Origin of the sequence: Salinibacterium amurskyense (assembly GCF_002797685.1) — a bacterium.
In the GTDB taxonomy this organism is placed as follows: domain Bacteria; phylum Actinomycetota; class Actinomycetes; order Actinomycetales; family Microbacteriaceae; genus Rhodoglobus; species Rhodoglobus amurskyensis.
Map to the genome: position 1 here is coordinate 170814 of NZ_PGFH01000003.1, position 55178 is coordinate 225991.

The following is a 55178-nucleotide window of genomic DNA, read 5'->3' on the forward strand; positions in this document are numbered from 1 at the left end:
AACGGGAACACGGTGTTTTGATTACACGGCCGAGGTCTCAGCGCTCGACATCGAATCCGCGCAGGTGGCGCAACGTGATCGGGATGAGGTTGAGGTGGAGGTCACTCTGGCGAAACCTTGGGAGGGCTCGTCGGCTCAACTGGGCATCTACGCCGAGCGCGCCGATGGCGACCGCGCGTACCAATTCTCGCTCGAGATCGACGACGGCGAGATTGAAGAGTTCACTTCGCACGAATTCGACCGCGACGACGCTGACGAGCTCGATGTCGACGACGCCGAACTCTCCGGCTCCACCGTGCGTTTTCTCGTGCCTCGTTCGATCGGCAAGAAATTGGGAGACGAGTGGTCGTGGTTCGCTTTTAGCGCCGCCGACGGCTCGACGATCGACACATGCCCGGGAGTCCCGAATGCTCCGGAGTACTTGCGTTTCGAACGCTAGAACTCACGAAATGCTTGCCGAGTAGCCGTTCCGCTAGCGGGCGATGCAGGCTCCGCTAGAAACGGCGGTGCTGAGGTCAGCCGCATTCTCGACGATGGGGCGAACAGCATCCAGCGTCAGTGCGTAACCAACGTTGTTCTGTTCGGTGCTACTGCCAAAAATCGTGCCCGCGATGTCTCCATCGAGAGTCAGCAGAGGGCCGCCTGAGTTTCCGGGATTCACTTGACCCGCCAGAGTGTAGACCTCGCGGGGCGCTGCACCCTCGCCGTAGATGTCGGCACTCTCGAAGGTGCTCACGTGCTGCACGAGAGCGGCACTGGTCGTGAAGGGACCACCGTAGGGGTACCCCTGGATTGCCGTGCTGGTGCCGGGGCGTGCGGTGTCTCCGAGCCGGAGCGCATCGGCGGTAAGGCCAGGAACCGCCAGAACGGCTAAGTCGTTCACGGAGTCGAAATACACAATGGAGCTCGGGAGAACTTGGCCGTTGAGCGCTTCAACCACGGGGCCCGACGTGCCCGAAACGACATGGGCATTGGTCATGATGCGCTCTGGCGCAATCACAAACCCGCTTCCCGTCTGACCCTGACCGCAGGCGTAAGCATTCCCCGTGATGCGCACAACGGACTGCGCTGCGGCGGCGAGAGCGGGGCTGTCGGCGTCGATGGTGGGGATTTGCGCATTCGGATCGCCGAGAGGCGAACCCAGCAAAGGTAGGGCGCGATCGCTGAGCGCAGTTCGCCAGCGGGCGATGTTCGCTTCGACGACGTCGGGCGTTACATCCTGAATGGTGCGGATGACCGATGATGCTGAAATCGTGCGGGAGAGTACCGGCACTCCCAGCTGTGCCGCGCTGAAGCTAACCGTCGAGATAACGAGCGCGGCGACGACGAAGATTGCGAGCCCGCCCACCGCACGATCAGCTCCGCGAAGAATCTTCGTCTCGATCGATACTTGAATCGCTTTGCCCGCGGCAGAACCTACTGCGTGCCCCACGGCAACGAGGGCGATGGCTACCGACACCGCGACCAGCACGCGCACTTGCGGCACCGACGCCAGCTGCGCAATGTTTCGAGCGAAGAGCATCGCCAAGAAAATGCCGACGGCAACACCAGCGATGACAAAAATGCTGCGAGTGAGGCCGATTCGGATGCCATAGATGGCATAGCCCAGCAAGACGCCGACGAGCAGCAGGTCGAGCATCGGGGCGACGTTCATTGTCTCAGCCTAAGGCGCATCGACGGCGTCGGTTGCCGAGTTGGGCGATCGTCGAACGCGAGATAATCTCTCACAGAACAATGTTGGGGGATCGGGTGAGCGACAAGGCGCACGAAAGCCGCGCTCCGGCATCCTTCACCGAGGATTCCGGGTTCGGTCTGGCGATGGCCGCATGCTTGCGCGCCCAGCGAGACAGGGAGCCGCGCACGTGGTTTCAGCGACTCCGCGGCGCGAGCCCGCTCTCGGCCGAGGCCAGCGCGGTGTACGCCCATGGCGTGGGAGAGCTCGAATCTGCTGTCGCACTCGCTGCGCTGGGTGCCGATTGGTTCATTGCCGGTTCCACTGACAGCGGCGATACGAGTGTTGGCGCGGATCACGTCGTTCTCGGCCCGGCGGGAGTCTTCGCTGTGTGTAGCCGGCGGCATCCGGGAGCGAAAGCGGTCACTGCCGGGCGCATGATCCTCATCAATGGTCGCCGCGTCGCGTACGTTCGCGACGCCACAATCTTGGCCGAGCGCCTCACCGATTCGTTCGCCGCCCTCGGCGCCCCCTCCGTGCAGGTGCGCCCGCTCGTCACCCTCACGGGAACCTCCGAACTGGTTCGTGGCCGCATGAAAGCGCCGGTTCCGGTGTTGCCCCTTCAGGATCTTGCAGCTTGGCTCATTCGTCACGAAGCTGTCTATTCGCGGGCGGAAATTGCCGCCCTGGTTCCCGTCGCCGGTCGCCTCAGCGGCTGGACCGCACGCCCCGCGGTCACGGGCCCGAGCATTCGGCTCACCGCCCGCTTCGAGCGACTGCGAACTGAAGTGGATGCCGCCCGCCGCCGCTACCGGCTATGGATCGCCGTCGGGGGAGCGGTTGCGCTCGCGGCCACCGTCACGATGGTGGCGTTCGCGATTCCCGCGATTGTTGCTCTCTTCGCTGGGTAGTACTGCGGGAGCCCTGCCTCTGCTAAACTTTCAAGGTTGCCGTCTAACGGCCGCGGATAAAGAGAGCTCAAGCATTTCAGCTATGGGCACCGCGCAACGACTAGAAAGGGGATCACCTTATGGCTCTAGAAGCAAGCATCAAGAAGGCGATCATCGAAGAGTACGCAACCCACCCAGGTGACACGGGATCCCCCGAGGTCCAGATCGCGATGATGACTCGTCGCATCCTCGACCTCACGGAGCACCTCAAGATGCACAAGCACGACCACCACTCGCGTCGTGGACTGCTTCTTCTTGTTGGTCAGCGTCGTCGTCTGCTGGGTTACCTGCAGAACGTTGACATCACGCGTTACCGTACGCTGATTGAGAAGCTGGGACTGCGCCGCTAGTCGACTCGTCACACTTGCCAAAGGCCGTCATCGCATTGCGATGGCGGCCTTTGTTGTTGCTGTGAGCGTGTTGCCTATTCGGCGGTAGCCGGTGCGCTGGGAGCAGCGGTCTTGGGTTTGCGCGGCAGCGTGAGCAGGGTGGTGAGGCTCACGGCGATCATGAGCACGGCACCGATAGCCACGAGCGAGAAGACGCCGGCGGCAGGGAGCACGAACATCGCTACACCGGCCGCCATCGAGACGATGCCGCTGACCCAGCCGAACCAGCGCGGGTGAATGGTGCCGCGCACTCCACCGACGAGGTCGACTACTCCTTCGAGAATCCAGCCGATTCCGATGACGAGGGCGAGCGCGATGAGCGTCTGGAACGGGTTGGCGAGGCACAGGATGCCGGCGATCACGATGAGGAGTCCGAGAAGGCCAGTGGTCCAGCGCATCGGGGAGTCAAGGTTGTTCGCGACGAAGGCGGCGGTCACGCGGTACATTCCCGACGCGATGAGGTAGATGCCGAAGAGCACTGCGATGGTGAGCAAGGTTGCGCCGGGGAACAGCAGCCCGATGACTCCGAGCACAAGCCCGATGACGGCGACCGCCATGAGTTGACCGCGGTGGACGCGCAAGAGTCCGGGGAGAAGATCTTCAGCCGAGACGGGGCGGGGAGTGGTGCTGTCAGACGAGCTCATTACGGTCCTAACCAGAGTTGTCAATGCGTGCCTTACGTTGCCCATTCTCCCAGTTGGATTGCCCCAGTGTGCAACTGCGACGCACCGGTTAGGCTCGAAGCATGTCGCGTCGTGTTACTTACTCTCAGCTCGGTGGGCCTGAAGTGCTCACGATTTCCGAAGTTACCGAACCTCACGCTGGTGAGGGCGAGGTGCGGGTGCGTGTGAAGTGCGCCGGCATCAATCCCTTCGACGCGAAGGTTTTTAGCGGGGCGCCCACTGCTAGTCCTCAAAGCGTGGAATTCCCGAGTGGCAACGGCAACGACTTCGCCGGTGTTGTCGATGAAGTTGGCGCGGGAGTGGACCAGTGGGCTGTCGGTGACGAAGTGCTCGGCGGAAAGGGCTTCAGCGGCCAAGCGGATTTCGTTGTTGTTCCCGCAGCCAAACTCGTTCGCAAGCCGGCTGATTTGAGTTGGGAACAGGCGGGCGGCCTCGATATCGCCGGTCGTACGGCCTGGGCGAGCGTCGAAGCTGTCGCCCTCACTGAGGCCGACACCGTTCTCGTGAGCGCTGCAGCGGGTGGCGTCGGCGTCATCGCCGCGCAGCTCGCCAAGCTCAAGGGCGCGAAAGTGATTGGCTCCGCCAGCGCATCGAACCATGAGTTCTTGCGTTCGCTCGGCATCCACCCCGTCGCGTACGGCGAGGGCATGGTCGAGCGCATTCTCGAGATTAGCCCCGAAGGTGTGACCGCTGCCCTCGATAACAACGGCCGCGAAACAGTGGATGCTGCGCTAGCGCTGGGTGCCCCGGCCGACCGCATCAACACGATCGCTGACTATGCGGCGGTCTCGGAGTACGGCACCTCGGGTGTCGGTGCCGCGGGGGCGACCCCGGCTGACCTCGCGTCGCTTGCGGCCCTCGTTGCTGCCGGAACCGTTGAGGTTCCGATCGATTCGGTATTCCCGCTCGAGCAGGTCTCTGAGGCCTACGCCAAGCTTCTCGAAGGCCACTCCCGCGGCAAGATTGTGCTCACGCTCTAGAGAGGCATCCGCCATTTTCCAGCTCTTTTCTACCGGCATCATCGCCGGTATCGCGGGCTTTGCATCATCGTTCACCCTTGTGGTTGCTGGGCTGCACGCGGTCGGCGCGAGTGACGATCAGGCAGCCTCTGGCCTGTTGATTCTGACGGTCATGATGGGACTCGTCACGATCGGGCTGGCGTGGGGCTACCGGATGCCGATCACGGTCGCGTGGTCGACTCCCGGTGCCGCACTGCTGATCGTTGCGGCGCAGGGTGACGTTGAGTTTCAGGCCGCGGTTGGTGCCTTCATCGTGTGCGGCGTGCTCATTATGGTGTGCGGTCTGGTTCCCGCGCTGGGGCGACTCATCACGCGGATTCCGCAACCGATCGCGAGTGCAATGCTCGCGGGCATCCTCTTTCCGATTTGTCTTGCGCCAATCACAGCATCGGTGGAGTACCCCTGGTTGGGTCTTCCGATGGTCGTGGTGTGGTTGATTCTGTTGAAGGTTGCCCCGCGGTGGGCTGTGCCGGGAGCGCTTGTTGCAGCGATTGTTGCGATTGCGCTGACGACCGACGGCAGTCTGTTTGGTGATGCCGCCGTGGTGCCACAGCTCACTCTCGTGGTTCCCGTCTTCGACCCGATTCTGATCGTAAGCCTCGGCATCCCGCTGTTCATCGTCACGATGGCCGGGCAAAACGTGCCGGGCTTTACCGTCATGCGCACCTACGGCTATGCGGTTCCCGCCGGCCCCGCCCTCACTGTTACCGGTGCCGCGTCTGCCGCGAGTGCATTCTTTGGCGGTCATGCCCTCAACCTCGCCGCTATTACGGCAGCGCTCACGGCGAGCGAAGAGGCGCACGATGACCCCAAGCGCCGCTGGATCGCCTCTGTGGCAGCGGGCACCACTTACGTTGTGATCGGTCTGGGGGCCGGTTTCGCCACCGCCCTCGTCTCGGTAGCGCCTCCCATCGTGGTGGTGGCGATCGCGGGGCTTGCGGTGATCGGTGCTCTCATCACTTCGGTGCGTACTGCTCTGGATGCTCCCGAGCACCGCATCGCGGCCATCGCCACGTTCCTCGTTGCCGCGTCGGGCATCACCGTGATCGGAATTGGCTCCGCGTTTTGGGCGCTCATCGTCGGAGCGATCATCATGGCGTGGCTCGGTTGGCGCCGAAAGACTGGCGTCACGGCTACGCCAGCGGGCCCGGATGCCGCCCCCGAGGGAGCCGGGCCGACCGCCCCTGAGAGTGCCGCACCGGCCGCCCCAGAAAAGAAACTTTAAAGTTTTTTGAGATTGCTGCATCCAAAACAGGGGTTCAGCCAGAAGTACTCCATGTAAGGCGATTTACGCCCGACTATGAGAGGACAAGAACAGTGCGAAACAAAATTTTTGCCGGTGTAGCCGCCGGAGCGATTGCCGCCGTAGGAGTCGCCATCCCCGCCAACGCAATCTCGGACACCACCGCTGACCTGTACGTTCTGCACGCAGTGCCGGGACTCACCGTCGACGTGTACGTCAACGGCGAACTCACTCTCGACGACTTCGAGCCCGGTGACCTCGCCGGCCCTCTCGACCTCCCGGCCGACACCTACACGGTCGCGATCACCGCCTCCGATGCCGCCGACGACTCGTCGCCCGCCATCGGCCCGATCGACCTCACGCTCGAAGCAAACACGAGCTACACCGCGGTGGCTCACCTCGATGAATCAGGTGACCCCACGGCCAGCCTCTTCACCAATGACCTCTCGACGGTCGCTGCCGGTGAAGGCCGACTGACCGTTCGCCACACGGCTGCAGCCCCCGCTGTCGACGTGCTCGCCAACGACGCAGTTGCCTTCGAAAACCTGAGCAACCCCGACGAAGTGAAGGCTGACCTCGCGGTCGGAACGATCTCCGCCGCTGTTGCACTCACCGGAACCACTGACCCCGTCATTGGCCCGGCCGACGTCGAAATCGCCGAAGGTGTCAACACGATCGTGTACGCCTGGGGCAGCGCCGCCGACGACAACCTCACCCTCGCAGTGCAGACCATTGACGGCCTCCACTCGAACCCCGGCGGAGTAGACGCCGGAACTGCAGGACTCGCCGCTGACAACAACAACGGCATCCTCGTCGCCGGCCTCGGTGGCCTCGCAGCACTCCTTGCTCTCGCAGGATTCGCCGCAACCCGACTCTCCGCCGCCCGCGCAGCGAAGTAGTCACAGCACAACCTCCACAGCACGACCCAGTACGACCAACACTCACACACCCCAGCAAGGAGAACGTCATGGCCCCGAGAACCCTAGCCCTCGCGGTCATGGCGCTTCTCCTTGCTGGCTGTGCTGCAGCCCCAGCAGAATCCATCGCCCCGACGCCCGTGCCGTCCCCGCCGCCCACCGCGGTGATCGATGTGCCCCGCCAGTCGAGCGAACTTGCGCCGGTAGAGCAGCTTGCTGCCCCGGTTCGCATCCAAATTCCTTCCGTCTCCATCGACATCCAGATCACACCGGTCGGAGTCGAGGATGACGGTCTCATGCAGATCCCCGAAGACATTCGAGTCGCCGGCTGGTACCGCTACGGTCCCTCACCCGCCAGTGACACCGGTTCGACCGTTATCACCGCCCATGTCGACGACTTCGAACAGGGCCTTGGCCCCTTCGCCTATCTCAAAGAGATGCCAGCGGATGCCGAAATCATCGTGACAACAGATGACGGCGTCGATCACCGCTACGTTCTCGAATCCGTGCAGAACATCGAGAAGAAACAACTGCCTCTCGACCAGGTCTTCGACCGCGACGGAGCTCCACGAATTGTGCTCATCACGTGTGGGGGACAGTTCGATCAGAACGTCTTGAACTATTCTGACAACGTCATAGCGATTGCTAACCCGCTATGAACACCCTCAACCGGAGAGCTATGACGGACGACGAAGCCGCAGACGAAGCCCGCATGACGCAGGCGTTCATCGCGGGCGACGAAGCGGCGCTCGCGGAGGTGTACAAGCGGTGGTCATCGCTCGTCTTCACACTGGCAGTTCGCTCGCTCGGCGATCGCGGCGATGCAGAAGACGTCACTCAGAAAGTCTTCGTCTCAGCCTGGACCGGGCGCTCAAGTTTCAAGCCTGAACGATCGAGCCTGTCGGCGTGGCTCGTCGGAATCACCAAGAACAAGATCGCCGACGCTCACGAAGCTCGAGCGCGAATTCGCCGGCTTCAAGAAGAACTGGCGTCAACAACTTCGCGGGGGGAGGCTGTCGTGGAAGACTTCGACTTGGCCGACACCCTGATGGTTGCCGACGAGATCTCTCGCCTTGAGCCGGATGCTCAAGCGATCATGCGATTAGCGTTTTTCGACGATCTCACCCACAACCAAATAGCCGACCGTCTCGAACTACCTTTAGGCACGGTCAAGAGCCATATCCGGCGCAGTCTGCAACGGATGCGAACACGATTGGAGGCGACCTATGCGACACGTTGATCCTGAGGTCCTTGCGCTGCTCGCCCTGGGTGAGCAAGTTGCCCTCCCCGAAGACAGTGTGCACGTGAGCGAATGTGACCAGTGCCGTCGCGAGATCGAAATCCTTGCGCGTGCTGCAATGATTGGCCGTTCCACTTTCGATGCTGGTGAGCTGCTCGAAGCTCCCTCGCGCGTTTGGGATCGCATCAGCGACGAGTTGGCGCTGACGGTAGATGACGCACGTGCGACATCCGCCCCCGCCGTTGGCGATGCTGACGACAGGGTGCCCAGCGACGAACTGGCCCAGAAACGCGTCGAACGCGTCGAACGCGACGATGTCGCAGTGGACGAGTCAACCGCAACGAGCATCGCGGAAAGCGGCACTGTGCACTCTCTTGCCGAGCGCCGTCGCCGTCCGTGGATCGGCTTTGTTGCTGCAGCGGCCGCCGTCGCCTTGGTCGCGAGCGCCGGTACCGCGCTGTGGGCAACTTTCAGTCCTGCTGAACAGCCGACCATCCTCGCAAGCGCAACCCTCGAAGCCTTCCCGGCCTGGCCAGATTCCACGGGTGAAGCCAAGCTTGAGCAATTGCCCGACGGTACGCGCGTGATCGACGTCAACTTTGATGCTCCCGCGACCGACGGTGGCTACCGTGAAGTCTGGTTGATCACGACGGATGCCACGGCTCTCGTCAGCCTTGGAATCGTTGAAGGCACCTCAGGCCAGTTCACGGTTCCCGACGGCCTCGACGTTTCGAGTTACGACCTCGTTGACATCTCTGAGGAACAGTTCGACGGAAACCCGGCTCACTCCGGTGACTCCATCGTGCGCGGTCAGCTCTCCACCGAGGCCTAGCGAACGCCGCTGCTGTGCACTGTCGGCGTGAGCCCGAACTCCGATTAGTCGAAGTGCGTGGTCTCGAGCTGGTGAAGGGCGAGAGCCACGGAGAGCCGGGTGCGACCGCGCGACGTGCGCACGTCAAAGCCGAGTTTCGCGCTTAACTCTTCTGCCCGCGACTGCACCGTCGAGTGGTGAAAACCGAGGGTCGCTGCTGCTGCCCGAAGGCTCTCGCTCGCGGCCAGAGTGTCGAGCATGGGCAAGATGCGTGGGGTCTCACGAATAACGACGCCGAGCGACTGGAGGTCGCAATTCTCGGGAGCTCCCGCGGGACTGATTTCGGCGAGCAGCAACAACGAACCGAGATCATCCCCGTACAACACGGGCTCATGATCGGAGGTCAGGCGTAGCGCGGTGAGCGCCGAAAGCCACGAGCGCACCAGATCGGCGGGGGAGGCAGCGATGCCGATGCCGGCGCGCTCTGCTGCCACGGCATCCGTACTGAGCACGATTTCGGCGCGAACGGCGCCAGCGACCGTTGTCATTACGGCAGCAGGGCCCGCAGCTGCTGTCGTGGTGCTTGCTGGCTGAGTGATCACGCGGTAGCGCGTAGTGCTCACCAAGTGCAGAGAGTGGGCTGCGGCTTGGCGGTGCTCGACGGTTTCGGTGGGGTCGAGAAGGGTCTCGACGGGATTGCGTAGTGCTTCGGCAGGGCCGGTGCGTTCGAAGAGGATGCTGAGGGCGAGCGCGACACGCTCGAGAATCATGTCGTCGTTCGCGTGAGCGCCGCCGTCACGTTCGAGCCAGACCGTCCCTCCACCGGTAAGGCTTCGCGCCGGCCACGAAGCGGGGGAGCCAGGATCGGCACTGCGGCGTCCACGTTCGTCGACTCGCAGGCTGAGAGACGGCGAGGCCACCCCGGCGGAGCATCCGGCCAGCATACTCGCGCCGCGAACAAGGACCTCGGCGTTGGCATGACCGGCGGACAACGCGTCGAAGTATGAGATCACCCGCAAGGTTTCGCTGGCCTCGGGGTCGAGCGCCTTCAAGCGTCCGGCTAGTTCTTGCATTCTCGTTCCGCCCTCTGTGGTTCGAGCCCTACTCTATTGCGGCCCTGCGAGAACAGACAGTCTCGGTTGGGCTCGAACCACAGTGACGCTGGGGTGTGCCGGTGGCTGATTAGAGGCCGAGCGTGCGGCGCAACCAGCTGAGTCGAGCATCTTGAGTGGCGACCGATAGCGCGGCGAACGGAGCCAGTACATCGTAGGCATGGAAGCCGCCTGGCCAGACGTGCAGTTCGCAGTCTCCACCTGACGCCCAAATGGTGGAGGCATACGCAACGTCTTCGTCGCGGAACACTTCTGCAGTGCCCACATCGATGAACGCCGGAGGAAGATTGCTGAGGTCTGTCGCTCGCGAGGGAGCCGCATAGATCGAGACGTCGTCTGTCTTGCGCCGGTCGCCAAGCAGGGCATCCCAGCCCGTGTCATTGCTGCCGCGATCCCAAATGCCCTTGCCGTCGATCTGATAGCTCGACACGGTGTCATTGCGGTCGTCGAGCATCGGATAGATCAGCATTTGGGCGGCGAGCGGAGGCCCTTGACGGTCGCGCGCCAGTAACGCCGTTCCGGCGGCAAGACCACCGCCCGCGCTACCGCCCGCGATGACGAGCTTTTTCGCGTCGATGCCGAGCCGTGCCGCGTTTTCCGCCGTCCACACGAGAGCGGCGTAGCAGTCGTCGACGGGAGCGGGGTCCGGATGCTCGGGAGCCAGCCGGTATTCGACCGACACCACCACGGCATCCAACTCTTCGACCCAGTCGAGCATTGTCTCGATACCGCTGAAGCGGTCGCCGAAGATCATTCCACCGCCGTGGGTGTGCACAACGCCGACTCCGGCAACGCTGTGATCGTTGCGTTGGAAGAGTGAGACGAGCAAATTCCCACCGGGGCCCGCGAACGTTTCCTCGCGATGAGTTATCTTTCGACCAGCGAGAATCTCCTCGAGCGACAGGGTGGGCGCGGCCCGCCGTGGCTGGATCATGTCGGGGGTAATGGTCGAAGGCTCTTGCTCATTGATGATCGCGAGCGCCGCAGCTAGCTCCACATCGAATGGGGGAGCGGGATGAAACTCAGATGCACTCATGGGGCCTCCATCGGTTTGCGCCACAGCGGTGTGACGGCCTGCCTCCACGCTAGAGCGTTGCGGCACTGCGCGAGTACCGCCACTCATTCCACGATGCCTGCACGTTAACCGCCATGTGGCGGTACGGCTCCGGAATTATCGGGAAACAGCGTGGTTGAACGGAATAACTGATTCATCCAGACAGATTTTGGGAGACCGGAGCACACCATGCAGTTCGGAATTTTCACCGTCAGCGACATCACGACTGACCCGACCAATGGCACGACGCCCACCGAGGCGGAGCGCATCAAGGCCACCGTGACCATCGCCAAGAAAGCGGAAGAAGTCGGGCTCGATGTCTTCGCCCTGGGGGAGCATCACAACCCTCCGTTCTTCTCCTCGAGCCCCACCACCACGCTGGCTTATATCGCCGCGCAGACCGAGAAGCTCATCCTCTCGACCAGCACGACGCTCATCACGACGAACGACCCCGTGAAGATCGCCGAAGACTACGCGATGCTTCAGCACCTCTCCAATGGTCGCGCCGACCTGATGATGGGCCGCGGCAACACGGGGCCGGTGTACCCGTGGTTCGGCAAAGACATTCGCGAGGGCATCCCGCTCGCCATCGAAAACTACTCGCTGCTGCACAAGCTGTGGCGTGAAGAGTTCGTGAATTGGGAGGGCAAGTACCGCACGCCGCTGCAGGGCTTCCAGTCAACGCCGCGACCGTTGGATGGCGTGCCTCCCTTTGTCTGGCACGGCTCGATCCGCAGTCCCGAGATCGCTGAGCAGGCCGCGTTTTACGGCGATGGCTTCTTTGCCAACAACATCTTCTGGCCCAAAGAGCACTACATGCGTCTCGTGAGCTACTACCGTCAGCGCTTTGAGCACTACGGCCACGGCACCGCGGCGCAGGCCATTGTAGGTCTCGGCGGTCAAGCCTTCATGCGCAGCAACTCGCAGGCGGCTAAGGCAGAGTTCCGCCCGTACTTCGACAATGCTCCCGTGTATGGCCACGGACCTTCGATGGAGGACTTCACCGACCAGACGCCGCTCGCTGTGGGCAGCCCACAAGAGGTCATCGACAAGTACGCCGGCATGCGTGAACACTTTGGCGACTACCAGCGCCAGCTCTTCCTCATGGACCACGCTGGACTGCCGCTCAAGACCGTTCTCGAGCAGCTCGACATTCTCGGTGAAGAGGTCGTTCCCGTACTCCGCAAGGAGTTCGCCACCAACCGTCCCGCCGAGGTTCCGGATGCTCCCACTCATGCTTCGCTCGTCGCCAAGCGTGATGCGGCTCTCGCTACCGCCGCGGCCGACGCCCCTGCAACCGTCTAGCTCCGCTACCGGCTCGCTCCACTCCACTAGCTCCCCAGAAAGAAGCTCATCATGTCCGACGTCAAGAAAATTGCCGTCATCGCCGCTGGCCTCAGCCAGCCATCGTCCACCCGACTGCTCGCCGACCGTCTCACCGAGGCAACCGTCACCGACCTGCGTGACCGCGGTATCGAAGCCGAAGTGACGGTCATTGAGCTGCGCGACCTCGCGCACGACGTGACGAACAACCTGCTCACGGGCTTCCCGAGCACCAAGCTCGACGAAGCGATCGCCGCTGTCACCGGCGCCGACGGGCTTGTTGCCGTTACGCCCATCTTCACGACGAGCTACAGCGGGCTGTTCAAGTCATTCATTGACGTGCTTGACCCGCAATCCTTGACGGATCTGCCGGTGCTGCTCGGAGCGACCGGTGGAACAGATCGTCACTCCCTCGCGATCGACTACGCGATGCGACCGCTGTTCAGCTACCTGCATGCCGTGGCTGTGCCAACCGGCGTCTATGCGGCATCCGCGGACTGGGGAAGTGGTTCAGATAGTGCGTCGAGCACTCTTCCGGCACGAATCGCGCGGGCGGCGGGAGAACTCGCGGCGCTCGCCGCGGCGTCCGATCGTTCGAGCCGGGTTATTGATCCCTTTGCGCTGCCGGAGGGCTTCAGCCCCGTCGGTAGCTTCGGAGCGCAGTAAGAACCAGCCGCGCTGCTCGGCGAACTCCGCGGGGTGCATCCCCGCCGATCTCGCCGGGCGGCAGCGGTCGCTTCGTGTGTTTTACCCAGTCTTGCGGCGGAAGTCGCGCTTGTGATCGGCGCGGTCCTGAGTGCCGTGGATAGCCGATTCGGCGTCCAAATGTCCTGGGCGTGATGTTTCTTTGCCCTGCTTGCGATCAAGCGCCTCGCGGAACCTGCGCTTGTTCTCTTCGCTCGCAGAGGGGGTTTCTTCTGTGGGTTCCATACCCGTCAGCGTAGGCCACCTGCATGATAATCAGCGCCGAAACCGTGTCGTGCGCCAATCTCTAGGGCTTCCCAGACCCCCGGTGCTACGATTGTGAGCAGTTGTCCACGTAGTAGTAGGGCAACAAACGGAGCAGGCTGGCAAGAAGCTGGTCACCGGTGGTAATTTTCCGAGTCGTTCGGAGGCTTTCTACTGTTGGCCAGACACGCGCCGCCACTCTAGGCATGCGCGTGAACCATCGCGTCCTTCTGCCCGCTCCTGCTCCTTGACGAGTCGCACACCACACGGGTGCGCGACGTAAAACAAAGGAGAAACCCCCGCATGGAGGGTCCAGAAATCACATTCGCCGAAGCCGTTCTCGATAACGGCAAGTTCGGCAAGCGCACCGTGCGCTTCGAAACCGGTCGACTCGCTCAGCAGGCACAGGGTGCCGTTGCCGCGTACCTCGACGAAGAAACCATGATCTTGAGCGCCACGAGCGCGGGTAAGCACCCGCGTGAGGGCTTCGACTTCTTCCCGCTCACCGTGGATGTCGAAGAGCGTTCGTACGCTGCCGGCAAGATCCCCGGAAGCTTCTTCCGCCGCGAGGGTCGTCCCTCGACGGAAGCGATCCTCGTTTGCCGCCTCATTGACCGTCCGATGCGTCCGACCTTCGTTGAGGGCCTCCGCAACGAAGTTCAGATCGTCATCACCGTTCTGAGCATCGCTCCGGACGAGTTCTACGACGCACTCTCGATCAACGCCGCATCGCTCAGCACCCAGATCTCAGGACTTCCGTTCTATGGTCCGGTTGCCGGCATCCGCATGGCTCTGATCAACGACCAGTGGGTTGCCTTCCCGAAGCACAGCCAGCTTGCTGACGCTGTCTTCGACCTCACCGTTGCTGGCCGCATGGTCACCAACGACCAGGGTGAAGAAGACATCGCCATCATGATGGTTGAAGCAGAAGCTACCGAGAACAGCTGGGAGCTCATTAAGGCTGGCGCCACGAAGCCCGACGAGGCTGTTGTTGCTCAGGGCCTCGAAGCCTCGAAGCCGTTCCTCAAGCAGCTCGTCAAGGCTCAGCTCGAGGTCGCCAACAAGGCCGCTAAGCCTGTTGCCGAGTTCAAGCTCTTCCCGCCGTACTCCGACCAGGCGTACAACGTGGTCAGTGAAATCGCTGAAGCTGAGCTTCGCGACGTCTACAAGATCGCCGACAAGATCGAGCGCCAGACCGCTGATGACGAGCTCAAGGCTCGCGTCAAGGCTGAGGTTCAGTCCAAGGTTGACGCTGAAGAACTCAGCGAAGACGTACTCGGCATGGTTGGCGGAGCATACAAGGCCGTCAGCAAGAAGGTCATGCGTACCCGCGTACTCACCGAGGGCATCCGTATCGACGGCCGTGGCTTGAGCGACATTCGTGCGCTCGATGCTGAGGTCGAGGTCATTCCTCGCGTTCACGGTTCGGCTATCTTCCAGCGCGGCGAGACTCAGATCTTGGGTGTCACCACGCTGAACATGCTCAAGATGGAGCAGCAGATTGACTCACTGGCACCAGTGACCAAGAAGCGCTACATGCACCACTACAACTTCCCGCCCTACTCGACTGGTGAGACCGGTCGCGTTGGTAGCCCGAAGCGTCGCGAGATCGGGCACGGCTTCCTCGCCGAGCGCGCTATCGCACCGGTGCTTCCTGCTCGTGAAGACTTCCCTTACGCCATCCGCCAGGTATCCGAGGCTCTCGGTTCCAACGGTTCGACGTCGATGGGTTCCGTCTGTGCTTCGACTCTGTCGCTGCTGAACGCTGGTGTGCCGCTGCGCGCACCCGTCGCCGGTATCGCAATGGGGCTCATCTCCGACGAGGTCAACGGCGAGACGCGTTACGCGGCTCTCACCGACATCCTCGGCGCTGAAGACGCACTCGGCGACATGGACTTCAAGGTTGCCGGTACGAGTGAGTTCATCACCGCTATCCAGCTCGACACCAAGCTCGCTGGTCTGCCGTCGTCAGTTCTCGACGGTGCACTCAAGCAGGCTAAGGAAGCGCGTACCGCGATTCTTTCGGTGATCAACGCTGCAATCGACGCTCCCGACGAGATGGCCCCCACGGCTCCTCGCGTGATCTCGGTTCAGATCCCGATCGACAAGATCGGTGAGCTCATCGGGCCCAAGGGCAAGAACATCAACCAGATTCAGGATGACACCGGAGCCGACATCTCGATTGAGGATGACGGAACGGTCTACATCGGCGCTGTCGATGGTCCTTCTGCCGAGGCTGCACGCGCGGCGGTCAACGCCATCGCGAACCCGCTCAACCCTGAGGTTGGCGAACGCTTCTTGGGTACGGTCGTCAAGATCGCTACCTTCGGTGCCTTCGTATCGCTCACCCCGGGCAAGGACGGACTGCTGCACATCTCCGAGGTTCGCAAGCTTGCCGGTGGCAAGCGTGTCGAGAACGTCGAAGACGTGCTCGGAGTCGGCCAGAAGATCCAGGTTGAGATCACCAAGATTGATGACCGTGGCAAGCTCTCGCTCGCACCCGTCACTGACGAGGCTGACGCAGAAGCAGCGGCTCCCGCTGACGAAAGCTAAGTTCCGCTAAACGCAGGTCATACTCAGCGCCCATTCTCCTTGAGGATGGGCGCTGAGTCGTTAATGGGGCAACTGTGTGTCGGGCAGGAAAATTTCTTTTTCACATTCCAGTAAAAATAGGGGTAGTCACCCTAGTCTGCCCTTCGATTGGGTCCCGCTATCGGTGCTCCATGCCACTATCCTGAGCGAGTGACCCGAATCACTACACCTCTTGACGCCTTCATGAGCGACATGCTCCTGTGGCTTGAGACCGCATGGTACCTCTGGGTAGCCCTCGGCATTGTTGTTGTCGTCGTGGTTGTCAGCGTGGTTGTCGCGAAGATGCGCAGCCGAGGCTACGAACGCGTTCCGCACTACTACCGCCGTAACACCTAAGCAGAGCTCCTCGCGTTCTCCTGATGACCCGCATGCCCGATGCGGGTGTTTATCGTGCCCGCGGAACCCCGGGCGTCTACGCGGCTTCGGTGCTCGAGTATCCGACCAGTTGTGCTCGTGCCACGATGTGGTCACGAAGCACAAAGCCCAGCATGGCGGGGGTGTTGCCCTCGGCGAGGTCGAGGCGTTCAACGTTGAGTGCGCTCACCGTGAAGACGTAACGGTGGGGTCCGTGGCCGGCCGGCGGCGCAGCGCCCTGAAAAGCTTCTAGGCGAAGTTCGTTGGCCACGGTAATTGCACCATGCGGCATGAGTTGCGACTCCGGGTTTCCAGCATCCTGGGGGAGCGATTCCACCGACGCGGGAATGTTGTAGACAGCCCAGTGCCACCAACCGCTACCGGTAGGCGCATCCGGATCGAAAACGGTGAGCACGAAGCTCTTCGTTCCCGAGGGAAAGCCGTGCCAGTGGAGAGTGGGGGAGCGATCTTCGCCTCCCGCATTTGCAATGCCGGAGCGTGCGAAGGTTGGCAGCTCACCGCCGGGTTCAAAATCGGGGCTCTCTAGGGTGAACGACGGTACTTCGGGCAGTTTCCAGTTGGGGTCATTCACGGCGTCGATCCTCTCGCTTGCTGAAATGGAACTGTGGCCATTATGGCGAGAATGACGTGACGCCGACACCGTGCCGGGCTGCACCGGAGGAAAATGAGTCATTTCGACACGGACTAGTAACGATCTGTCTGTCCTCCGCGTATTTGCGGTGTTGGCGGCATATTCTTACCAAAAGCCTTGTGGGAGGCCGTTATGACGCAAGTGCACCCGACGCGATCACTGCCGGGTTCCACTCGTGTGCGCCCAGTAACGGGGCAGCACTTTTCGACTCGAGTCATCGGTTCTTCTGACCTTCGTGTTTTGCCTCTCGCGCTCAGCGGAAACATCTTCGGGTGGACCGCAGATGACGCGGCCACCACCTCCATTTTGAACACCTTTGCCGACGGCGGAGGCAACTTCATCGACACGGCTGACTCCTACGCCTCAGGTCGCAGCGAGCTCATGATTGGCAAGTGGATGCGCACCCGGCGCAATCGCGATCAGATCGTAGTTGCTACCAAGGTGGGCAAGAGCCGCGACAATCCCGGTATGGATGCCGCGGCGATCAAGCGGTCCGTGGATGCCTCGCTCGCGCGCTTGGGCACCTCGCACATCGACCTGCTGTATCTGCACGTCGACGATGAATCGGTCGACTTCGACGAAACCTTGCTCGCTGTCGATGAATTGATCGGCGAGGGCAAAGTGCGCTACTTCGGTGGCTCTGATCACACGGGCAACCGGCTCATTCAAGCGCGCATCGCGTGCGGCCAGATGGGCGTTGCCCCCATGGTCGCAGTGCAAGCCCACTACAACCTTCTCCACCGCCAAGAGTATGAAACGGGCCTCGCTCACGTCGCGGCGATCCAAGGTCTGGGCGTTATGCCTCGCTTTGCATTGGCTAGCGGTTTCTTGAGCGGCAAGTACCGTCAGCGTGCTGACCTTGCTCTCAACTCTCGCGGCCATGACGCTGCGCAGTACTTGCGCCGTCGCGGAATCAAGATCTTGAACGCTCTCGACGAGGTTGCCGAAGAGCAAGATGAGAGCGTGGCGACAATCGCCCTCGCGTGGCTGTTGAACAAGCCAGGTGTGGTCGCGCCCGTCGTGAGCGCGAGTCGTGCGGAGCAAGTGCCGGAGTTGATTGCGGCGGCCCGCGTTCAATTGACGCGACACCAGTCAGCAGAGCTCGACCGCGTCTCTAGCTACTAGGGCGCGAGCTGCTAGTGCGCGAGTTGCTAGTGCGCGAGCTGCTACGGGGCAGTGAGAAGCAGACGCACGCGCAGCAGCGTTTAGCGTCGTTCGGGTGTGCATCGAGCGCTGAGTGCCTGATGCTCCGCGCTGCGTGCTAGCCGCGCCGCGACGTGCTGATGTTGCGTTAGACCTTGACGGCGTCGCTGAGTACGCGCTTGACGACGCGAGCCATGGCAGCGCCGGCAGCAATAGTGTCTCCGGCGTAACCGCCAGCGAGAGCGCCATCCTTGGCGAGCATGAGTTCGTCAGCGGCATCGCCAGCGAAGGGATGCTCTGCAGCACGCATGAGTTCGTAGAGCGACTCGTTGTACCAGTCGCGGTGATCGGAGATCAGCACGCGAACGGGGTGAGTCGGGTCGGGGAACTCTGCGACCACGTTAAGGAAAGGACAACCACGGAAGTCGGGCTTCGTGAGTTCGCCAGCGACTGACTCCAGGAGGCCAAGAACGGCGTCGTGGGGTGAGGCGGCGTTATCGATGATCGATTGCGTTTCGGCTTCTACGGCAGCGCGACGGCTCTTGACGTACTCAAGGATGAGGTTGTCTTTTGAGCGGTAGTGCTTGTAGAACGTGGCCTTGGTCACGCTCGACTGAGCGATGATGCGGTCTACGCCGACGTTCAGAATGCCGTCTTGGTAGAAGAGTGTGTTGGCCGTCTCGAGGATGCGGCCTTTGGCCGGAGCGCGCTGCGCAGTCTCTGGTGTCTCAAATACCATCGCAGCGCACTCCTTCCGTGGAGGTTCGGATCAGGAACATTTCCCCACTATGTGCATCGCAAGATTTCGGGTTCAAGCGATGCGGTTTATTTTCACGACCTGGTTCGGGTCCATGTCGCAGGTTTTACATCACCGGGTTCGGGTCCCGGTGATGGGTTATTGGCTTCGGGTGCCTACAAAGAACATTAGCACGTGAGGACATGCAGACAAGTCTGTCTGTCCTCATTTTTATCCCCCAGTTTGGGGGATGGTTCTGCAGGGTCCCTGAGCATCAGGCGCTGGAAGGCCAGTAATGACGTAGGCTCATAGGTGATGAGCGACGCTGTGATTCTTCCTCTTGACCTTCCCGAACTGTCGTTCACCGCAACCGGCGACAGTCTCGTTCGTAGAACTGTTTTGCCGAGCGGTGTGCGCATCCTGAGTGAGCAAGTACCGGGTGCACGCAGTGCGACGGTCGGCTACTGGGTAGCAGCGGGCTCCCGCGACGAGCATCCTGAAACGTACGGTGCAACTCACTTTCTCGAGCACTTACTCTTCAAAGGCACGGCGTCGCGCTCTGCTCTCGACATTGCTGTGAGCTTCGATGCTGTCGGCGGCGAGCACAACGCTATGACGGCCAAGGAGTACACCTGCTACTACGCCAAGGTGCAAGACATCGACTTGCCCATGGCGATCGAAGTCATTGGTGACATGCTGACCTCGAGCTTGATCGACCCCACGGAGTTCGCGAACGAACGCGGGGTGATTCTCGAAGAGCTGGCGATGGCGGATGACGACCCCACCGATGTAGCGAGCGAGCGTTACTTTGAGGCCGTCTTTGGCGCGCATCCGCTCGGTCGCCCGATTGGCGGTAGCCCCGACACGATCAATGCGATCTCTCGCGACGCGGTGTGGGATCACTATCAGTCGAATTACCGTCCCCAAGATCTCGTGATTACGGTCGCGGGAGCGGTCGACCACGATGAACTTGTGGCTGCCATCTCCTCATGCCTCGTTGCAGCCGGCTGGGATCTCTCGACGGAAGCATCGCCGGTTGCCCGCCGTGACCTCTCGGGCAGCGCGCATTCCACCGTGCTCACTCCTGGCCAACGCCTGCACGTGACACAGCGCCCCATCGAGCAGGCCAACATCATCGCTGGCGTCGAAGGGCTCTCGGCAACCGACAGCCGACGCGCCACGATGACGGTGCTGAACTCCATCCTTGGTAGCGGCATGTCGTCGCGGCTCTTCCAAGAGGTGCGTGAAAAGCGCGGTCTCGCGTACTCCGTGTACTCGTTCTCGCCGAGTTACTCCGACGCCGGTGTCTTCGGTATCTACGCCGGTTGCTCGCCCGCCAAGGTCAGCCAGGTCACCGAACTCATGCTCGAAGAGTTCCACAAGCTCGGCACCGCGCACGTGACCGACGAAGAAATTAGTCGCGCGATCGGTCAGTTGCGGGGAGCGTCAGCGCTCGCCCTCGAAGACTCAGACTCGCGGATGTCGCGCCTCGGTCGTAGCGAACTCACCCTCGGTGAATTTATCGACCTTGATGCTTCGATCGCCCGCATCTCTGCGGTCACGGCCGATGACATCCAAGAACTTGCTCAAGAACTCTCGTCACGACCCCTCTCTATTGCAGCAGTGGGGGCCGTCAATGAAGAAATGTTCGCCGGCATTGATCTCGGCAGCGTTGCCGAGAGCTAGATCGACAAAGGAATGATGATGGCCCATTACTTGTACCTCGTGCGTCACGGCGAGCAGCAAGACGCAGAACACGGTTTGCCCGACGGCCCGCTTTCGGGCAAGGGGGTGCGCCAAGCGCAAGCGATTTCGGAGCGATTGAGTGGCGTGCCGTTCACTCGAGCGTTCCACTCGCCGCTTCAGCGAGCCGCTGAGACTGCCGCAATCATGACTGAGCGGATGCCCGCCCTCGAGTCACAGCCGACGACGCTGCTGATGGACTGCATTCCCAGCGGACCCACTCCCGATATGCCTGCCGCTTTCGAACCATTCTTCGGTTCGATCACCGACGAAGAGATTGATGCCGGTCAGGCTCAAATGGAAGACGCCGTTGCCGAGTTCCTTACTCCGGCGCGCGAAGACCGTCACGATCTGCTGATCACGCACAATTTTGTAATCTCCTGGTTCGTCCGCGAAGTTCTGGGCGGAGACCAGTGGCGGTGGCTTGGGCTCAACCAAGCCAACTGCGGTCTCACGATCATCCGGGTGCGCAGTGCGAAGCCACCCGTTCTCGTGAACCACAACGACCTCGGTCACCTGCCCGTTGAGTTGCGCACGGGAATGCCGGCAGAGCAGCCTTACTAGACGCTAGTTCGCTAACGCGTGCGTGCGAGGACGCGGGCGCATGAGCGCATACTGAGACTCAGGTCGCTTAGACCAGCGGCTTGCGGTACCACGTTGTGGCGTTGGGGTTGTCGTTGTACGGCGCGCACGGCTCGAAGCCGCTCGAGCGGTAGAGCCCGCCTGCTGCGGCAAGACTTTCGTTGGTGTCGAGGACGAGTTCGGTGGCGCCCCAGGCGCGCGCTCGCCGTTCCAGCTCGCCAAGCAGCTGACGCCCGAGCCCTGCACCGCGGCCCTCGGGCCGCACCCAGAGGTGCTTGACCTCAAAGCGACCGGGCTCGAGCTGGCGGATGCCGCCACAGCCTAGAGCGCCACCGGAAGCGCCCGAGGCGCCACCGTCGACGTCGGTGCCGTCGCCATCGGGCTCGATCACTACAAAGACACCCTGAGATTCGGTGAACTGCTCCTCGCTAGGGAACGTCGTGACGTACCCCGAGGGCGTCGGAAACGTCTCAGCGCGGTAGCTGAAGTATTCGGTGAGAAGTTCGAGAGCGAGAGCATCCGTGACCGGAAGTGAACGAAACTGAGGCACACGACCACAGTACTCTCGGCGTTGCGGAACGGCTGCCTGGCGCCCGTGCTGCTTCGAGTGTTTCCTTGCCAGCCGTAGGGGAGTCAGCGACGCCGCTCAGCATTGGTAGATTTGAACAATGACAACGAAAGTAGCGGTAGTCGGCGCAACCGGTCGCATGGGCAAGTACATCAGTGGCGTTGTTGAGGCATCCGCTGACTTCTCGCTCGTGGCCTCCCTCAACTCGCGTTCGGAGCTCAGCGAGATGCTCGTTGCCGACATCGTGGTGGATGTCACGGAGCCCAGTGTCTCGCCCTCCGTTGTCGACTTCGCCGTGCGCAACGGCAAGAGCGTTCTCGTGGGTACCTCCGGCTGGAGCGAGGACCGCGTGCAGGGACTGCGCTCGCTGCTCACGGAGACCCCGGAGATCGGCGTCGTCATCATCCCCAACTTCTCGCTTGGCTCCGCGCTTGCCACCTCGTTTGCCGCATCGGCTGCTCGCTACTTCGACTCAATCGAGATCATCGAGAGCCACCACGCTGCCAAAGTCGATTCGCCCTCGGGTACCGCCGTGCGCACCGCAGAACTCATGGCCGACGCCCGCAGCGAACGCGGCCCTGCGCTCGCCCCGCATGTCGACCAGCGGGCACGCGGAGAACAAGTGGCCGGAATCCCCGTGCATAGCCTGCGTATGACGGGAGTGATCGCACACCAGCAGGTCATCTTCGGCGGGCCCGGCGAAGTACTCACTGTCGATCACCGCACCATGTCGCAAGACTCCTACGAAGCGGGCATCCTGCTTGGTCTGCGCGCTGTGCCCACCGCTCAGGGAGTCACGGTTGGCCTCGACCAACTTATCGATCTCTCCCCAGCAGGATCGGCCTCCGAGTGAAAACTCGCATTGCCGCTCTCGTGATGGTGGCGCTGCTCACCATCTACCTGATCTTCGTCATTAATTATTCGACGATTCTGATCCGTGCTGACGAGCCCATCGTGAACGTAATGGGCTGGGCACTGCTCGTGCTGCCCATCATCGGGTTCTGGGCGCTCGCCGCGGAACTCTTCTTCATCGTGCGGGCCGAACGTCTCCTCACCACTCTCACGGAAGAGGGAGCGTTGCCGGATGAGGTTGTTGAGCTTCTGCCGAGTGGTCGTCCTGACCCCGCCGCGGCCGATCGCGCGTTCGATCGTTACCGCACAGAGGCAGAGGCAGAGCCCAACTCGTGGCGCACCTGGCTACGTCTCGGCCTCGCCTACGACGCTGCTGGAGACCGGGGCCGAGCGCGCTGGGCTACCCGTCGCGCTATTGCGCTGTCGCGCGGCAAAACTCCGCGCTAGTCGACGAACGCGCTGCTCTCTAGTCGACGAACGCGTCGATGGCCTGCTCGATGGTGGTGTGGGTGAACGTGAAGCCCGTGCTCGCGAGAGTGGGCGATTGAACGTTCTCGTCAACCAAGATGAGATCCTTGCCAGCGTCGCCCAGCATCCGAAAAGCGAAGCTCGGCACAGCGAACCAGTGCGGCTTGCCCATTTCGCGAGCGAGCGTCTTGGTGACGGTCTCGGCAGTAGCCGGGGTAGGGCCCACGAGGGAGACCACTCCGGAGAAGTCACTGCGCAGCAAGTGCACGATCGCGGCGGCTTCGTCGTGGAGGCTGATCCACGGCCAGTACTGAGCGCCACTGCCTAGGCGACTTCCTACGCCGAACCGGGTCAGCAGGTTCAAGGGAGTGAAGGCTCCGCCCTTGCCCACGACAATTCCGGTGCGGAACATCACGAGCCGTGTTGTCGGAGGAGTGAGGCGAGCAGCCTGCTCCCACGCGTAGACAACATCGCTCAAGAAGCCAGTGCCCTTGCTCGATTCATCGGTGAGTACTTCGCCAGGGCGGCTACCGAAGAAGCCGACTGCTGAACCGCTCAAGAACACTGACGGTGGCGTCGTGGCTCGGCGAATCGCTTCGGCCAACACGCGGGTTCCATCGACGCGCGATCGCAGAATCTCGCGCTTGTAGCCGGGGGTCCAGGGGATCTTTCCCGTGGAAGCTCCCGCGAGGTTGATTACGGCATCCGCCAGCTCAATCGAACGATCATCAATCGTGCCGGCGCTGGGGTCCCAGCGGAATTCGTCTGCACCCTCCGGTTCGCGGCGCACAAGACGCAACACTTCGAAGCCTGCGGCCTCCAACTGGGATACCAGTTCAGTGCCGATGTAGCCGGAAGCGCCCGCAACGAGGACGCGAGAAACGGTGGGTGCAGACGCAGAGTCAGTCATGACTACGCCAAGCTCGCTTCGAGAGTGATGGGGATGCCGGTGAGGGCGCGCGATACGGGGCACCCATCTTTGGCCTCGGCCGCCAGTCGCTGAAAGTCGTCGTCGCTGAGATTCGCTACTTTGGCGCTCACCAGCAGGTGGCTTCCGGTGATACCTTCGGCCGGATCAAAAGTGACCGCCGCAGTGACCTGCAGGCTTTCGGGGGGAGTGCCGTTTTCGGCTAGTCCGTTGGAGAACGCCATTGCAAAACACGAGGCGTGAGCGGCTCCGAGGAGTTCCTCGGGGTTGGTCGTTGCTTCTTGACCTTCGGATCGTGCAGCCCACGTCACGGGGAATTCCGCAGCATCTGAGGAATCGAGTGATGTCGTTCCCTTGCCGCTAAACAGGTCTCCGAACCAGAGTGTTGTTGCTTCGCTCGTTACAGGCATTGCCGTTCCTTTCGTCGTTCCCCAACCCTAGGCGCTGGCTTGGCGGCAGGGGTGAGAAAGCGGTGTGAAGTGCGACGCGCATCAGTACTATTGATGCGATGGCAACCACGATCGCAACACCCTATGAAGACTTGCTGCGCGACACTCTCGCTCACGGCGTGACGAAAGGTGATCGCACGGGCACCGGCACCCGCAGTGTGTTCGGTCGCCAACTGCGGTTCAATCTCGCGGAGGGTTTTCCGCTTATCACGACCAAGCGTGTTCACTTCAAGTCGATTGCCTACGAGCTGTTGTGGTTCTTGCGCGGCGAGAGCAACGTGTCGTGGTTGCGCGATAACGGCGTCACGATCTGGAACGAGTGGGCGGATGCCGCGGGCGAGCTCGGCCCGGTCTATGGCGTGCAGTGGCGTTCCTGGCCAACACCCTCGGGTGAACAGATTGACCAGATCTCTGAGGTCATCGAGCAGATCAAGACCAACCCTGATTCTCGGCGGTTGATCGTCTCTGCGTGGAACCCCGCTGACATCCCGAATATGGCGTTGGCGCCGTGCCACGCGTTCTTCCAGTTCTATGTGGCCGATGGCAAGTTGTCGTGCCAGTTGTACCAGCGCAGCGCCGACCTTTTCTTGGGCGTTCCGTTCAACATCGCCAGCTACGCGCTGCTCACTCACATGGTGGCGGAGCAGACCGGGCTCGAGGTGGGAGACTTCGTCTGGACCGGTGGCGATTGCCACATCTACGACAACCACGTCGAGCAAGTGACCGAGCAACTGACTCGCGAGCCGTACGCTGCGCCGCAACTGAAGATCACGAGCTCACCCGAGAGCATCTTCGACTACGCCTACGAAGATTTTGAGATCGTCGGCTACGAACACCACCCCGCCATCAAAGCACCGGTCGCGGTGTGAGCGACTCGACTCGTCCTGTCTCGGTCGCGCTTATTTGGGCGCAGTCCGCTGGCGGAATCATTGGCCACAACGGTGCGATGCCGTGGCATCTTCCCGAAGACCTAGCTCACTTCAAAGAACTCACGCTCGGCAGCCCCGTCATCATGGGGCGCAAAACGTGGGACTCTTTGCCTCCACGATTCCGGCCGCTGCCCGGTCGCCGCAATATCGTTGTCACGCGCCAAGAAGAGTGGAACGCGCCGGGAGCTGAGGTTGCTCACACCGTGGACTCTGCCATTGAACTAGCCGCGGCATCCGCGTCGACAGTGGATGCCGATCTGACCGATCGTGGGCACGGCGAGCCGGTCGAAACCGTGTGGGTTATCGGTGGCGCCGAGATCTTTGCGTCGGTGCTCGACAGCGCCGATCGTCTCGAGGTTACCGAGATTCGCGAGACGTTTGAGGGCGACACGATTGCGCCCGAAAGAGACGATGAGTGGATGCTCGTCGCGAGCGATCCGAGCGATGGTTGGCACACGTCGACCACCGATCTTCGCTACCGATTCCTCCGTTACGAGAATCAGCGGGCTCAGCAGCGGTAGCCTAGAGGGGTGACTATTGAAAATCCCTTCGGCCAAGTCCTTGTTGCGCTCATCACGCCCTTCACCGCAGACGGTGAAGTGAGCTGGCCCGACGTAGAGAAGCACATCGACGATGTGATCAGTTCTGGCGCCGACGGCATCGTTGTCACCGGCACCACGGGGGAGACGAGCACGCTCACCGACCCTGAGAAGATCAAGCTTGTTGAAGTCGCGAAATCTGTTTCTGCCGGCCGCGCCAAGATCATCACGGGCGGTGGCTCGAACGAGACCGCGCACGCCATTGAACTGTACAAAGCCAGCGAGAAGGCCGGCGCCGACGGCGTAATGATCGTCACCCCGTACTACAACAAGCCGACTCAGGCTGGGGTGCTTACGCACTTCCGCATGATCGCGGATGCCACCGATCTTCCGGTGATCTTGTACGACATCCCCGGTCGCACCGGCATCCCCATCACGTACGAAACAATTCTGCGTGCAGCCAAGCACCCTAATATCTTGGCCGTCAAAGACGCCAAGGGTGACTTCAGTGAGGTGAGCCGCGTGCTCAACCAGACTGACCTCATGTACTTCTCAGGCGACGACTCGAACGTGCTGCCGCACCTCGCGATCGGTGCTTCGGGGCTCATCGGTGTCACGGCAAACATCGCTCCGGCTCCTTACCGTGTGATCGTGGATGCGGTGAACGCTGGCGACCTCGCCACTGCCACCGCAGCGCACCAGGCGCTCGAGCCGCTTGTGCGTGCTGCCATGACTCACGTTCCGGGAACTGTTGCTGCCAAGTACATCCTTCAGGGCCTCGGCCGCATCTCGAGTGCACGCGTGCGTTTGCCGCTCGTCGGGCCAGAAGATGCTGAAGCCGCGATGATCGAAGACGAATTGGCGTTGGTTGGTGAGATCAAGGGCCTTGATCTGTCGAACTTTCGTCCCGACCGCAATGCCGCTGCCGGCGGAGCGCTTCCCAAGATCGCGGGAGCAACCCGCTAGTTTCCCCGCGAGGGGTAGGGTCTGGCCTGAGCCAGAGCCACACATTTTTAGCACGGGGGCTGACGGCCCCACCCCACTAAATGCAAGGTACTGAATGCCCGTTTCTGTTTTTGACCCGCCCGCACTCGAGAAGGGCACGCTTCGCGTGACCCCGATTGGTGGTCTTGGCGAAATTGGTCGCAACATGACCACGTTCGAGATTGACGGCAAGATCCTCATCGTCGACTGTGGTGTGCTGTTCCCGGAGGAGCACCAGCCCGGTGTCGACCTGATCCTGCCTGACTTCAGCTCTATCCGCGATCGTCTCGACGACGTTCTTGGCATTGTGCTCACGCACGGCCACGAAGATCACATTGGCGCGGTTCCTTATCTCTTGCGTCTGCGCCAAGACATCCCCCTGATCGGTTCCACTCTCACGCTCGCCCTTATCGAGGCCAAGCTCAAAGAGCACCGCATCAAGCCGTACACCCTCAATGTTGCTGAGGGCCAGAAGGAGAAGATGGGGCCGTTCGATCTCGAGTTCGTCGCGGTCAACCATTCAATTCCGGATGCTCTTGCTGTTGCCATCACGACCGTTGCTGGCACTGTGCTGCACACCGGCGACTTCAAGATGGATCAGTTGCCGCTCGACAACCGCATCACCGATTTGCGTGCCTTTGCTCGCCTCGGTGAAGCCGGTATCGACCTGTTCCTCTCAGACTCGACCAACGCTGACGTTCCCGGCTTCACGCCGAACGAACGCGACATCGGCCCGGTTCTCGAAGCCGTTATTGCTAAGGCTCCGCGCCGAGTGATCGTCGCCAGCTTCTCCAGCCACGTGCACCGTGTGCAGCAGGTGTTGGATGCCGCGATCGCGAACAACCGCAAGGTTGTTCTCATGGGGCGCTCCATGGTGCGCAACATGGGTATCGCTGCCGATCTCGGGTTCCTCAAGGTGCCCGACGGAGTGTTGTTGGACGCCAAGAAGGCTGTCAACTACCCCGACAACCAGCTCGTGTACATGTCCACGGGTAGCCAGGGCGAGCCGATGGCTGTGCTTGCTCGTATGGCCAACATGGAGCACCAGATTGAGGTCGGCCAGGGCGACACCGTCATCCTCGCCTCCAGCCTCATCCCGGGTAACGAGAACGCGGTGTACCGCGTCATCAATGGCCTCACCAAGCTGGGCGCCAATGTTGTACACAAGGCCAACGCCAAAGTTCATGTCTCGGGCCACGCTGCGGCAGGGGAGTTGCTCTACTGCTACAACATCCTTCGTCCCAAGAACGTGCTGCCGGTTCACGGTGAGTACCGTCACTTGGTCGCCAACGCAAACCTCGCGATTCAGTCCGGCGTGCCGGCTGAAAACACGATCATCGCCGAAGACGGCACCGTCATCGATCTCAAGGACGGCCACGCTGCCGTCGTGGGTCAGCTCGATGTCGGCCTCGTCTACGTTGACGGTTCAAGCGTCGGTGAGATCACGGATGCTGACCTCAAGGATCGCCGCATCCTCGCCGAAGAGGGCTTCATCTCCATCTTCGTTGCCGTGGATGCCCAGACCGGCAAGGTCATCGTTGGCCCCGAGATTCAGTCGCGCGGCTTCGCGGAAGACGAAAACGTCTTCGATGCCGTACTTCCTCAGGTGGTCAAGGCTCTGACGGATGCTGCCGAAAATGGAACGCGCGACACTCACGCGTTCGCTCAGGTTGTTCGTCGCACCGTCGGCCGCTGGGTCAACACGCAGCACCGCCGTCGACCGATGATCGTTCCGGTCGTCATCGAGGCGTAACGAATTACTAATGGCGCGGAGGCTTCGGTCTCCGCGCCATTGTCGTGCGCCCGGACGGTAGCGTGCCCCAGCGTGCGGTGCCGCGAAAACAGCGAAAACGTTGGGCTTGTTTTTCCCTCACTTTGGTGGTGTGATGTGAAGATTGCTCGGCTGCCGGGGTCGGGAATGAGCTGATTCGGAGACCTCCGTGGGAGTAGCGCGCCGGTGGGTATTTCCCATTATTTGGATGATTATCTTCGGCGTCATTGCAGCCGCCCTGGTGAAGTTCGCCTTCTTCGGTGACGCGCTCACCGCGGACAGCCTGGAGTATCCGACGGTGGCCATCGAGGAGCCGCACTACGAGGTTGTGGTGGGCACGATCCGCAACGACGTCGAACTGAGCGGCAGTATTGCTGCGGCGACCAGCGTGCCCATTCCGGCAACACTCTCGGGCGAAGTGCGTGAAGTCGCGGTGTCCTCGGGGCAGTCCGTCAAGAAGGGACAAGAGATACTCAAGCTGCGCGCCGAGGTCGTGAACCCCGACGGCACGATGGGCACCCAGTGGAAGATTGTCGAGGCTCCGGCAACCGGCAAGCTCACTGACTTTACTGCTCTTGTCGGGTCGACTTTCCAAGTGGGGTCGCCAGTCGGCGCCATTGCACCGCCGTCCTACATCGTCAGCGGAACAGTGCCGTCAGAACAGCTCTATCGTCTTGTCGATCGCCCGAAAGAGGCGAGCGTTGCTATCAATGGTGGCCCGGCGCCCTTCACGTGCACGAAGCTCAACATTTCCTTTGCGGAAGCGGGCGACGCGAGCGCGGGAGCGGCATCCGGTCCGAGCGTGTCCTGCACTGTTCCGAGCGACGTGGTTGTATTCCCGGGGCTTACTGCCGAAATAACAATTGCCGGTGGAATCGCTGAGGATGTGCTCGTGGTTCCGATTACGGCGGTGGAAGGGACCGCGATCTCGGGCAACGTGTATTTCGTGTTGCCCGATGGAACGACTGAGTTGCGCGAGGTCACTCTGGGGCTCAACGACGGTCTCAACGTCGAAGTCGTCTCCGGGCTCGAAGAGGGAGACACGATCCTTCAGTTTGTTCCGGGAGCCGAGGCCGACGAGGCTCTTCCCGACAACTGCTACCAAGAAAACGATGAAGTGGTGTGCTTCTAATGCCGCTGCTGTCGCTGCAGGAGGTGACGCGCTCGGTTGAGCTTCCTGACTTCTCCCGATTAGAGATTTTGAAGGGAATCGATCTCGACGTGGAGATCGGCGATCACCTCAGCATCGTGGGGCGATCGGGATCCGGCAAATCGACCCTCCTCAATCTGCTCGGCCTGATCGACAACCCAACGACGGGCAGCATCACCTTCGATGGTGAACCACTCGAAAAGCTTTCGGGCAGCAAGCGCGATCGAAAACGAGGTCGCGACGTTGGCTTCATCTTCCAGCAGTTCAACCTGCTCGCGGGGCGCACAGCCCTAGAGAACGTGATGACGCCGTTGCTCTATGCCTCGGGAAAACAATTCTGGCGGCGACGCACTCTAGCGAGCGAGATGCTCGAGCGCGTCGGTCTGGGAGATCGAATGGCATCGATGCCCGACAAGCTGTCAGGTGGCGAGCAACAGCGCGTTGCTATCGCGCGAGCGCTGGTGCGTAGTCCCCGGCTGATTCTGGCTGATGAGCCCACGGGCGCCCTCGACGTAGACACCGGCAAAACGGTGATGGCGCTCCTCGACGATGTTGCCGAACAATCTGGTGCGGCTCTGATCACGATTACGCACGACCCCAACGTGGCAGCCCTCGCTCGTCGGCATTACCGTCTCGACAACGGAGTACTTCACCCCATTGACGTGCGGCGGATGCTCGCGACCAGTCTGCCGGAGGCGGCGCTGTGATCTGGCGGCGTGCCAAAAAAGCCTCAGACGTCGCCGACGAGGCGGTTCGCATCGCTGTCCCTCTCGAAATTGAGGCCGCACCGCCGTCGCGGGAACATCGTCATTCGCTGCTCAGCGCGATCGTGGGGTCGTTTGTTGAAGCATGGGATGAAGTGCGGATCAACCGCACGAGAGTGCTGCTCAGTCTGATCGGCATTGGTGTCGCGGTGTGTGCCCTCGCAACGGTCGTCGGGGCGGGCGCAGTCTTCGGCCAGGCCCAGACCGAACAGAGCGAGCGATTCAGCGGCAGGCCGGCGACGATCGGTGTCTATCCTCCGTATCTCGAAAATGGCGTGGAACGGGCGGATACGGCGCAATTCATCGCACATATGGATGCCGTGATCGAGCGATACCAGATCAGTCACTCCACGCCTCGCTTTCGGGGGAGCGTCGGCGTCAATTTGCTCGACGGTCGGCAGTATTCCGCGGTCCAAGGAGTGAGCGCAGCATATGGAGTGATGCACCGCGTTGAACTCGGGGAAGGTCGCTGGCTCACTAAAACCGACGAGCAGCGGCTCGCGCCCGCAGTCGTTATCAACGACGTGTTCTACGAAACTCTCGGACGCCCCGATCTGCGCACGCATCCGACGATCGTGCTCGAATCCGACACGACAATCACGGCCGTCGTTGTGGGCGTGCTGATACCCGAGCCTTTCGAAAATGGGCTCAGTCTGATGATGCTGCCGGAACCGTTCGTTTCGCTCCTCGGCACGGGCAGAACAGAGGACGGCAACCTCAGTTATGAGCTGTGGGTTCCCGAAGAGCAGTCGGCGCAGCTCGAGCAGGCGATCTCGCGGGAGGTAACAGCGAGTTTTGGAGAAGGCTGGCGGGCCGACGCGAACCGCAATGATTATCGGGTATGGGGCGGGCCTGATCCCCTCGAACCGCTGCAGTGGGTCGTGGGAGGAATAGCGGGGCTAATTCTGCTTTTGGGCGCTCTCGGGCTCGTGAACATTTCACTCGTCACGGTCAAATATCGAGTCCGCGAGATTGGCGTTCGACGAGCCTTTGGGGCCACCGCGAGCCGCGTATTCTTCGCCGTCATGATGGAGAGCATCGTCGCGACCATCGCGGCCGGAGTCATCGGGGTCGCTGTCGCTATCGCAATCGTGCAAAACCCCGCCGTGCAAAACCTGATCGCGCCCGGGGTTCAAGACCTGCCACCATTCCCGCTCGAGGCTGCGTTGCTCGCGCTGGGAGCATCCGCTGCGGTGGGAGCGTTGGCGGGGCTCATGCCGGCGCTCGTCGCGGTCAAAGTGAAGGTCATCGACGCCATCCGGTACTAAATCGCGGGGGCGGGAATGATCGGTGCGGTGTTGAGCGTGCGTGCGCCGAACACTGCGTACAGACCCGCTCAGAGCTGCTCGGTGAGTGTCGCTGCGGTGCTCTGACAGAGGCCACAGGTAGCTTTGAATCATGGCTACGCGTACAACGTCGAACTCGCGCTCGGGTGCGTCGAAACCGCGCGCCAAGAACACGTCAAACAAGACTCAAGCAACCAAGAGGCTCCCACGGGGCAAGCAAGCGCCGGTCGAGCCCGAAGGGCCTTTGACCAAGCTGTGGCTTGCGCTTGCCCACATGGTGGGAGGCGCTTTCCGCGTCTTTGGTCGCGAAGAACTCACCAAAGATGAGCGCCGTGACGGCGTTCCCTTCTTGTTCTTCTTGCTGGCTATCGTCGGGGCCGTCGTGGAGTGGTTCAACCCGACAGACTCCGTCGCGATCGCGCTCGATGCCTACACGTTCGGTGGGCTCGTTGGCCGCGTGGCCTTCGCGCTCCCTGTCATCTTGTTGCTGCTTGCCGTCTGGATGTTTCGGCATCCGTCGAGCGTGCATGACAACGGCCGCATCGGCATCGGCCTCAGCATTCTCATTGTCACTGTCGCGGCGTTATGCCACGTGTACAGCGGTCAACCGCACCCCTCAGAGGGCGCAGAGATCATCGCTCGTGCCGGGGGAGTCTTTGGTTGGCTTCTCGCAAACCCCTTGCTCTGGCTCGGGGGAGAGTGGCTCGCGGTGCCGCTCATCGTGTTCCTTCTAGTGCTCTCGCTCTTCATCATCACCAAGACGCCACCCAACCGCCTGGGGTCGCGACTCCGTGAGCTCTACGCATACCTCTTTGGTGCTCAACTGCAGACAGACGAAGAGCGCGCGGCGGCCAAGCTGCAGGCCAACACCGGCAAGAACGACTCTGTTCAGTTCGGTTCGCTGACCGATATCGGGCTGGGCGACAACGACACTGGCTCGCTGCCGTGGTGGCGCCGCAACAAGTCGCACCCCACCGAAGACAAAGCGTTCGACAGCCCCGTGATCGGGCGAGACAACTCCACCGAAATCGTTGACCCGGCACCGAAGGCCCAGCCCACTGCGCCTCCCGCCGCGAAAGACCTCACGAAGAAAGAGGAAGATTTCGGCGTCGAGCTGCTCGAAGATCTCCTCAAAGCTGAAGACGCTGTCAAGAAGTACGCAACCGGTGAAGTGGATGCGCCCGCCACTGGCGTTCGTGACGACGGCCCTGGCGTCCTCCCCGGTTTCACCACCAAGGCGAGCGAAAAGGGTAACGCCGGCGAATTCGATGGTCCGCACGAGACCACCCCGCAGCAATCGAACATGACGTACCGCTTGCCGCAGGCATCGATGCTTTCGGCCGGCACGCCGCCGAAGTCGCGCTCAGCAGCGAACGACGAAGTCGTCGCTGCCATCACCGAAGTTCTCAAGCAGTTCAGCGTGGATGCCACCGTCACCGGTTTCAGTCGCGGCCCCTCTGTCACTCGCTACGAGTTGGAGCTGGGCCCGGGTGTCAAGGTCGAGCGCGTCACGGCTCTTGCCCGCAACATCAGCTACGCCGTGGCGAGCAACGAGGTCAACATCTTGTCGCCGATCCCCGGCAAGAGCGCCATCGGTGTCGAGATCCCTAACAAGGATCGCGAAATCGTTTCGCTCGGCGATGTGTTGCGTTCGAGTGCCAGTACCAAGAGCGAACACCCCATGACCATTGGTCTGGGTAAAGACGTCGAGGGTGGATTCGTCGTAGCCAACCTCGCCAAGATGCCTCACTTGCTGGTGGCTGGTTCTACGGGTTCCGGTAAGTCGAGTTTCGTCAACTCCATGATCACGTCGGTGCTGATGCGCGCTAAGCCCGCTGAAGTTCGCATGGTGCTCATCGACCCCAAGCGCGTTGAACTCTCAATTTACGCCGGGGTCCCTCACCTCATCACGCCCATCATCACGAACCCCAAGAAGGCTGCCGAAGCCCTCGCGTGGGTCGTGAAAGAAATGGATATGCGGTACGACGACCTCGCGAGCTTCGGTTACCGTCACATTGATGACTTCAACCGCGCCGTCATCGCTGATGAGATCAAGCTTCCTGAGGGCAGCCAACGTAAGCTCAAGCCGTACCCGTACCTCCTCATCGTGGTTGACGAGCTCGCCGACCTCATGATGGTGGCGCCGCGCGACGTTGAAGACTCGATCGTGCGCATCACCCAGCTGGCGCGTGCCTCGGGAATTCACCTCGTGTTGGCAACCCAGCGTCCCAGCGTGGATGTCGTGACCGGTCTGATCAAGGCCAACGTTCCGTCGCGCCTCGCGTTTGCGGTGTCGAGCATGACCGACTCCCGCGTGATCCTCGATCAGCCGGGCGCCGACAAGCTCATCGGCCAGGGTGACGCTCTCTTCTTGCCCATGGGTGCATCCAAGGCCATTCGCGTTCAAGGCGCGTGGGTACCAGAAAGCGAAGTTGCTGAGATCGTGCAGCACGTGATCGCTCAAGCTCAGCCTGAGTACCGCAACGACGTCACCGCTGTCGCGGAGAAGAAGCAGATCGATGCTGACATCGGGGATGACCTCGATGTCCTTCTCGCGGCGACTGAACTCATCGTGAGCACGCAGTTCGGATCTACGTCAATGCTGCAGCGCAAGCTCCGGGTCGGCTTCGCTAAGGCAGGCCGCCTCATGGATCTGCTGGAGTCCCGCGAAATTGTTGGCCCCTCCGAAGGGTCGAAGGCTCGTGACGTTCTCGTGACAGCAGAACAGCTCCCGGCGGTGCTCGCTCGGCTGCGCGGGGAAGACGACCCCGGTCCTGTTGACGCGGTAGAAGAGTCCCTCAGCGGATACGATGAAGTAGAAAGCTCCTCAGATGAGGATGCTTGGAATTTGACCGATCGGGAGTGATCGCGTGGGTGAACAACCTGTTTCGGAGTCCACTCCACCCGTAGTTCCTAGCTTCTCTATGCGCGGACGAGTGTTCCGTCGCGGCGATACGCCAGCATCTAACGGCAATATCGCCAACATCATTACGGTTGTGCGCATCTTTATGGCGCCCGTCTTCATCTGGCTGCTCTTGCTTGATAACGGTGAGATGGGACCGATTCGCTACATTGCAGCGGCGCTCTTCATCATTGCGATTGTCACGGATGCGGTCGATGGCCATCTGGCGCGTGGTCGCAATCTGATTACCAACGTGGGCATCATCCTTGATCCGATTGCCGACAAAGTTCTCACCGGCGGGGCCCTTGTGGCGCTCTCCATTCTGGGAGAGCTGCCATGGTGGATCACGATCCTGATTCTCGTGCGCGAGTTTGGCATCACGATTTATCGCTTCGCCGTCCTCTCCAAGGTCGTCGTTCCCGCGTCGCGTGGTGGCAAGCTCAAGACGGTTCTTCAAGCTGTCGCGATCGCGCTCTTCCTCGTCCCCTTGTTTACCGTGCTCGGCTCGTGGGTCCTATGGCTCAACTGGTCGGTCATGGCCATCGCTGTCGTACTCACGGTCTACACCGGCATCGAGTACTTGTGGCTCGCCTGGCGCCACACCCGTGCATCCAAGCCAGTAACTACAACCCCAGGAGTGTGACCCTTCTCTCGTGACTACTGAAGAACTCGCCACAAAGATTGTGGCGATTCTCTCCGAACAACGTCTCACGCTTGCGCTTGCAGAATCCCTCACGGGTGGCATGTTGTGCGCTTCTCTCGTCGCCGTTCCCGGTGCTTCGGCCGTGCTCAACGGATCCGTCGTGGCATACAACACGGCCATCAAGCATCAGGTTCTCGGAGTCGACGCGAGTCTCTTGGCCATCCACGGCACGGTGTATCCGGATGTCGCAGCCCACATGGCCATGGGAGCACGCGAGATTCTCGGCGTTGGCGACCAACAGGCATACTTCGGTCTGGCGACAACAGGTGTTGCCGGGCCGGGCCCGCACGAGGGCAAGGAGCCGGGAACCGTGTTTATCGGCTTTGCGGCAACAGGCTTCGTCGAGACGCGTGACTTCCACTTCACGGGGGATAGGCACGAGATTCGCGAGCAGGCGGTTACGGCAGCGCTGCAGTGCCTCTACGACTACCTCACGTCAGAGGACTAACGCGGGCGCATTTCCGGCGGGAGTTCGGCGTGCCGCTTAGCGAAGCTGTGTCGAGACCGCCCCAAAAGAGGTCACAGATTCGCCCTAGTGGCGGGAATATCCTACGTTTCGGTGCGGTTACAGTAAGCGAACTCACAAGGCTTCTCCAGAGTGGAGCAGCTAGAGTTCTCAACATACAAGTGGCTGTAGTCTTAACTATCCAGAGTTATCTGGTCGCACGATTCAGCCAGAAAGGGAGTGTCCAATGGTTCTAGTTCGTCAAGAAATCGGTGACGTTCTCCGTGACTTCCGCTTGCAAAAGGGACGCACCCTTCGACAGGTCGCAAGTAAGGCGAGCGTTGCGCTCGGCTACCTCAGCGAGGTAGAGCGTGGTCAGAAAGAAGCCAGCTCTGAGATTCTTGCCTCGGTAGCTGAAGCTCTCGATACACCTATATCGGTGATCATGCGCGAAGTCGGAGACCGACTCGCTGTCATCGAAGGCGCCACCACAATTCCCGATACTCTGCCCGACGAGCTCGTCGCAGAGTTCGATTCCAACTTGGTTACGCGCTAACCCAGCACGTCAGATGCCCCGTTCCGGTGTGGAGCGGGGCATTCGTGCGTTCGGGCACAGGTTAGCGCGCTTAGGCTGGTGGGATGCGACTGAGTGAGTTTTGGCTAGCTGTTTCCGATGAGTTCGGTGAGGCCTACGGTCGCGTGCTCGTTAACGACCAGGTGTTGGGGTCAGTCGGTGGCGTAACCGCGTCTCAGGCCTTGTCTCGCGGTGTTCCCGCCAAGCAAGTGTGGACCGCGCTGTGTGATGCCATGGACGTTCCTGCTGATCGCCGCTACGGCGTAGGCCAGCGCGAGCCTAAGAAGTAGCCTTCTTCCTCCCCGCGTGGCGTGTTCGAACATGTGTTCGATATTGTTAGTCTTCTCCCTAACATCCATTCGAATACTGCTAATGGATGCGTTACGCCCGTCGTAGTCCTGGAATGTCAGAGCCTGCACGTAGCGTGGCATTAGCAACACAGCCTTTGTCGGGAGGCTGCGGGCCTTGCACCATCGGTCCGCACGAATCGCGACAGCCTATGGGCAGCAACCTACGACTAACGGAGAAAATAATGCCATCAGCAGCAGACCGCGAGAAGTCCCTCGAGACCGCTCTCGCTCAGATTGACCGTCAATTCGGCAAGGGCTCAGTCATGCGCCTAGGCAGTGATGAGCGCGCTCCGGTCGAGGTTATCCCTACCGGCTCTATCGCTCTCGACGTCGCACTCGGCACGGGCGGCCTTCCGCGTGGCCGCATTGTTGAGATCTACGGTCCGGAGTCCTCGGGTAAAACCACGCTTACGCTCCACGCAATTGCTAATGCACAACGCAACGGAGGCATCGCAGCCTTTATCGACGCCGAGCACGCTCTCGATCCGGAGTACGCCGCCAAGCTGGGTGTCGATATCGACGCACTTCTTGTCTCACAGCCCGACACCGGAGAGCAGGCGCTTGAGATCGCCGACATGCTCGTGCGAAGTGGATCAATCGACCTGATCGTTATTGACTCGGTTGCTGCGCTGGTTCCTCGTGCAGAAATTGAGGGCGAGATGGGTGACACCCACGTGGGTCTCCAGGCGCGCCTCATGTCGCAGGCGCTGCGCAAGCTCACCGGTGGGCTCAGCCAGACCAACACGACCATGATTTTCATTAACCAGCTGCGCGAAAAGATCGGTGTCTTCTTCGGTAGCCCCGAAACAACCGCCGGCGGTAAGGCGCTCAAGTTCTACGCGTCCGTTCGCCTCGACATTCGTCGTATCGAAACGCTCAAGGACGGCACGGATGCGGTGGGTAACCGCACGCGTGTCAAGGTCGTCAAGAACAAGATGGCTCCGCCCTTCAAGCAGGCAGAATTCGACATCCTCTACGGAATCGGAATCTCGCGTGAAGGTAGCCTCATCGACTTCGGCGTCGACCACGAGATCGTACGCAAGTCCGGTGCCTGGTACACCTACGAAGGTGACCAGCTCGGCCAGGGCAAAGAGAAGTCGCGTGCGTTCCTCATCCAGAACCCCGAAATTGCACTCGAGATAGAACAGCGCATCATGCGCAAGCTCGGCATCGGTGCTGAGGCCAAGGCTGCGAACGCCCTTGAAGCCAAGGTCGCCGCAGAAGCGGCAGCCGTCGCCGAGAAGGCTGCGAAGGCTGCTCCCAAGGCCGATGGCCCCACGCTGCCGGTAGCAACTAAGACTGCTGCCGCGCCGCTCAAGAAGGCCTCCGGACAGTAGAAGCGCCATGACCAACTCCGACGACGACTACATCGCTCCCGTTATCAACCTGTTTGGTGACCGCAGGGCTGCAGCGCAGCCTGAAAACGCTGCGGTGGAGTCGTCGTCGGAGAGCGTCGATGACACGAATGCCAGCGCGGCCGGTTCCCCGATTGAAGAGGACCGTTGGGCAGACGAAGCACCGGTCGATGCTTTTCCGCATGACACGCGCGACCTCGGGATTATTGCCCCGGCAACCCTCGCTCCGGTCGCATCGATCAACCCTGTGCGAGCCCTCCCGACCATGCGCGACTTTGAGTCGGCGAGTTCTCGAGAGAGCAACGACACCGGCAGCGTCGCGCACGAGGATGGCCCCACGGCGGCGACGGGGGAGCCCGACGCTCCCGACCTGTCCAGCGCAAACCTGTCCAGCGCAGACCTATCCAGCACAGACTCGTCGAGCGCCGGCTCGTCGCGGGCTGGGCGCCCCGAGGCGCGTGACGGGTTTTCGGAAATCAGCAGAGTGAGCATGCGTGCTCTCGCCCGTAGAGGCATGTCTTCACATGAGATGACCCAGTTTTTGAGCACGCGTGAATTCGATAGTGACGAGATCGACGCCGAGATCGAGCGACTAGAGGGTTCTGCGCTTCTTGACGATGCGGCTCTGGCAGAAACTCTTACGCGTACGTTGCGCGAACGCAAAGGGCTGGGGGCTTCCGCCATCACGGCAGAGTTGCGCCGCCGCAAGATCGATCAAGAGCACATTGATGTCGTTGTCGACTTTGAGCGCGACGACGAACAAGAACGTGCGAACGAACTGGCCTTCAAACGGGCTCCGCAGCTGCGGTCCCTCGACAGCGTGACGGCCAAACGACGGCTAAGCGGTTTCCTACTCCGCCGCGGCTACTCAGGCTCCGTCGTGTCGGCCGCAGTAAATGCTGCCTTGGCCGGCGGTGGCGCATCTTCGAATGGCCCCACCTTCCGCTGACGCACGTCAAGTCCCACACGCGTTCAGGCTTAAGGTGGAACACATGATTGACGAAAAACTGGCGAGCCCGCGCAGCTATGAAGTGCGCACCTACGGATGCCAGATGAATGTGCACGACTCCGAACGTCTCAGCGGCTCTCTTGAAGCCGCCGGCTACATCCGCGCCACCGAGGGTCAAGCTGACGTGGTCGTCATCAATACCTGTGCCGTTCGCGAAAACGCCGACAACAAGCTCTACGGCAACCTGGGCATGCTCGCGAGCGTCAAGAAAGAACACGACGGCATGCAAATTGCCGTTGGCGGTTGCCTTGCGCAAAAGGATCAGGGTGTCATTCTCGAAAAGGCCCCGTGGGTCGATGTGGTGTTCGGCACCCACAACATGGGCTCGCTGCCCACGCTCCTCGAGCGCGCACGGCACAACGAAGAAGCTCAGCTAGAGATTCTCGAGTCCCTCGACGTCTTTCCCTCGACGCTTCCCACCCGTCGAGAATCGACCCACAGCGCGTGGGTGTCGATCTCGGTCGGCTGCAACAACACCTGCACGTTCTGCATCGTTCCCACCCTGCGCGGCAAGGAAAAAGACCGCCGCCCCGGCGAAATTCTCGCTGAAGTGCAAGCAGTCGTCGATGACGGTGCCACCGAAGTAACTCTCCTCGGGCAAAACGTGAATTCCTACGGCGTTGAGTTCGGTGACCGTCAAGCATTCAGCAAACTTCTTCGCGCCACCGGGTCGATCGAAGGTCTCGAGCGCGTGCGGTTTACAAGCCCGCATCCGGCTGCGTTCACCGACGACGTCATTGACGCGATGGCCGAAACTCCCAATGTCATGCCGCAACTGCACATGCCGCTTCAGTCCGGCTCCGACCGCATCCTCAAGGCTATGCGTCGTAGCTACCGCTCGACCAAGTTCTTGGGGATCCTCGAACGCGTTCGTGCGCAAATGCCGGATGCCGCCATTACGACCGACATCATCGTGGGTTTCCCTGGCGAGACCGAGGAAGACTTTCAAGAGACACTTCGCGTCGTCGAAGAGTCTCGCTTCGCGTCGGCCTTCACTTTCCAGTACTCGATTCGCCCGGGAACCCCCGCGGCCACAATGGATAATCAAATTCCCAAAGAGGTCGTGCAAGAGCGCTACGAGCGCCTCGCCGCTCTGCAAGATCGCATCTCGCGTGAAGAAAACGACAAGCAAATCGGCCGCACACTGCAGGTGATGGTCACGGCGACCGAGGGTCGCAAGCAGGCCGAGACCGCACGACTGTCGGGCCGAGCCGAAGATTCCCGCCTCGTGCACTTCAACGTGCCCGAGGGCAGTGCAACTCCGCGTCCCGGCGACGTCGTCACGCTGACGGTGACCGAGGCTGCAGCGTTCCATCTCGTGGCGGACACCCCTGCGGGAGGCAAGCTCAACATCCGCCGTACCCGCGCCGGCGATGCGTGGGATCGGGCCGAAGCCGCATCGTGTGGAGTGCCGTCAGCCGCCTCTGCCGGCGACGCTGCCCCCAAAGTCTCGCTGGGGCTGCCGACGATTCGCGTCGCTACGACGCCCATCTACGACCCCAGCGACTCGCTGCGTTAACCCAGAGATGGCTATCGCCAGCACACCACCCCTCGTTGTTGTCGTCGGGGCAACCGGAACCGGCAAGTCCGAGCTCTCTCTCGACATCGCTGAGGGCCTAGCGCGCCAAGGTAATGCGTGCGAGATCATCAACGCCGACGCTATGCAGTTTTACCGCGGCATGGATATCGGTACCGCCAAGCTTCCTGTCGACGAGCGCCGAGGCATCCCGCATCACATGCTTGACGTTCTCGACCCCACCGATGACGCCAGCGTGGCGCAGTATCAACAGGATGCTCGGCAACTGATTACGCAAATTCAGGGTGCAGGGCGCGTGCCCATCATGGTCGGGGGATCAGGGCTCTACGTGTCGAGCGTCATCCACGACTTTCAGTTTCCCGCCCGCGACCCGGAGGTGCGGGCACGGCTAGAAGCTGAGCTTGAACGCGATGGCGTCGGCCTCCTTTTTCAGAGGCTCCAAGCGGTGGATCCGGCGGCTGCACAATCGATTGGCGCCAGCAACGGGCGTCGCATCGTGCGAGCTCTCGAAGTGATCGAGATCACGGGGGAGCCCTTCGGTGCGGGCCTGCCCGAAGAAACCAAGCTCTGGACGCCAGCGCACATCTTCGGCCTCACCACTCCGCGAGACGAGCTCGTGCCGCGTCTTAACCGTCGGGTGCAGCACATGTGGGATACCGGGCTTCTCGATGAGGTGCGCGGTCTTCGCGACCGGGGGCTTGGCGTTACCGCTGCGCGGGCGATCGGCTACGCGCAAGCGATCGAGCAGCTCGATGGCACGCTCAGCGAAGCCGAGGCTATCGAGCAAACCGCGGCCCTCACTCGCCGCTACGCCCGCCGCCAGGTGGGGTGGTTCAAACGTTACGAACAGTGCCACTGGCTGGCCTACGACGATCCCGACCGTGTGCAACGTGCTCTGGCGGTCGTGATGGGAGAGAATGGATCGCATGGCGACGCTTAACTTCACCAAAGGTCAGGGAACTGGCAACGACTTCGTTCTCTTCACTGACCCTGATGGCGAGATCAACCTCACTCCCCAGCAGGTCGCCGCAATCTGCGACCGTCGTTTCGGAGTGGGTGCCGACGGCGTCATCCGTGCCGTGCGCTCTCGCAGTCTCGATGCCGGCGCTGCGGCGCTAGCAGAAGACGCCGATGCCGAGTGGTTCATGGATTATCACAACGCCGACGGCAGCATCTCGGAAATGTGCGGCAACGGCATCCGCGTGTACGCCGAATACCTCGCCTCGGAAGGGCTCGTTGATTTCGAGCCGGGAGACACTTTGCCGATCGGTACCCGAAGCGGTGTGCGTGACGTTCAGCGCAATATGGCCGGCTACCAGGTCGACATGGGCCGTTGGATGCTCGACGGTGGCGAGCCGCTCGTACGTGCGAAGGAACTCGAAGTGGCCCGACCGGGCCTCGGTATCAACGTCGGCAACCCCCATGTGGTGGTGGCTTTGGCCGAAGAGGCCGAACTCGATCGCGTAGACCTCAACTACATTCCCGTCATCGACCCGCTGCCCGAACACGGGGCCAACGTCGAATTCGTTGTTCCTGCCGAGCCGCTCGTGAAAGACGGCGTTGGTTCAATCCGGATGCGGGTGCACGAGCGCGGCAGTGGCGAAACGTTGTCGTGTGGCACGGGTGCAGTCGCGGCGGCGCTTGCTATTCGCCACTATGCCGGACGCAGCGCGCCCCACCAGTGGCGCGTGACGGTACCCGGTGGCACTGTCGTCGTGCGCATGTTCCCGACCGAGGATGGCGAGCACGTCTCGTTGAGCGGCCCAGCCGAGCTCGTGTTCACCGGCACGCTAGAACTCGCTTAGCGAGCCCCCTGCGGCCCCAGAGCCGCCTTTCCGTCTGGCGAGCTACTCGCTGACGGCGTGGTGACGTGCCCGCAACACTCGGTAGCCCTTGTTGGTGGCGGCGCGCGTGAAGCTGAAGTTGTCGGGGAAGGTTGCTTCCATCCACCGCTGGAGGGAATCTGATCCCAGATTCTTTTGCACGACGAGCCACGCGTCGGCATCGAGCTCAAGGCGGGGCAGCCAGGTCTGCAGAATGTTGTGGAGTTCGTTCTTGCCCACGCGAATGGGCGGGTTCGACCAAATAGACATAAATGTTATGTCTTCGGGAACATCTGCGGGCAGAACCGCGTTAATATTGGGTATGGACAATTTTTCGGCGTTAGCCCGCACAAGATCCAGTGCGCGCTCGTTGACGTCCACCGCCCACACCGTTGCATGAGGTGACTCGAGGGCAAGGGTGAGCGCCATAGGTCCCCAGCCGCAACCGAGGTCAAGCAGGTTTCCTCCCGGAGGAGGCGCCGGCACATTCGACAGCAGAACTTTCGTTCCGGCATCGATGCGCTCGGGGCTAAAGATCCCATTCGACGTGACAAGTTCGCGTTCAACACCTGCAATGGTCGCGTGAATCGTCCGCAACTTGAGATCACTCTCGGGTGATGACGAGAAGTAATGCTCGTTGGCCATGCACAGAACTTACCGAAAACTAGACAAGTAGGGTTAACCCAAATGACGCGAAACACGACAGAAACCAGTATCGAGGCCAATAACGGCGACGACGCCGAGCGTTCCGTCGACCGTGTTCTAGCGAGCGAAGGCTCCGATCACGCCGCGGTGAAGCGGTTCGGGGCTGCGGGGCTCGGCAATTCGGGTGCACAAGCGTTGCAGTCGGATGCTCACTACGAAGCTGATCGCGATGGCGACCAGTTCGATCGTGACGATCGACATGCGCTCAAACGTGTTGCCGGTCTTTCGACCGAACTAGACGACGTCACCGAAGTTGAGTACCGCCAGCTACGCATCGAGAACGTTGTTCTTATCGGCATCTACGGACAGGGCAACCTGCGCGACGCCGAGAACTCCATCCGCGAACTCTCGGCTCTCGCTGAGACGGCGGGTGCTGTGGTGCTCGACGGCCTCTTGCAGCGCCGCAGCCACCCCGACCCCAGTACATACTTGGGAAAGGGTAAGGCTCGTGAGCTGAAGGATGTCGTGGCCGCAACCGGTGCCGATACCGTCATTGCTGATACCGAGCTCGCGCCGAGCCAGCGCCGTGCGCTGGAAGACGTTGTCGGCGTCAAGGTCATCGACCGCACCGCCGTCATCCTCGACATTTTCAGCCAGCATGCCACGAGCCGCGAGGGTAAGGCTCAAGTTGAGCTTGCTCAGCTCGAGTACCTGTTGCCCCGACTGCGTGGTTGGGGTGAATCGATGTCTCGCCAGGCCGGTGGTCAGGTCGGTGGCGCCGGCGCCGGTATGGGTAGCCGCGGACCGGGTGAGACGAAGATCGAACTTGATCGTCGTCACATCCACACTCGCATGGCTCGCCTGCGTAAGCAGATCAAGAGCTTCGCGCCGGCTCGCGAAGCGAAGCGGGCTAACCGTGACCGGTTCGAAGTGCCGAGTGTCGCAATCGCTGGCTACACCAACGCGGGCAAGTCGAGTTTGCTCAACCGCATGACTAAGGCCGGCGTACTCGTCGAGAACGCTCTGTTCGCGACGCTTGACGCCACCGTTCGCAAGTCGACGACGGCAGACGGGCGCCTGTTCACTCTGAGCGACACCGTCGGATTCGTTCGAAATCTGCCTCACCAGCTCGTGGAGGCGTTTCGTTCCACGCTGGAGGAGGTCGGCCAGGCCGACGTCATCGTGCACGTTGTAGACGCCTCGCATCCCGACCCGGGAGCGCAGCTCGCTACCGTTCGCGACGTGATCGGCGAGTTGGGTGCCCGCGGCATCCCAGAGATCGTCGTGTTCAACAAGAGCGATCTTGCGGATGACGACCAGCGTTTGGTGATCCGTGGCCTTGAACCGACGGGCATCTTTGTGTCGGCGCGCTCTGGCGAGGGCATCGACGAACTCAACGCCCGCATCGCGGAGCTGCTGCCCAAGCCCGAGGTCGAAGTCACCCTGCTGGTGCCGTACGACCGTGGTGAGGTGATCTCGCGCCTGCATGTGCAGGGCCGCGTCATGTCAACGGACTATCGCGAAGAGGGCACGCTTGTGACGGCGCTTGTGCACCCTGCGCGTGTGCCGGAGATCGAAGAGTTCGTCACCGCTCAGGTGAAGTAGCTTGCCGCGGCGTAGCCCCGACTAAACAGGGCTACGCCGACTCGGTCAGCACTTAGAGCGCGCGCAGTACCGTAACGACTTTGCCGAGTACTTGCGCGTAGTCGCCCAAGATCGGCTCGAAGTTGGAGTTGCGGGGGAGTAGCCACGTGTGGCCGTCGCGCTGACGGAAGACCTTGACGGTGGCTTCGTCATCGAGCATTGCTGCCACGATGTCGCCATTCTCTGCAGTTTGTTGCTGGCGCACCACTACCCAGTCGCCGTCGCAAATCGCTGCGTCGATCATGGAATCCCCGACGACCTTGAGCATGAAGAGCTCGCCCTTGCCCACAAGTTGGCGGGGGAGGGGGAATACTTCTTCGACGTGCTGTTCGGCGGTGATGGGGATACCGGCAGCGATTCGTCCGACGAGAGGAACCATCGCTGCATCGCCCATAGATGGGCTGATGGTGCTGGATTCATCGACTGCACTCGGAACATCGATGAGTACTTCGATCGCACGTGGGCGATTGGGGTCTCGGCGCACGTAGCCACTCAGCTCAAGCTGGTTGAGCTGGTGCGTCACGCTCGACAGCGAAGAGAGTCCGACGGCGTCGCCAATCTCACGCATGCTCGGCGGGTAGCCCTGAGTAGCTACAGAACGCTGGATCATTTCGAGGATCGCCTGCTGTTTGGCGCTCAGGTTGGTTCGCCGCCGCGTTCCCCGCTCAGAAGCGTCATCGGGGCGGGCTGTTGAGTCAGTCACGAGTCCTCTATTTCTGCCAGTGACGATTCCAATGTCAGTGGCTCATTCGAAACTGTATCCGCAGGAGAGGCCAAAACCAAACATTTGTTCGAGTGTCTGAAACAAATGTCAGTGGCTTCTTCGAATATGTACTTGATATTCGAACTATTCGAATGTATGTTCGGAACACAGCTTCGCACCCGGCTCTCCCGGCCGAGAGTCGGGTGCGATAACCCGAGTCGGGTGCGATAACCCCTAGAGGAGTGAATGATGTCCACTGCAGTGATTGCACCTAACGCGGCTGTCCGTGCTCGGCAGTCCGCACCACGTCTTCGCCTCACCACGCGTGGCCGTGTCGTCTTCACGACGCTCGCGGCCGCGCCGTTGGTTATCGCCGCGCTCGTGTTCTCGCTTAACAGCGGTGGAGCAGTCGCAACGCTCGACGCCGATGAGAACGCTTTCGTCTATGTGGATGTTGCGGCGGGCCAGTCTCTCTGGAACATCGCTGAGCAGCACGCTCCTGGCCAAGACCCGCGTGAGGTAGTCGCCCAGCTCGTGCAGCTCAACCAGCTTCCGTCAGCAGATATCTTCGCTGGCCAAGAGCTCGCGATTCCCGCAAGCTTCTCGCGCTAAAGCAAGCCACGCTGAGCTTCCACCGCGCGGTCCTAGGCAAGCGTCATGAGGCGCAGAGTCCAGCCGCGTTCCTCTAGCATTGATGAGTGACTTCGCTTTCTGATCTCCCCATTCGTGATGACCTTCGCGGTCTCACTCCCTACGGTGCGCCGACTGACCCCGTACGCATTCAACTCAATGTCAACGAGAACACGCATCCGATTCCGGAAACAGTCGCTACCGACATCGTGATGGCCCTCGCAGGCGCGGTCATGAATGCCAATCGGTACCCGGACCGCGAGTTCACCGAGCTTCGCGAGTCACTCGCGGCCTACTTGGGGCACGGTCTGACGGCCGACCACATCTGGGCCGCCAATGGTTCGAACGAAGTTCTCCAGCAGACGCTGCAAGCTTTTGGAGGCCCCGGGCGTCGTGTCCTCGGTTTCCCTCCCACGTACTCGATGCACTCGATCATCGCTTCTGGCACAGGAACTGAGTGGGTAACCGCGCCTCGGGATCCTGCTTATGACATCACTCCCGAGAGTGTGGTGGCGGCGATCGCCGAGCACACCCCAGACGTCGCGTTCCTGTGCTCACCTAATAACCCGACCGGCACTCCCGTGAGCAACGACACCATCGCCGCCGCGTACGACGCGACTGACGGAATCGTTCTCGTCGATGAGGCCTACGCCGAGTTCTCCGACCGCGAATCGGCGCTGGCATTGCTCGACGGTCGCCCTCGCCTCATCGTTTCTCGCACCATGAGCAAGGCATTCGCTTTCGCGGGAGCGCGCGTGGGCTACCTCGCGGCTGATCCCGCCATCGCTGATGCGCTTCGACTCGTTCGCTTGCCCTATCACTTGTCCGCGCTCACTCAAGCGGCGGCTGTTGCGGCGCTTGCCCACGCACCGGAAATGCTTGCGATGGTCGACGAGATCAAGACTCAGCGTGACCGAATGAGCGCCGGGCTGTCGGCTCTGGGCTTCACGCCAGTGCCCAGCGAGGCAAACTTCGTGCTGTTCGGCGGAGTGGACGACCCGCAGGCGCTGTTCCACAAGCTCCTCATTCAAGACATTTTGATCCGCGACGTGGGCATCCCGCACCACTTGCGGGTCACCGCCGGTACTGCGGAAGAGACAACGGCGTTCTTGGATGCGATGGCAGACCTTCAAGCGCTCGGTAGGGTTGAGTAATGACTTCAGATCGCACCGCGACGATTAAGCGCGAAACTAGCGAGTCGAGCATCGAACTTTCGATCAACCTCGACGGCACCGGCACCTCATCCATTGAGACCTCGGTTCCTTTCTACGACCACATGCTGACGGCATTCTCTAAGCACTCGCTCATCGACCTCACGGTCAAAGCGAGCGGTGACACCCACATCGATGTCCACCACACGGTGGAAGACATCGGTATCGCTCTGGGGCTCGCGATCAAGCAGGCTCTGGGAACCAAGGCGGGTATCTCGCGCTACGGTGACGCTCTCGTGCCTCTCGATGAAGCTCTCGTGCGGGCGGTTGTTGATGTCTCTGGGCGTCCCTACCTCGTGCACACGGGGGAGCCTGCGGGCTTCGAAATGCACCTCATCGGTGGGCACTTCACGGGCTCGATGGTGCGTCACGTCTTCGAGGCAATCAGTTACAACGCGGGAATCACGGTGCACGTGACGGTATTGGGTGGCCGCGACCCGCACCACATCGCGGAGGCCGAGTTCAAAGCTTTCGCTCGCGCGATGCGTGCTGCGGTCGAGCCGGATGCCCGTGTCTCGGGTATCCCGTCTACGAAGGGCGCGCTCTAGAGTGGCTGCTCCTTCAGTTGTCATCCTCGACTACGGTTCCGGCAACATCCACTCGGCGGCGAAAGCTCTCGAGGCCGCGGGTGCGAACGTTCGGTTGAGCGCGGATCGTTCGGTTGCTGAGGCAGCAGACGGTCTCCTCGTGCCCGGCGTCGGTGCCTTTGCGGCCGTCATGTCGGCTCTCGAGTCGGTTCGCGGTGGCGCAATCATCGAAAAACGCCTCACGGGTAGCCGCCCGGTTATGGGCATCTGTGTCGGCATGCAAGTGCTCTTCGCCTCTGGCGACGAACACGGTATTCAGACCGACGGGCTCGACGAGTGGCCGGGTGTTGTAGAAAAGTTACCCGCGCCGGTTTTGCCGCACATGGGCTGGAATACTGTCGAGACTCCTGACGATACGACGCTGTTCGATTCCATTCGCGACGAACGTTTCTACTTCGTTCACTCGTACGCTGCACAGCAGTGGACGCTTGACGTTCAGCCCCCTTTCCCGCAGCCGAAGCTCACCTGGGCCGACCATGGCGGGCGTTTCTTGGCAGCGGTCGAAAACGGACCCTTGACTGCCACTCAATTTCACCCGGAGAAGTCGGGCGAAGCCGGAATCAAACTTCTAAGCAACTGGTTGAAGACACTCTGATTTTGCGCCTGTTCGTCGTGCACTAGTATCGGATGCTTGTGCGCGGCGTTCCGCGGTCAGGTCTTTAGAGAGCGTATCTATGAGCGAGTTCAACAAAACCCCCGGTCTTACACTGCTTCCCGCGGTGGATGTAGCAGACGGTAAGGCTGTGCGTCTCACGCAGGGCGAAGCCGGCACCGAGAAGAGCTACGGCGATCCATGCGCTGCTGCGCATGACTGGGTTGACCAGGGCGCCGAGTGGATTCACCTCGTTGACCTCGACGCGGCTTTCGGCCGGGGCAACAACCACGCGATGATCAAGAAGGTCATCAAGTCCACGCCAAAGCGCGTGAACATCGAACTCTCGGGTGGCATCCGCGATGACGAGTCGCTCGAAGCTGCTCTCGCCACCGGCGCCAAGCGCATCAACCTCGGCACGGCCGCGTTGGAGAACCCCGAGTGGGCTGCCCACGTTATCGCCGAGTACGGTGAGGCAATCGCTGTCGGTCTCGACGTCCGCGGCACGACGCTCGCTGCCCGCGGTTGGACTCAAGAGGGCGGCGACATCTGGACCGTCCTCGACCGCCTCGAGTCTGCCGGTTGCTGCCGCTACGTGGTGACTGACGTCACGAAAGACGGCACGCTGCAGGGCCCGAACATCGAACTTCTTCGCCAGGTCATGGACCGCACCCACCGTCCGGTCATCGCCTCGGGCGGAGTATCGAGCTTGGACGACCTCATCGAACTGCGCGAACTCGTTCCTCAGGGACTCGAGGGCGCAATCGTCGGTAAGGCGCTGTACGCCAAGGCCTTCACGCTCGCTGAAGCGCTCGACGTCTCCTCGCACTAATCATGGCGGCGGAATCGAACGCAGCAGACTCTGCCGGGGTGCCCTGGGCGGGGCGCTCGTTCGAGCCGAATCCTGCTCCGGATGACGATGGTCGCGCCCCAGAAGAACTCATGGCGGCAATCACTCGCTTTCACGCCGGTGATGCTTCCGAGTCCGAAGTTGTCGATCAGGTACGCACCTCGCGCCTGCTGATCCCGCTTCTCGCGAAGGCAGGGGAGACCGGCACCACCGCCGAGGGGCTCACAGTCGATAAGACTCAAGAGCTGTCGATCGTGACCGTTACCGGGCCCGATGGCCGCGCAGTGCTGCCGGTGTTCAGCTCTGTTGACGCGATGAAGACCTGGAACCCGGATGCTCGGCCGGTGCCTGCAGCAGGCACCCGTGTCGCGCTGGCGGCCGCGAGCGAAAATACTGACCTTGTCATTATTGACCCGCTGAGTGACAGCGAGTTCATCATTCGCCGCCCCGCGGTGTGGGCGATTGCTCAGTCCGTTGACTGGACCCCGAGCTTCTTGCGTGCTGACGTGCGAGATGAGTTTGCGGCATCCGCTGCTGACGAATCGAACGTCGTTGACGTTCAGCTTCTCGCCGGCGACCCCGGAGCCCGTTTGCAGGGCCCTGAATTGGTCGTGCAGATCGCAATGCGCGAGGGGCTTGATCGCGAGACTCTCGACGCCATCATGGATCGCCTTCGCACGAGTTGGAGTGCTTCAGAGCTCATCGCAGAGTCGGTCGACTCTCTCGCAATTCAAGTCGTGCGGGCTCCCGCTGCCGACTAGCGGAGCAAACCTGGCGGCCGCCAAGCCAGCGGTAATCCAGCAGGCGAGGTGCTAGTCGCGAGGACTCGAGAAGTCGAGGCGTCATCCGACGGCAACCGAGCCGTCGTGCCCAGCGGCCCCAGGACCGCCGGGGAACGTGGCTAGTTGACGGGGCCGGTGTACTTCTCGCCGGGACCCTGGCCGGGCGCATCCGGGAATGTTGATGCTTCGCGGAACGCGAGCTGCACCGAACGCAGGCCGTCGCGCAGCGGGCGAGCGTGGTGGTTTCCGATTTCTGGGGCGGCAGCGGTCACAAAGCCGGCGAGGGCGTTGATGAGTTTTCGCGCTTCGTCAAGGTCTTTTTCGGCCTCGGCATTGGGGCCGTCGGAAAGTCCCAGTTTTACGGCGGCGGCACTGAGCATGTGTACGGCGACGGTGTTAATTACCTCGACCGCGGGCACTTCAGAGATGTCGCGAAGTTCGTTGTAATCCTCATTGGTGGGCTCGCTCATGATGTCCTTCGCTAATTGGGGTTCGCTCTGCTATCCTTATGCAGGCCCGGGGCTCGCCCCGGTTACGAAAGTGGAGATTCTCCCACCTGTCAACCGCATACAAGGTTACCGGGTAGTTACACCCCGCACAGTCCGCTGGCGGTGCAGTACGCATGATCTACGCGATCGTGCGAATTGTTCCGGATGCTGGCTGCGCAGCTTTAAAGGGTGATGCAGCATCGCTGCGTTTGATCCTCTTTCGCGCCATGGCATCCGCCAAACTGCGCAGTGATTACTACTGATCCTCTGCGCATCACGAACTGTGAGGAGAACACGCATCAGCGATCCCCGTACCAACGACCGAATCCGAGTTCCTGAGGTCCGTCTTGTCGGACCCGGCGGTGAACAAGTCGGTGTCGTCTCAATTGACGTCGCCCTCCGACTCGCCCAAGAGGCAGATCTAGATTTGGTCGAGGTTGCTCCCAATTCCAAGCCTCCCGTTGCCAAGATCATGGATCACGGCAAGTTCAAGTACGAAGAGGCGCAGAAGGCGAAAGAAGCTCGTCGCAACCAGGCAAACACGATCCTCAAAGAGGTTCGTTTCCGCCTGAAGATCGACAAGCACGACTACGAAACCAAGCGCAAGCGTGCCGAAGGATTCCTCTCGGGCGGCGACAAGGTCAAAGCAATGATCTTGTTCCGTGGTCGTGAGCAGTCGCGTCCTGACCAGGGCGTCCGTTTGCTTCAGAAGTTTGCCGAAGATGTGTCGGAGTTCGGTTCCATCGAATCGACCCCGACGATTGACGGTCGCAACATGGTCATGATTATTGGCCCACACAAGACCAAGGCAACGGCGAAAGCTGAAGCCGAGGCCCGCAAGGTAGCTAACAAAGCTCCTCGTGCGGCAGAAGTTCCAGAGAAAGAGGAGAAAGATGCCTAAGCAGAAGACGCACTCAGGCACCAAGAAGCGTTTCAAGGTCACCGGTAGCGGCAAGGTCATGAAGCAGCAGGCTGGTATGCGACACAACCTCGAGGTCAAGAGCGGAAAGCGTAAGCGCTCGCTCAACCAGGATCAGGTTCTTGCATCGCAGGATGCCAAGGTCATCAAGAAGCTTCTCGGTAAGTAAGGGTTTAGGACACACATAATGGCAAGAGTAAAAAGAGCCGTAAACGCTCACAAGAAGCGTCGGGTTATCCTCGAGCGCGCAAAGGGTTACCGCGGACAGCGTTCGCGTCTGTACCGTAAGGCCAAGGAGCAGGTCACTCACTCGCTCGTCTACGCGTACCGTGACCGCCGTGCCCGCAAGGGTGAATTCCGTCGCCTGTGGATCCAGCGCATCAACGCTGCATCGCGTGCCAACGGCCTCACCTACAACCGTCTCATCCAGGGCTTGAACCTGGCCGGAGTTCAGGTTGACCGTCGCATCCTCGCTGACCTCGCTGTCACCGAGCCCGCCACGTTCGCGTCGCTGGTTGCAACCGCTAAGGCTGCATTGCCCGCTGACACGTCGGCACCCCGTTCGGCTGCGTAACTAGCCGCACAACTATTCGTGCAATCGGCACGTTGTAGTGACCAATATGGTCTCTGCAGCGTGCCGATTGTCGTATATCAGGCCCGCGCGCTTAGGGTTATTTTGTGATTGATAACCCGCGTTCTCCACGCGTACGTGCAGTAGCCAAACTCGCTAAGAAGAGCGCCCGGTCTGAGACTGGGCTTTTTCTCTTAGAGGGGCCCCAGTCGGTTTCTGAGGCGCTCGAATTCCGCCCGGACCTCTTGGTGGAGCTGTACGCCACGCCCACCGCTCTTGAGCGCCATAGCGGCATTGCGCGCGCGGCCGAAGAAGCGGGTGTCGAGGTTGAGTTCGTTTCGGAGCAAGTCCTCGAGACCATGGCCGACACTGTGACGCCTCAGGGCGTGCTCGCAGTGTGCCGTCAATTCCCCACATCGTTGAAGGACATCCTTGCGGATGGTCCCAAACTCATCGCTATCCTCGAAGAGGTTCGCGACCCCGGTAACGCCGGCACGATCATCCGTGCCGCGGATGCCGCCGGTGCTGACGCAGTCATCCTGACCGGCCGCAGCGTCGATCTTTACAATCCCAAGGTTGTTCGCGCCACTACGGGATCGCTCTTTCACGTTCCCGTCGCCGTCGGTGCTGAGCTCGAAGAAGTACTCGAGCGAGTCAAGGGCGAGGGGCTGCGCATTCTTGCCGCCGATATCAAGGGCGGAGATCTCTTGGCTGCGCGCAACGAAGGTGTGCTCAACCACCCGTCAGCGTGGTTATTCGGCAATGAGGCCCGTGGCCTTACCGATGAGCACTATGTGCTCGCCGACTGGGTCATTTCGGTGCCAATTTACGGCCACGCGGAGTCGATGAATTTGGCTACTGCGGCATCCGTATGTCTCTACGAGAGTGCTTTCGCGCAACGCAGTATCTGATTTCGTGTCACGAGCGTGTTACGACTAGGCGCGGCGATTGACCGTGGTTGAACGCATGTGATTATCTTTCTGTATGGCAGCACAGAGCGGTGAACCTCTGGTCGTTATCGACCATGTCAACAAACATTACGGTGAGCTTCACGTGCTCAAAGACATCTCCACCACGATTAAACGTGGTGAGGTAGTTGTCGTGATCGGGCCGAGTGGTTCGGGAAAGTCCACGCTCTGTCGTGCGATTAACCGCCTCGAGACCATCGACGATGGCACCATCACTATTGATGGCAAGTTGTTGCCCGAAGAGGGCGCTGGTCTCGCCAAGCTGCGCGCAGACGTCGGCATGGTATTCCAGTCGTTCAACCTCTTCGCTCACAAGACGATTCTGGAGAACGTCACGCTCGGCCCGCGCCGCGTGCGCAAGGTCTCCAAGGTTGAAGCTGACAAGCACGCGATGGAGCTGCTCGATCGCGTTGGTATCGGCAACCAGGCATCCAAGATGCCGGCTCAGCTTTCTGGTGGACAGCAACAGCGTGTTGCCATCGCTCGTTCACTCGCCATGGACCCCAAGATCATTCTTCTCGATGAGCCCACGTCGGCTCTCGACCCCGAGATGATCAACGAAGTTCTCGATGTCATGGTGCAGCTCGCCAAAGACGGCATGACCATGCTCGTGGTTACGCACGAAATGGGCTTCGCTCGTAAGGCCGCTGACCGTGTGATTTTCATGGCGGATGGCGAAATTGTTGAAGAGGCCGAGCCTGAGCAGTTCTTCACCAACCCTCAATCTCCGAGAGCGCAAGACTTCCTCTCGAAAATCCTTACCCACTAACTCAGCGGGTAATCCCCACAGCAGCAAGGAGAAACACATGAGACTCAAAAAAGGTCTGATGATTTCTGCCATCGCCGTCGTAGGTCTTCTTGGCCTCAGCGCATGTGCAGCAGACTCAGGAACAACTGATCCTGACGTAGTCGTTCCGGAGTTCGAAGCAGGCACCACGATGGCTGAGCTTGCCGATGCCGGCAAGATCACTATCGGTACCAAGTTCGACCAGCCGCTGTTCGGTCTCAAGGGACCGTCGGGCGACCCCGTCGGCTTCGACGTCGAAATTGGCAAGATCATTGCTGCTTCGCTGGGTATTAGTGAAGACAACATCGAGTGGAAAGAAACCGTTTCCGCTAACCGTGAGTCGTTCATCGAGAACGGCACCGTTGACATCGTGATTGCTACTTACACGATCAACGACACTCGCAAGGAAGTAATTTCCTTCGCTGGTCCTTACTACAACGCAGGCCAGGACATCTGCGTTCTTGCAGATAACCCCGAGGGCATCACTGGCCCCGAGGACCTCGCAGGTAAGGACGTCTGCAGCGTTGCCGGTTCGACCTCAGAAAAGAACATCGCTGAGTACGACGTCAAGCTCATCACCACCGACGCCTACTCCGCTTGCCTCGAGCCGCTTCGTAGCGGCAAGGTTGTCGCTGTTACCACCGACAACGTGATTCTGGCTGGCCTCGCCGACCAGAACGCTGGCGAATTCGAAGTTCTCAGCAACCCGTTCACCGAAGAGCCTTACGGCATCGGTCTTGGACTCAACGATGACGCGTTCCGCGACTACATCAACGACGTTCTTGAGGCCTCGTACTCCGACGGTTCGTGGGATGCGGCTTGGAACGAGACTGCAGGCACCGTCCTGAAGCTTCCGACCCCGCCCGCTGTAGACCGCTACAGCAACTAGTGTGCTCGGTGCCCGTCCGCGGCTAACGCGGGCGGGCACCTTCCACGCCCTATTCATTTACTTTCCAGGAGGCCCGGATGGACGTCATCACTAACGCGATCGACGCCCTTGTCGACATAACGCCGCTCTACATGGAGGGCTTTCTTCTGACGCTGGCCCTGTTGGGCATTGCCGGTGTCGGGGCGTTTATTCTTGGGGTTCTTATCGCGGCGATGCGTATCTCGCCGGTTCCTTCGTTGCGCATCTTCGCAACCGTCTACACCGAGCTGCTCCGCAACATCCCGTTGCTTCTCGTCTTGTTCTTCTGCGCCTTCGTGCTGCCCATTCTCGGCGTTGACCTCGACTACTTCCTCTTGGCAGCTC

Annotated in this window: 63 protein-coding genes (2 of these 63 cut by a window edge); 50 read left to right on the top strand and 13 right to left on the bottom strand. The window is 61.2% G+C overall.

Going from position 1 to position 55178, the window contains the following annotated elements; translation table 11 throughout:
• Window positions 1-439: the 3' portion of a hypothetical protein gene (locus tag CLV85_RS12890; protein ID WP_100390045.1), read on the top strand. 239 nt of this gene lie to the left of the window's left edge; 439 of the gene's 678 nt are visible here — the last part of the coding sequence; the start codon falls outside the window, past its left edge; the stop codon is at window positions 437-439.
• A gap of 33 nt (window positions 440-472) precedes the next feature.
• Here the strand turns inward: CLV85_RS12890 and CLV85_RS12895 are convergent, their stop codons facing one another.
• A complete protein-coding gene (locus CLV85_RS12895) occupies window positions 473-1654 on the bottom strand; it encodes a MarP family serine protease (protein WP_100390046.1) in 1182 nt (393 codons plus the stop codon).
• A gap of 95 nt (window positions 1655-1749) precedes the next feature.
• Here CLV85_RS12895 and CLV85_RS12900 point away from each other — a divergent pair, with 95 nt between their 5' ends.
• Window positions 1750-2583 carry a hypothetical protein gene (locus CLV85_RS12900; protein WP_100390047.1) on the top strand — a complete coding sequence of 278 codons (834 nt, stop codon included), beginning with the start codon at window positions 1750-1752 and terminating at the stop codon, window positions 2581-2583.
• Between the two features lie 119 nt (window positions 2584-2702).
• Window positions 2703-2972, top strand: a complete 270-nt coding sequence (gene rpsO / locus CLV85_RS12905) for a 30S ribosomal protein S15 (protein WP_009771894.1) — start codon at window positions 2703-2705, stop codon at window positions 2970-2972.
• 74 nt (window positions 2973-3046) lie between these two features.
• Here the strand turns inward: rpsO and CLV85_RS12910 are convergent, their stop codons facing one another.
• Complete coding sequence (locus CLV85_RS12910; protein WP_100390048.1) at window positions 3047-3655, bottom strand: HdeD family acid-resistance protein; 609 nt, start codon at window positions 3653-3655, stop codon at window positions 3047-3049.
• A 101-nt stretch (window positions 3656-3756) separates the two neighbouring features.
• Between CLV85_RS12910 and CLV85_RS12915 the strand changes: the two genes are divergently transcribed.
• The 6 genes from CLV85_RS12915 (at window position 3757) to CLV85_RS12940 (ending at window position 8945) form a co-directional block, all read left to right on the top strand.
• Window positions 3757-4674, top strand: coding sequence for an NADP-dependent oxidoreductase (locus CLV85_RS12915; protein WP_100390049.1), 918 nt, complete (start codon window positions 3757-3759; stop codon window positions 4672-4674).
• On the top strand, window positions 4658-5938 hold the full coding sequence (locus tag CLV85_RS12920) for a benzoate/H(+) symporter BenE family transporter (protein WP_158592999.1): 1281 nt from the start codon (window positions 4658-4660) through the stop codon (window positions 5936-5938). Before CLV85_RS12915 ends, CLV85_RS12920 begins: the two co-directional genes overlap by 17 nt.
• Window positions 5939-6030: 92 nt before the next feature.
• A complete protein-coding gene (locus CLV85_RS12925) occupies window positions 6031-6855 on the top strand; it encodes a DUF4397 domain-containing protein (RefSeq protein WP_100390051.1) in 825 nt (274 codons plus the stop codon).
• Window positions 6856-6923: 68 nt separating this feature from the next.
• Window positions 6924-7532 carry a class F sortase gene (locus CLV85_RS12930; protein WP_100390052.1) on the top strand — a complete coding sequence of 203 codons (609 nt, stop codon included), beginning with the start codon at window positions 6924-6926 and terminating at the stop codon, window positions 7530-7532.
• A gap of 20 nt (window positions 7533-7552) precedes the next feature.
• Window positions 7553-8113: an RNA polymerase sigma factor gene (locus tag CLV85_RS12935; protein ID WP_100390053.1), complete on the top strand. Its 561-nt coding sequence runs from the start codon at window positions 7553-7555 to the stop codon at window positions 8111-8113.
• Entirely contained in the window at window positions 8100-8945 is an 846-nt protein-coding gene (locus CLV85_RS12940; RefSeq protein ID WP_100390054.1) for an anti-sigma factor, read from the top strand. The genes CLV85_RS12935 and CLV85_RS12940 overlap by 14 nt, the downstream gene beginning before the upstream one ends.
• A 44-nt stretch (window positions 8946-8989) precedes the next feature.
• On the opposite strand, the gene CLV85_RS12945 is transcribed toward CLV85_RS12940, so the two are convergent.
• Window positions 8990-9997 (bottom strand): helix-turn-helix domain-containing protein, encoded by a 1008-nt coding sequence (locus CLV85_RS12945; protein WP_100390055.1) that lies wholly within the window; start codon window positions 9995-9997, stop codon window positions 8990-8992.
• A 109-nt stretch (window positions 9998-10106) separates the two neighbouring features.
• On the bottom strand, window positions 10107-11072 hold the full coding sequence (locus CLV85_RS12950) for an alpha/beta hydrolase (protein WP_100390056.1): 966 nt from the start codon (window positions 11070-11072) through the stop codon (window positions 10107-10109).
• A 207-nt stretch (window positions 11073-11279) separates the two neighbouring features.
• On the opposite strand from CLV85_RS12950, the gene CLV85_RS12955 reads away from it, so the two are divergent.
• Together CLV85_RS12955 and CLV85_RS12960 are read left to right on the top strand one after the other, a co-directional pair.
• Entirely contained in the window at window positions 11280-12395 is a 1116-nt protein-coding gene (locus tag CLV85_RS12955; RefSeq protein ID WP_100390057.1) for an LLM class flavin-dependent oxidoreductase, read from the top strand.
• Window positions 12396-12446: 51 nt separating this feature from the next.
• Window positions 12447-13079, top strand: a complete 633-nt coding sequence (locus CLV85_RS12960; RefSeq protein ID WP_100390058.1) for an FMN reductase — start codon at window positions 12447-12449, stop codon at window positions 13077-13079.
• 81 nt (window positions 13080-13160) lie between these two features.
• Here CLV85_RS12960 and CLV85_RS12965 read toward each other — a convergent pair whose 3' ends face one another.
• Entirely contained in the window at window positions 13161-13343 is a 183-nt protein-coding gene (locus tag CLV85_RS12965; RefSeq protein WP_010205171.1) for a DUF5302 domain-containing protein, read from the bottom strand.
• Between the two features lie 321 nt (window positions 13344-13664).
• On the opposite strand from CLV85_RS12965, the gene CLV85_RS12970 reads away from it, so the two are divergent.
• Entirely contained in the window at window positions 13665-15914 is a 2250-nt protein-coding gene (locus tag CLV85_RS12970; protein ID WP_100390059.1) for a polyribonucleotide nucleotidyltransferase, read from the top strand.
• Window positions 15915-16103: 189 nt separating this feature from the next.
• On the top strand, window positions 16104-16289 hold the full coding sequence (locus CLV85_RS12975; protein ID WP_100390060.1) for a hypothetical protein: 186 nt from the start codon (window positions 16104-16106) through the stop codon (window positions 16287-16289).
• 76 nt (window positions 16290-16365) lie between these two features.
• On the opposite strand, the gene CLV85_RS12980 is transcribed toward CLV85_RS12975, so the two are convergent.
• Entirely contained in the window at window positions 16366-16899 is a 534-nt protein-coding gene (locus CLV85_RS12980; protein WP_229820466.1) for a YbhB/YbcL family Raf kinase inhibitor-like protein, read from the bottom strand.
• Window positions 16900-17091: 192 nt separating this feature from the next.
• Between CLV85_RS12980 and CLV85_RS12985 the strand changes: the two genes are divergently transcribed.
• Window positions 17092-18084, top strand: a complete 993-nt coding sequence (locus CLV85_RS12985; protein WP_100390062.1) for an aldo/keto reductase — start codon at window positions 17092-17094, stop codon at window positions 18082-18084.
• Window positions 18085-18250: 166 nt separating this feature from the next.
• On the opposite strand, the gene CLV85_RS12990 is transcribed toward CLV85_RS12985, so the two are convergent.
• Window positions 18251-18841, bottom strand: a complete 591-nt coding sequence (locus CLV85_RS12990; protein ID WP_100390063.1) for a TetR/AcrR family transcriptional regulator — start codon at window positions 18839-18841, stop codon at window positions 18251-18253.
• Between the two features lie 312 nt (window positions 18842-19153).
• On the opposite strand from CLV85_RS12990, the gene CLV85_RS12995 reads away from it, so the two are divergent.
• Both CLV85_RS12995 and CLV85_RS13000 read left to right on the top strand, forming a co-directional pair.
• Window positions 19154-20524: a M16 family metallopeptidase gene (locus tag CLV85_RS12995; RefSeq protein ID WP_100390064.1), complete on the top strand. Its 1371-nt coding sequence runs from the start codon at window positions 19154-19156 to the stop codon at window positions 20522-20524.
• A gap of 18 nt (window positions 20525-20542) precedes the next feature.
• Window positions 20543-21145 (top strand): histidine phosphatase family protein, encoded by a 603-nt coding sequence (locus CLV85_RS13000; RefSeq protein ID WP_100390065.1) that lies wholly within the window; start codon window positions 20543-20545, stop codon window positions 21143-21145.
• A 67-nt stretch (window positions 21146-21212) separates the two neighbouring features.
• On the opposite strand, the gene CLV85_RS13005 is transcribed toward CLV85_RS13000, so the two are convergent.
• Window positions 21213-21713, bottom strand: coding sequence for a GNAT family N-acetyltransferase (locus CLV85_RS13005; RefSeq protein WP_100390066.1), 501 nt, complete (start codon window positions 21711-21713; stop codon window positions 21213-21215).
• A gap of 118 nt (window positions 21714-21831) precedes the next feature.
• On the opposite strand from CLV85_RS13005, the gene dapB reads away from it, so the two are divergent.
• On the top strand, window positions 21832-22584 hold the full coding sequence (gene dapB / locus CLV85_RS13010) for a 4-hydroxy-tetrahydrodipicolinate reductase (protein WP_100390067.1): 753 nt from the start codon (window positions 21832-21834) through the stop codon (window positions 22582-22584).
• The gene (locus CLV85_RS13015; RefSeq protein ID WP_189621869.1) at window positions 22581-23030 is read left to right on the top strand and encodes a tetratricopeptide repeat protein; all 450 of its coding nucleotides are present in this window, start codon (window positions 22581-22583) and stop codon (window positions 23028-23030) included. The genes dapB and CLV85_RS13015 overlap by 4 nt, the downstream gene beginning before the upstream one ends.
• Window positions 23031-23049: 19 nt before the next feature.
• Here the strand turns inward: CLV85_RS13015 and CLV85_RS13020 are convergent, their stop codons facing one another.
• Entirely contained in the window at window positions 23050-23961 is a 912-nt protein-coding gene (locus tag CLV85_RS13020; RefSeq protein ID WP_100390068.1) for a TIGR01777 family oxidoreductase, read from the bottom strand.
• A 2-nt stretch (window positions 23962-23963) separates the two neighbouring features.
• Complete coding sequence (locus tag CLV85_RS13025) at window positions 23964-24389, bottom strand: OsmC family peroxiredoxin (protein ID WP_100390069.1); 426 nt, start codon at window positions 24387-24389, stop codon at window positions 23964-23966.
• A gap of 98 nt (window positions 24390-24487) precedes the next feature.
• Between CLV85_RS13025 and CLV85_RS13030 the strand changes: the two genes are divergently transcribed.
• The 17 genes from CLV85_RS13030 (at window position 24488) to dapF (ending at window position 42531) form a co-directional block, all read left to right on the top strand.
• A complete protein-coding gene (locus tag CLV85_RS13030) occupies window positions 24488-25297 on the top strand; it encodes a thymidylate synthase (RefSeq protein WP_100390070.1) in 810 nt (269 codons plus the stop codon).
• Window positions 25298-25374: 77 nt separating this feature from the next.
• A complete protein-coding gene (locus CLV85_RS13035; RefSeq protein ID WP_229820526.1) occupies window positions 25375-25878 on the top strand; it encodes a dihydrofolate reductase in 504 nt (167 codons plus the stop codon).
• Between the two features lie 9 nt (window positions 25879-25887).
• Window positions 25888-26862, top strand: a complete 975-nt coding sequence (gene dapA / locus CLV85_RS13040) for a 4-hydroxy-tetrahydrodipicolinate synthase (protein WP_100390072.1) — start codon at window positions 25888-25890, stop codon at window positions 26860-26862.
• A 94-nt stretch (window positions 26863-26956) separates the two neighbouring features.
• Entirely contained in the window at window positions 26957-28633 is a 1677-nt protein-coding gene (locus CLV85_RS13045; RefSeq protein WP_100390073.1) for a ribonuclease J, read from the top strand.
• Window positions 28634-28820: 187 nt separating this feature from the next.
• Window positions 28821-29783 (top strand): efflux RND transporter periplasmic adaptor subunit, encoded by a 963-nt coding sequence (locus CLV85_RS13050; protein ID WP_100390074.1) that lies wholly within the window; start codon window positions 28821-28823, stop codon window positions 29781-29783.
• Entirely contained in the window at window positions 29783-30508 is a 726-nt protein-coding gene (locus CLV85_RS13055) for an ABC transporter ATP-binding protein (protein WP_100390075.1), read from the top strand. The genes CLV85_RS13050 and CLV85_RS13055 overlap by 1 nt, the downstream gene beginning before the upstream one ends.
• Window positions 30505-31833 (top strand): ABC transporter permease, encoded by a 1329-nt coding sequence (locus CLV85_RS13060; RefSeq protein ID WP_229820468.1) that lies wholly within the window; start codon window positions 30505-30507, stop codon window positions 31831-31833. Before CLV85_RS13055 ends, CLV85_RS13060 begins: the two co-directional genes overlap by 4 nt.
• Before the next feature lie 130 nt (window positions 31834-31963).
• On the top strand, window positions 31964-34717 hold the full coding sequence (locus CLV85_RS13065) for an FtsK/SpoIIIE family DNA translocase (RefSeq protein WP_100390076.1): 2754 nt from the start codon (window positions 31964-31966) through the stop codon (window positions 34715-34717).
• 4 nt (window positions 34718-34721) lie between these two features.
• Window positions 34722-35396: a CDP-diacylglycerol--glycerol-3-phosphate 3-phosphatidyltransferase gene (gene pgsA, locus CLV85_RS13070; protein ID WP_100390077.1), complete on the top strand. Its 675-nt coding sequence runs from the start codon at window positions 34722-34724 to the stop codon at window positions 35394-35396.
• A 10-nt stretch (window positions 35397-35406) separates the two neighbouring features.
• Window positions 35407-35904, top strand: coding sequence for a CinA family protein (locus CLV85_RS13075; RefSeq protein WP_100390078.1), 498 nt, complete (start codon window positions 35407-35409; stop codon window positions 35902-35904).
• Window positions 35905-36148: 244 nt separating this feature from the next.
• Window positions 36149-36457 carry a helix-turn-helix domain-containing protein gene (locus tag CLV85_RS13080; protein WP_100390079.1) on the top strand — a complete coding sequence of 103 codons (309 nt, stop codon included), beginning with the start codon at window positions 36149-36151 and terminating at the stop codon, window positions 36455-36457.
• A gap of 83 nt (window positions 36458-36540) precedes the next feature.
• Window positions 36541-36765, top strand: coding sequence for a DUF3046 domain-containing protein (locus CLV85_RS13085; protein ID WP_100390080.1), 225 nt, complete (start codon window positions 36541-36543; stop codon window positions 36763-36765).
• Window positions 36766-37007: 242 nt separating this feature from the next.
• Window positions 37008-38162: a recombinase RecA gene (recA, locus tag CLV85_RS13090; protein WP_100390081.1), complete on the top strand. Its 1155-nt coding sequence runs from the start codon at window positions 37008-37010 to the stop codon at window positions 38160-38162.
• 7 nt (window positions 38163-38169) lie between these two features.
• Complete coding sequence (locus CLV85_RS13095; protein ID WP_100390082.1) at window positions 38170-39129, top strand: regulatory protein RecX; 960 nt, start codon at window positions 38170-38172, stop codon at window positions 39127-39129.
• A gap of 43 nt (window positions 39130-39172) precedes the next feature.
• On the top strand, window positions 39173-40708 hold the full coding sequence (gene miaB, locus CLV85_RS13100) for a tRNA (N6-isopentenyl adenosine(37)-C2)-methylthiotransferase MiaB (RefSeq protein WP_100390083.1): 1536 nt from the start codon (window positions 39173-39175) through the stop codon (window positions 40706-40708).
• Between the two features lie 7 nt (window positions 40709-40715).
• Window positions 40716-41666: a tRNA (adenosine(37)-N6)-dimethylallyltransferase MiaA gene (gene miaA / locus CLV85_RS13105; RefSeq protein WP_100390084.1), complete on the top strand. Its 951-nt coding sequence runs from the start codon at window positions 40716-40718 to the stop codon at window positions 41664-41666.
• Entirely contained in the window at window positions 41653-42531 is an 879-nt protein-coding gene (gene dapF, locus CLV85_RS13110; protein ID WP_100390085.1) for a diaminopimelate epimerase, read from the top strand. Before miaA ends, dapF begins: the two co-directional genes overlap by 14 nt.
• Window positions 42532-42573: 42 nt before the next feature.
• Here dapF and CLV85_RS13115 read toward each other — a convergent pair whose 3' ends face one another.
• Window positions 42574-43194, bottom strand: a complete 621-nt coding sequence (locus tag CLV85_RS13115; RefSeq protein ID WP_100390086.1) for a class I SAM-dependent methyltransferase — start codon at window positions 43192-43194, stop codon at window positions 42574-42576.
• Window positions 43195-43236: 42 nt separating this feature from the next.
• Here CLV85_RS13115 and hflX point away from each other — a divergent pair, with 42 nt between their 5' ends.
• On the top strand, window positions 43237-44799 hold the full coding sequence (gene hflX, locus CLV85_RS13120; protein ID WP_169925824.1) for a GTPase HflX: 1563 nt from the start codon (window positions 43237-43239) through the stop codon (window positions 44797-44799).
• Window positions 44800-44851: 52 nt separating this feature from the next.
• Here hflX and lexA read toward each other — a convergent pair whose 3' ends face one another.
• Window positions 44852-45541: a transcriptional repressor LexA gene (gene lexA, locus CLV85_RS13125; protein WP_100390087.1), complete on the bottom strand. Its 690-nt coding sequence runs from the start codon at window positions 45539-45541 to the stop codon at window positions 44852-44854.
• 249 nt (window positions 45542-45790) lie between these two features.
• Here lexA and CLV85_RS13130 point away from each other — a divergent pair, with 249 nt between their 5' ends.
• The 6 genes from CLV85_RS13130 (at window position 45791) to CLV85_RS13155 (ending at window position 50172) form a co-directional block, all read left to right on the top strand.
• Complete coding sequence (locus tag CLV85_RS13130) at window positions 45791-46153, top strand: LysM peptidoglycan-binding domain-containing protein (RefSeq protein ID WP_100390088.1); 363 nt, start codon at window positions 45791-45793, stop codon at window positions 46151-46153.
• A gap of 86 nt (window positions 46154-46239) precedes the next feature.
• Entirely contained in the window at window positions 46240-47325 is a 1086-nt protein-coding gene (locus tag CLV85_RS13135; protein WP_100390089.1) for a histidinol-phosphate transaminase, read from the top strand.
• Complete coding sequence (gene hisB, locus CLV85_RS13140) at window positions 47325-47930, top strand: imidazoleglycerol-phosphate dehydratase HisB (protein ID WP_100390090.1); 606 nt, start codon at window positions 47325-47327, stop codon at window positions 47928-47930. The genes CLV85_RS13135 and hisB overlap by 1 nt, the downstream gene beginning before the upstream one ends.
• The gene (gene hisH / locus CLV85_RS13145; protein ID WP_169925825.1) at window positions 47887-48564 is read left to right on the top strand and encodes an imidazole glycerol phosphate synthase subunit HisH; all 678 of its coding nucleotides are present in this window, start codon (window positions 47887-47889) and stop codon (window positions 48562-48564) included. Before hisB ends, hisH begins: the two co-directional genes overlap by 44 nt.
• A gap of 79 nt (window positions 48565-48643) precedes the next feature.
• Window positions 48644-49393, top strand: a complete 750-nt coding sequence (priA, locus tag CLV85_RS13150; protein WP_100390092.1) for a bifunctional 1-(5-phosphoribosyl)-5-((5-phosphoribosylamino)methylideneamino)imidazole-4-carboxamide isomerase/phosphoribosylanthranilate isomerase PriA — start codon at window positions 48644-48646, stop codon at window positions 49391-49393.
• A 2-nt stretch (window positions 49394-49395) separates the two neighbouring features.
• Window positions 49396-50172 (top strand): SseB family protein, encoded by a 777-nt coding sequence (locus CLV85_RS13155; RefSeq protein WP_100390093.1) that lies wholly within the window; start codon window positions 49396-49398, stop codon window positions 50170-50172.
• A gap of 140 nt (window positions 50173-50312) precedes the next feature.
• Here the strand turns inward: CLV85_RS13155 and CLV85_RS13160 are convergent, their stop codons facing one another.
• Window positions 50313-50663: a DUF1844 domain-containing protein gene (locus CLV85_RS13160; protein ID WP_100390094.1), complete on the bottom strand. Its 351-nt coding sequence runs from the start codon at window positions 50661-50663 to the stop codon at window positions 50313-50315.
• A 152-nt stretch (window positions 50664-50815) separates the two neighbouring features.
• Between CLV85_RS13160 and CLV85_RS13615 the strand changes: the two genes are divergently transcribed.
• The 8 genes from CLV85_RS13615 to CLV85_RS13195 form a co-directional block, all read left to right on the top strand.
• Window positions 50816-50944: a hypothetical protein gene (locus tag CLV85_RS13615; protein WP_268249132.1), complete on the top strand. Its 129-nt coding sequence runs from the start codon at window positions 50816-50818 to the stop codon at window positions 50942-50944.
• Window positions 50945-50964: 20 nt separating this feature from the next.
• Window positions 50965-51582, top strand: a complete 618-nt coding sequence (gene infC, locus CLV85_RS13165; RefSeq protein ID WP_100390095.1) for a translation initiation factor IF-3 — start codon at window positions 50965-50967, stop codon at window positions 51580-51582.
• Entirely contained in the window at window positions 51575-51769 is a 195-nt protein-coding gene (gene rpmI, locus CLV85_RS13170; RefSeq protein WP_100390096.1) for a 50S ribosomal protein L35, read from the top strand. Before infC ends, rpmI begins: the two co-directional genes overlap by 8 nt.
• A gap of 18 nt (window positions 51770-51787) precedes the next feature.
• Window positions 51788-52174 carry a 50S ribosomal protein L20 gene (gene rplT, locus CLV85_RS13175; RefSeq protein ID WP_009771944.1) on the top strand — a complete coding sequence of 129 codons (387 nt, stop codon included), beginning with the start codon at window positions 51788-51790 and terminating at the stop codon, window positions 52172-52174.
• A 104-nt stretch (window positions 52175-52278) separates the two neighbouring features.
• A complete protein-coding gene (locus CLV85_RS13180; protein WP_100390097.1) occupies window positions 52279-53082 on the top strand; it encodes a TrmH family RNA methyltransferase in 804 nt (267 codons plus the stop codon).
• Between the two features lie 73 nt (window positions 53083-53155).
• Window positions 53156-53908 (top strand): amino acid ABC transporter ATP-binding protein, encoded by a 753-nt coding sequence (locus CLV85_RS13185; protein WP_100390098.1) that lies wholly within the window; start codon window positions 53156-53158, stop codon window positions 53906-53908.
• Between the two features lie 37 nt (window positions 53909-53945).
• Window positions 53946-54815 (top strand): glutamate ABC transporter substrate-binding protein, encoded by an 870-nt coding sequence (locus tag CLV85_RS13190; protein ID WP_100390099.1) that lies wholly within the window; start codon window positions 53946-53948, stop codon window positions 54813-54815.
• Window positions 54816-54892: 77 nt separating this feature from the next.
• Window positions 54893-55178, top strand: the start of a protein-coding gene (locus CLV85_RS13195; RefSeq protein ID WP_100390100.1) for an amino acid ABC transporter permease. 383 nt of this gene lie beyond the right edge of the window; only the first 286 of its 669 coding nucleotides appear in the window; the start codon lies at window positions 54893-54895; its stop codon lies off the right edge, out of view.

What these genes read in the sequence shown, in the direction of transcription:
- CLV85_RS12940 (WP_100390054.1), top strand. Translation starts at nt 8,100, where the DNA reads ATGCGACACGTTGATCCTGAGGTCCTTGCGCTGCTCGCCCTGGGTGAG.
- CLV85_RS13055 (WP_100390075.1), top strand. Translation starts at nt 29,783, where the DNA reads ATGCCGCTGCTGTCGCTGCAGGAGGTGACGCGCTCGGTTGAGCTTCCT.
- miaA (WP_100390084.1), top strand. Translation starts at nt 40,716, where the DNA reads ATGGCTATCGCCAGCACACCACCCCTCGTTGTTGTCGTCGGGGCAACC.
- CLV85_RS12965 (WP_010205171.1), bottom strand. Translation starts at nt 13,343, where the DNA reads ATGGAACCCACAGAAGAAACCCCCTCTGCGAGCGAAGAGAACAAGCGC.
- priA (WP_100390092.1), top strand. Translation starts at nt 48,644, where the DNA reads ATGAGCGAGTTCAACAAAACCCCCGGTCTTACACTGCTTCCCGCGGTG.
- CLV85_RS13185 (WP_100390098.1), top strand. Translation starts at nt 53,156, where the DNA reads ATGGCAGCACAGAGCGGTGAACCTCTGGTCGTTATCGACCATGTCAAC.
- CLV85_RS13155 (WP_100390093.1), top strand. Translation starts at nt 49,396, where the DNA reads ATGGCGGCGGAATCGAACGCAGCAGACTCTGCCGGGGTGCCCTGGGCG.
- CLV85_RS12950 (WP_100390056.1), bottom strand. Translation starts at nt 11,072, where the DNA reads ATGAGTGCATCTGAGTTTCATCCCGCTCCCCCATTCGATGTGGAGCTA.
- CLV85_RS12990 (WP_100390063.1), bottom strand. Translation starts at nt 18,841, where the DNA reads ATGGTATTTGAGACACCAGAGACTGCGCAGCGCGCTCCGGCCAAAGGC.
- CLV85_RS13045 (WP_100390073.1), top strand. Translation starts at nt 26,957, where the DNA reads ATGCCCGTTTCTGTTTTTGACCCGCCCGCACTCGAGAAGGGCACGCTT.
- rpsO (WP_009771894.1), top strand. Translation starts at nt 2,703, where the DNA reads ATGGCTCTAGAAGCAAGCATCAAGAAGGCGATCATCGAAGAGTACGCA.
- recA (WP_100390081.1), top strand. Translation starts at nt 37,008, where the DNA reads ATGCCATCAGCAGCAGACCGCGAGAAGTCCCTCGAGACCGCTCTCGCT.
- CLV85_RS12995 (WP_100390064.1), top strand. Translation starts at nt 19,154, where the DNA reads ATGAGCGACGCTGTGATTCTTCCTCTTGACCTTCCCGAACTGTCGTTC.
- CLV85_RS12985 (WP_100390062.1), top strand. Translation starts at nt 17,092, where the DNA reads ATGACGCAAGTGCACCCGACGCGATCACTGCCGGGTTCCACTCGTGTG.
- CLV85_RS12895 (WP_100390046.1), bottom strand. Translation starts at nt 1,654, where the DNA reads ATGAACGTCGCCCCGATGCTCGACCTGCTGCTCGTCGGCGTCTTGCTG.
- CLV85_RS13065 (WP_100390076.1), top strand. Translation starts at nt 31,964, where the DNA reads ATGGCTACGCGTACAACGTCGAACTCGCGCTCGGGTGCGTCGAAACCG.
- dapB (WP_100390067.1), top strand. Translation starts at nt 21,832, where the DNA reads ATGACAACGAAAGTAGCGGTAGTCGGCGCAACCGGTCGCATGGGCAAG.
- rpmI (WP_100390096.1), top strand. Translation starts at nt 51,575, where the DNA reads ATGCCTAAGCAGAAGACGCACTCAGGCACCAAGAAGCGTTTCAAGGTC.
- CLV85_RS12960 (WP_100390058.1), top strand. Translation starts at nt 12,447, where the DNA reads ATGTCCGACGTCAAGAAAATTGCCGTCATCGCCGCTGGCCTCAGCCAG.
- CLV85_RS13080 (WP_100390079.1), top strand. Translation starts at nt 36,149, where the DNA reads ATGGTTCTAGTTCGTCAAGAAATCGGTGACGTTCTCCGTGACTTCCGC.
- hflX (WP_169925824.1), top strand. Translation starts at nt 43,237, where the DNA reads ATGACGCGAAACACGACAGAAACCAGTATCGAGGCCAATAACGGCGAC.
- CLV85_RS13160 (WP_100390094.1), bottom strand. Translation starts at nt 50,663, where the DNA reads ATGAGCGAGCCCACCAATGAGGATTACAACGAACTTCGCGACATCTCT.
- CLV85_RS13130 (WP_100390088.1), top strand. Translation starts at nt 45,791, where the DNA reads ATGTCCACTGCAGTGATTGCACCTAACGCGGCTGTCCGTGCTCGGCAG.
- CLV85_RS12915 (WP_100390049.1), top strand. Translation starts at nt 3,757, where the DNA reads ATGTCGCGTCGTGTTACTTACTCTCAGCTCGGTGGGCCTGAAGTGCTC.
- CLV85_RS12970 (WP_100390059.1), top strand. Translation starts at nt 13,665, where the DNA reads ATGGAGGGTCCAGAAATCACATTCGCCGAAGCCGTTCTCGATAACGGC.
- dapF (WP_100390085.1), top strand. Translation starts at nt 41,653, where the DNA reads ATGGCGACGCTTAACTTCACCAAAGGTCAGGGAACTGGCAACGACTTC.
- CLV85_RS12935 (WP_100390053.1), top strand. Translation starts at nt 7,553, where the DNA reads ATGACGGACGACGAAGCCGCAGACGAAGCCCGCATGACGCAGGCGTTC.
- CLV85_RS13095 (WP_100390082.1), top strand. Translation starts at nt 38,170, where the DNA reads ATGACCAACTCCGACGACGACTACATCGCTCCCGTTATCAACCTGTTT.
- CLV85_RS12945 (WP_100390055.1), bottom strand. Translation starts at nt 9,997, where the DNA reads ATGCAAGAACTAGCCGGACGCTTGAAGGCGCTCGACCCCGAGGCCAGC.
- CLV85_RS13030 (WP_100390070.1), top strand. Translation starts at nt 24,488, where the DNA reads ATGGCAACCACGATCGCAACACCCTATGAAGACTTGCTGCGCGACACT.
- miaB (WP_100390083.1), top strand. Translation starts at nt 39,173, where the DNA reads ATGATTGACGAAAAACTGGCGAGCCCGCGCAGCTATGAAGTGCGCACC.
- CLV85_RS12955 (WP_100390057.1), top strand. Translation starts at nt 11,280, where the DNA reads ATGCAGTTCGGAATTTTCACCGTCAGCGACATCACGACTGACCCGACC.
- CLV85_RS12910 (WP_100390048.1), bottom strand. Translation starts at nt 3,655, where the DNA reads ATGAGCTCGTCTGACAGCACCACTCCCCGCCCCGTCTCGGCTGAAGAT.
- hisB (WP_100390090.1), top strand. Translation starts at nt 47,325, where the DNA reads ATGACTTCAGATCGCACCGCGACGATTAAGCGCGAAACTAGCGAGTCG.
- CLV85_RS12930 (WP_100390052.1), top strand. Translation starts at nt 6,924, where the DNA reads ATGGCCCCGAGAACCCTAGCCCTCGCGGTCATGGCGCTTCTCCTTGCT.
- CLV85_RS13025 (WP_100390069.1), bottom strand. Translation starts at nt 24,389, where the DNA reads ATGCCTGTAACGAGCGAAGCAACAACACTCTGGTTCGGAGACCTGTTT.
- CLV85_RS13190 (WP_100390099.1), top strand. Translation starts at nt 53,946, where the DNA reads ATGAGACTCAAAAAAGGTCTGATGATTTCTGCCATCGCCGTCGTAGGT.
- hisH (WP_169925825.1), top strand. Translation starts at nt 47,887, where the DNA reads ATGCCCGTGTCTCGGGTATCCCGTCTACGAAGGGCGCGCTCTAGAGTG.
- CLV85_RS13115 (WP_100390086.1), bottom strand. Translation starts at nt 43,194, where the DNA reads ATGGCCAACGAGCATTACTTCTCGTCATCACCCGAGAGTGATCTCAAG.
- CLV85_RS13085 (WP_100390080.1), top strand. Translation starts at nt 36,541, where the DNA reads ATGCGACTGAGTGAGTTTTGGCTAGCTGTTTCCGATGAGTTCGGTGAG.
- CLV85_RS13020 (WP_100390068.1), bottom strand. Translation starts at nt 23,961, where the DNA reads ATGACTGACTCTGCGTCTGCACCCACCGTTTCTCGCGTCCTCGTTGCG.
- rplT (WP_009771944.1), top strand. Translation starts at nt 51,788, where the DNA reads ATGGCAAGAGTAAAAAGAGCCGTAAACGCTCACAAGAAGCGTCGGGTT.
- CLV85_RS13035 (WP_229820526.1), top strand. Translation starts at nt 25,375, where the DNA reads ATGCCGTGGCATCTTCCCGAAGACCTAGCTCACTTCAAAGAACTCACG.
- CLV85_RS13000 (WP_100390065.1), top strand. Translation starts at nt 20,543, where the DNA reads ATGGCCCATTACTTGTACCTCGTGCGTCACGGCGAGCAGCAAGACGCA.
- CLV85_RS13615 (WP_268249132.1), top strand. Translation starts at nt 50,816, where the DNA reads ATGATCTACGCGATCGTGCGAATTGTTCCGGATGCTGGCTGCGCAGCT.